Source organism: Klebsiella sp. K47 (assembly GCF_051858335.1).
GTDB classification, from domain to species: Bacteria; Pseudomonadota; Gammaproteobacteria; order Enterobacterales; family Enterobacteriaceae; genus Klebsiella; species Klebsiella pneumoniae.
This window is the reverse complement of the sequence record NZ_JBPYUI010000013.1, coordinates 79941-137611: the sequence shown is the minus strand read 5'-3', so window position 1 is coordinate 137611 and position 57671 is coordinate 79941. Positions and strand designations below refer to the sequence as shown.

General features: G+C 57.4%; 55 protein-coding genes, 1 pseudogene and 1 other annotated feature (1 of these 57 only partly in view). Of the genes and pseudogenes, 13 read left to right on the top strand and 43 right to left on the bottom strand.

What is annotated here, in order from left to right; translation table 11 throughout:
- From ispH to RRF55_RS14705, 6 genes and pseudogenes are all read right to left on the bottom strand, one after another.
- A protein-coding gene (gene ispH / locus RRF55_RS14730; protein WP_002887979.1) for a 4-hydroxy-3-methylbut-2-enyl diphosphate reductase crosses the window boundary here: on the bottom strand, window positions 1-931 show its 5' portion. The gene continues 20 nt to the left of window position 1, outside the view; only the first 931 of its 951 coding nucleotides appear in the window; its start codon is at window positions 929-931; its stop codon lies off the left edge, out of view.
- A 1-nt stretch (window position 932) separates the two neighbouring features.
- Entirely contained in the window at window positions 933-1382 is a 450-nt protein-coding gene (fkpB, locus tag RRF55_RS14725; RefSeq protein ID WP_002887976.1) for an FKBP-type peptidyl-prolyl cis-trans isomerase, read from the bottom strand.
- A 115-nt stretch (window positions 1383-1497) separates the two neighbouring features.
- The gene (lspA, locus tag RRF55_RS14720) at window positions 1498-1998 is read right to left on the bottom strand and encodes a signal peptidase II (protein WP_002887973.1); all 501 of its coding nucleotides are present in this window, start codon (window positions 1996-1998) and stop codon (window positions 1498-1500) included.
- Entirely contained in the window at window positions 1998-4814 is a 2817-nt protein-coding gene (gene ileS, locus RRF55_RS14715) for an isoleucine--tRNA ligase (RefSeq protein WP_004212580.1), read from the bottom strand. The genes lspA and ileS overlap by 1 nt, the downstream gene beginning before the upstream one ends.
- Before the next feature lie 43 nt (window positions 4815-4857).
- Complete coding sequence (ribF, locus tag RRF55_RS14710; RefSeq protein ID WP_002887969.1) at window positions 4858-5796, bottom strand: bifunctional riboflavin kinase/FAD synthetase; 939 nt, start codon at window positions 5794-5796, stop codon at window positions 4858-4860.
- Window positions 5797-5803: 7 nt separating this feature from the next.
- A pseudogene (locus RRF55_RS14705) lies at window positions 5804-6009 on the bottom strand (DUF2575 domain-containing protein); the annotation flags it as partial.
- A 116-nt stretch (window positions 6010-6125) separates the two neighbouring features.
- On the opposite strand from RRF55_RS14705, the gene rpsT reads away from it, so the two are divergent.
- Window positions 6126-6389, top strand: coding sequence for a 30S ribosomal protein S20 (rpsT, locus tag RRF55_RS14700; RefSeq protein WP_002887965.1), 264 nt, complete (start codon window positions 6126-6128; stop codon window positions 6387-6389).
- A gap of 119 nt (window positions 6390-6508) precedes the next feature.
- Here the strand turns inward: rpsT and nhaR are convergent, their stop codons facing one another.
- The 4 genes from nhaR to dnaK all read right to left on the bottom strand — a co-directional run bounded on the left by nhaR (window position 6509) and on the right by dnaK (window position 11950).
- On the bottom strand, window positions 6509-7405 hold the full coding sequence (gene nhaR / locus RRF55_RS14695) for a transcriptional activator NhaR (RefSeq protein WP_002887961.1): 897 nt from the start codon (window positions 7403-7405) through the stop codon (window positions 6509-6511).
- 54 nt (window positions 7406-7459) lie between these two features.
- The gene (gene nhaA / locus RRF55_RS14690) at window positions 7460-8635 is read right to left on the bottom strand and encodes a Na+/H+ antiporter NhaA (protein WP_032433058.1); all 1176 of its coding nucleotides are present in this window, start codon (window positions 8633-8635) and stop codon (window positions 7460-7462) included.
- A gap of 177 nt (window positions 8636-8812) precedes the next feature.
- Window positions 8813-9946 carry a molecular chaperone DnaJ gene (gene dnaJ / locus RRF55_RS14685; RefSeq protein WP_002887955.1) on the bottom strand — a complete coding sequence of 378 codons (1134 nt, stop codon included), beginning with the start codon at window positions 9944-9946 and terminating at the stop codon, window positions 8813-8815.
- 87 nt (window positions 9947-10033) lie between these two features.
- Window positions 10034-11950 (bottom strand): molecular chaperone DnaK, encoded by a 1917-nt coding sequence (gene dnaK / locus RRF55_RS14680; protein ID WP_004146997.1) that lies wholly within the window; start codon window positions 11948-11950, stop codon window positions 10034-10036.
- Window positions 11951-12335: 385 nt separating this feature from the next.
- Between dnaK and RRF55_RS14675 the strand changes: the two genes are divergently transcribed.
- From RRF55_RS14675 to satP, 3 genes are all read left to right on the top strand, one after another.
- Window positions 12336-12740: a DUF2541 family protein gene (locus tag RRF55_RS14675; RefSeq protein WP_004182892.1), complete on the top strand. Its 405-nt coding sequence runs from the start codon at window positions 12336-12338 to the stop codon at window positions 12738-12740.
- A 27-nt stretch (window positions 12741-12767) separates the two neighbouring features.
- Window positions 12768-13517 carry an acidic protein MsyB gene (gene msyB / locus RRF55_RS14670; RefSeq protein WP_064153134.1) on the top strand — a complete coding sequence of 250 codons (750 nt, stop codon included), beginning with the start codon at window positions 12768-12770 and terminating at the stop codon, window positions 13515-13517.
- Between the two features lie 88 nt (window positions 13518-13605).
- Window positions 13606-14172, top strand: coding sequence for an acetate uptake transporter (satP, locus tag RRF55_RS14665; RefSeq protein ID WP_002887905.1), 567 nt, complete (start codon window positions 13606-13608; stop codon window positions 14170-14172).
- A 62-nt stretch (window positions 14173-14234) separates the two neighbouring features.
- Here the strand turns inward: satP and RRF55_RS14660 are convergent, their stop codons facing one another.
- The 3 genes from RRF55_RS14660 to tal all read right to left on the bottom strand — a co-directional run bounded on the left by RRF55_RS14660 (window position 14235) and on the right by tal (window position 17299).
- Complete coding sequence (locus RRF55_RS14660) at window positions 14235-15539, bottom strand: MFS transporter (RefSeq protein ID WP_025368456.1); 1305 nt, start codon at window positions 15537-15539, stop codon at window positions 14235-14237.
- A gap of 119 nt (window positions 15540-15658) precedes the next feature.
- Complete coding sequence (gene mog, locus RRF55_RS14655; RefSeq protein WP_002887898.1) at window positions 15659-16246, bottom strand: molybdopterin adenylyltransferase; 588 nt, start codon at window positions 16244-16246, stop codon at window positions 15659-15661.
- A 99-nt stretch (window positions 16247-16345) separates the two neighbouring features.
- Entirely contained in the window at window positions 16346-17299 is a 954-nt protein-coding gene (gene tal / locus RRF55_RS14650) for a transaldolase (protein WP_002887897.1), read from the bottom strand.
- A 202-nt stretch (window positions 17300-17501) separates the two neighbouring features.
- Here tal and RRF55_RS14645 point away from each other — a divergent pair, with 202 nt between their 5' ends.
- A complete protein-coding gene (locus tag RRF55_RS14645) occupies window positions 17502-18932 on the top strand; it encodes an alanine/glycine:cation symporter family protein (protein WP_002887871.1) in 1431 nt (476 codons plus the stop codon).
- 77 nt (window positions 18933-19009) lie between these two features.
- Window positions 19010-19783, top strand: a complete 774-nt coding sequence (gene yaaA, locus RRF55_RS14640) for a peroxide stress protein YaaA (protein WP_002887869.1) — start codon at window positions 19010-19012, stop codon at window positions 19781-19783.
- A gap of 68 nt (window positions 19784-19851) precedes the next feature.
- Here the strand turns inward: yaaA and RRF55_RS14635 are convergent, their stop codons facing one another.
- The 7 genes from RRF55_RS14635 to yjjY form a co-directional block, all read right to left on the bottom strand.
- Window positions 19852-20229 carry a hypothetical protein gene (locus RRF55_RS14635; protein WP_002887866.1) on the bottom strand — a complete coding sequence of 126 codons (378 nt, stop codon included), beginning with the start codon at window positions 20227-20229 and terminating at the stop codon, window positions 19852-19854.
- 315 nt (window positions 20230-20544) lie between these two features.
- Entirely contained in the window at window positions 20545-21825 is a 1281-nt protein-coding gene (thrC, locus tag RRF55_RS14630; protein WP_002887863.1) for a threonine synthase, read from the bottom strand.
- A gap of 3 nt (window positions 21826-21828) precedes the next feature.
- Complete coding sequence (gene thrB / locus RRF55_RS14625; RefSeq protein ID WP_002887853.1) at window positions 21829-22758, bottom strand: homoserine kinase; 930 nt, start codon at window positions 22756-22758, stop codon at window positions 21829-21831.
- Window position 22759: 1 nt separating this feature from the next.
- Window positions 22760-25222, bottom strand: a complete 2463-nt coding sequence (gene thrA, locus RRF55_RS14620) for a bifunctional aspartate kinase/homoserine dehydrogenase I (RefSeq protein ID WP_002887848.1) — start codon at window positions 25220-25222, stop codon at window positions 22760-22762.
- A gap of 25 nt (window positions 25223-25247) precedes the next feature.
- Window positions 25248-25365, bottom strand: a sequence feature (Thr leader region).
- On the bottom strand, window positions 25304-25372 hold the full coding sequence (thrL, locus tag RRF55_RS14615) for a thr operon leader peptide (protein ID WP_004222578.1): 69 nt from the start codon (window positions 25370-25372) through the stop codon (window positions 25304-25306). (Overlaps the previous feature by 62 nt.)
- Window positions 25373-25583: 211 nt before the next feature.
- Window positions 25584-26270: a tRNA/rRNA methyltransferase gene (locus RRF55_RS14610; protein WP_002887846.1), complete on the bottom strand. Its 687-nt coding sequence runs from the start codon at window positions 26268-26270 to the stop codon at window positions 25584-25586.
- Between the two features lie 396 nt (window positions 26271-26666).
- Window positions 26667-26807 carry a protein YjjY gene (gene yjjY, locus RRF55_RS14605; RefSeq protein ID WP_004146984.1) on the bottom strand — a complete coding sequence of 47 codons (141 nt, stop codon included), beginning with the start codon at window positions 26805-26807 and terminating at the stop codon, window positions 26667-26669.
- Between the two features lie 95 nt (window positions 26808-26902).
- On the opposite strand from yjjY, the gene arcA reads away from it, so the two are divergent.
- Window positions 26903-27619: a two-component system response regulator ArcA gene (arcA, locus tag RRF55_RS14600; protein ID WP_002887843.1), complete on the top strand. Its 717-nt coding sequence runs from the start codon at window positions 26903-26905 to the stop codon at window positions 27617-27619.
- Between the two features lie 62 nt (window positions 27620-27681).
- Here the strand turns inward: arcA and creD are convergent, their stop codons facing one another.
- From creD to creA, 4 genes are read right to left on the bottom strand one after another with little or no spacing between them, the layout of a single operon-like run.
- Window positions 27682-29040, bottom strand: a complete 1359-nt coding sequence (gene creD, locus RRF55_RS14595; RefSeq protein ID WP_025368458.1) for a cell envelope integrity protein CreD — start codon at window positions 29038-29040, stop codon at window positions 27682-27684.
- Between the two features lie 60 nt (window positions 29041-29100).
- On the bottom strand, window positions 29101-30525 hold the full coding sequence (creC, locus tag RRF55_RS14590; protein ID WP_002887823.1) for a two-component system sensor histidine kinase CreC: 1425 nt from the start codon (window positions 30523-30525) through the stop codon (window positions 29101-29103).
- Window positions 30525-31214: a two-component system response regulator CreB gene (gene creB / locus RRF55_RS14585; RefSeq protein WP_004182877.1), complete on the bottom strand. Its 690-nt coding sequence runs from the start codon at window positions 31212-31214 to the stop codon at window positions 30525-30527. The genes creC and creB overlap by 1 nt, the downstream gene beginning before the upstream one ends.
- 12 nt (window positions 31215-31226) lie before the next feature.
- Window positions 31227-31700 (bottom strand): protein CreA, encoded by a 474-nt coding sequence (gene creA, locus RRF55_RS14580; RefSeq protein ID WP_002887814.1) that lies wholly within the window; start codon window positions 31698-31700, stop codon window positions 31227-31229.
- 209 nt (window positions 31701-31909) lie between these two features.
- On the opposite strand from creA, the gene robA reads away from it, so the two are divergent.
- Entirely contained in the window at window positions 31910-32779 is an 870-nt protein-coding gene (robA, locus tag RRF55_RS14575; protein WP_002887812.1) for an MDR efflux pump AcrAB transcriptional activator RobA, read from the top strand.
- On the opposite strand, the gene gpmB is transcribed toward robA, so the two are convergent.
- Complete coding sequence (gene gpmB, locus RRF55_RS14570; RefSeq protein ID WP_002887811.1) at window positions 32776-33423, bottom strand: 2,3-diphosphoglycerate-dependent phosphoglycerate mutase GpmB; 648 nt, start codon at window positions 33421-33423, stop codon at window positions 32776-32778. The genes robA and gpmB overlap by 4 nt on opposite strands.
- 113 nt (window positions 33424-33536) lie before the next feature.
- On the opposite strand from gpmB, the gene yjjX reads away from it, so the two are divergent.
- On the top strand, window positions 33537-34052 hold the full coding sequence (gene yjjX / locus RRF55_RS14565) for an inosine/xanthosine triphosphatase (RefSeq protein WP_004178555.1): 516 nt from the start codon (window positions 33537-33539) through the stop codon (window positions 34050-34052).
- On the opposite strand, the gene trpR is transcribed toward yjjX, so the two are convergent.
- Entirely contained in the window at window positions 34039-34368 is a 330-nt protein-coding gene (gene trpR, locus RRF55_RS14560) for a trp operon repressor (protein WP_002887809.1), read from the bottom strand. The genes yjjX and trpR overlap by 14 nt on opposite strands.
- Window positions 34369-34456: 88 nt before the next feature.
- Window positions 34457-36394 (bottom strand): murein transglycosylase, encoded by a 1938-nt coding sequence (sltY, locus tag RRF55_RS14555; RefSeq protein ID WP_002887806.1) that lies wholly within the window; start codon window positions 36392-36394, stop codon window positions 34457-34459.
- A 228-nt stretch (window positions 36395-36622) separates the two neighbouring features.
- Here sltY and ettA point away from each other — a divergent pair, with 228 nt between their 5' ends.
- Window positions 36623-38290 carry an energy-dependent translational throttle protein EttA gene (gene ettA, locus RRF55_RS14550; protein WP_002887805.1) on the top strand — a complete coding sequence of 556 codons (1668 nt, stop codon included), beginning with the start codon at window positions 36623-36625 and terminating at the stop codon, window positions 38288-38290.
- A gap of 93 nt (window positions 38291-38383) precedes the next feature.
- On the opposite strand, the gene nadR is transcribed toward ettA, so the two are convergent.
- The 3 genes from nadR to serB are packed head-to-tail and all read right to left on the bottom strand — an operon-like array spanning window position 38384 to window position 42001.
- Complete coding sequence (gene nadR / locus RRF55_RS14545; RefSeq protein WP_002887802.1) at window positions 38384-39616, bottom strand: multifunctional transcriptional regulator/nicotinamide-nucleotide adenylyltransferase/ribosylnicotinamide kinase NadR; 1233 nt, start codon at window positions 39614-39616, stop codon at window positions 38384-38386.
- Window positions 39617-39637: 21 nt separating this feature from the next.
- Window positions 39638-41020 (bottom strand): DNA repair protein RadA, encoded by a 1383-nt coding sequence (gene radA / locus RRF55_RS14540; protein WP_002887800.1) that lies wholly within the window; start codon window positions 41018-41020, stop codon window positions 39638-39640.
- A 9-nt stretch (window positions 41021-41029) separates the two neighbouring features.
- Window positions 41030-42001, bottom strand: a complete 972-nt coding sequence (gene serB, locus RRF55_RS14535) for a phosphoserine phosphatase (RefSeq protein WP_004177487.1) — start codon at window positions 41999-42001, stop codon at window positions 41030-41032.
- Window positions 42002-42105: 104 nt separating this feature from the next.
- On the opposite strand from serB, the gene RRF55_RS14530 reads away from it, so the two are divergent.
- The gene (locus RRF55_RS14530) at window positions 42106-42753 is read left to right on the top strand and encodes a YtjB family periplasmic protein (RefSeq protein WP_002887794.1); all 648 of its coding nucleotides are present in this window, start codon (window positions 42106-42108) and stop codon (window positions 42751-42753) included.
- Window positions 42753-43769 (top strand): lipoate--protein ligase LplA, encoded by a 1017-nt coding sequence (lplA, locus tag RRF55_RS14525; RefSeq protein WP_004146971.1) that lies wholly within the window; start codon window positions 42753-42755, stop codon window positions 43767-43769. The genes RRF55_RS14530 and lplA overlap by 1 nt, the downstream gene beginning before the upstream one ends.
- 79 nt (window positions 43770-43848) lie before the next feature.
- Here lplA and deoD read toward each other — a convergent pair whose 3' ends face one another.
- From deoD to RRF55_RS14460, 13 genes are all read right to left on the bottom strand, one after another.
- Complete coding sequence (deoD, locus tag RRF55_RS14520; protein WP_002887789.1) at window positions 43849-44568, bottom strand: purine-nucleoside phosphorylase; 720 nt, start codon at window positions 44566-44568, stop codon at window positions 43849-43851.
- Window positions 44569-44670: 102 nt separating this feature from the next.
- Complete coding sequence (gene deoB, locus RRF55_RS14515; protein ID WP_004151380.1) at window positions 44671-45894, bottom strand: phosphopentomutase; 1224 nt, start codon at window positions 45892-45894, stop codon at window positions 44671-44673.
- 52 nt (window positions 45895-45946) lie between these two features.
- The gene (deoA, locus tag RRF55_RS14510) at window positions 45947-47269 is read right to left on the bottom strand and encodes a thymidine phosphorylase (RefSeq protein WP_002887787.1); all 1323 of its coding nucleotides are present in this window, start codon (window positions 47267-47269) and stop codon (window positions 45947-45949) included.
- 113 nt (window positions 47270-47382) lie between these two features.
- Window positions 47383-48162, bottom strand: a complete 780-nt coding sequence (gene deoC / locus RRF55_RS14505) for a deoxyribose-phosphate aldolase (protein WP_002887784.1) — start codon at window positions 48160-48162, stop codon at window positions 47383-47385.
- A 416-nt stretch (window positions 48163-48578) separates the two neighbouring features.
- Window positions 48579-49856, bottom strand: a complete 1278-nt coding sequence (locus RRF55_RS14500; RefSeq protein ID WP_004146034.1) for a NupC/NupG family nucleoside CNT transporter — start codon at window positions 49854-49856, stop codon at window positions 48579-48581.
- A gap of 130 nt (window positions 49857-49986) precedes the next feature.
- A complete protein-coding gene (locus tag RRF55_RS14495) occupies window positions 49987-50781 on the bottom strand; it encodes a TatD family hydrolase (protein ID WP_021462664.1) in 795 nt (264 codons plus the stop codon).
- The gene (locus RRF55_RS14490) at window positions 50778-51851 is read right to left on the bottom strand and encodes a patatin-like phospholipase family protein (protein WP_021462665.1); all 1074 of its coding nucleotides are present in this window, start codon (window positions 51849-51851) and stop codon (window positions 50778-50780) included. The genes RRF55_RS14495 and RRF55_RS14490 overlap by 4 nt, the downstream gene beginning before the upstream one ends.
- A 153-nt stretch (window positions 51852-52004) precedes the next feature.
- Window positions 52005-52166 carry a DUF1328 domain-containing protein gene (locus tag RRF55_RS14485; RefSeq protein WP_002887716.1) on the bottom strand — a complete coding sequence of 54 codons (162 nt, stop codon included), beginning with the start codon at window positions 52164-52166 and terminating at the stop codon, window positions 52005-52007.
- A 129-nt stretch (window positions 52167-52295) separates the two neighbouring features.
- Window positions 52296-52916 (bottom strand): molecular chaperone OsmY, encoded by a 621-nt coding sequence (gene osmY, locus RRF55_RS14480; RefSeq protein ID WP_004146042.1) that lies wholly within the window; start codon window positions 52914-52916, stop codon window positions 52296-52298.
- 219 nt (window positions 52917-53135) lie between these two features.
- Window positions 53136-54725 (bottom strand): peptide chain release factor 3, encoded by a 1590-nt coding sequence (prfC, locus tag RRF55_RS14475; protein ID WP_002887711.1) that lies wholly within the window; start codon window positions 54723-54725, stop codon window positions 53136-53138.
- A 90-nt stretch (window positions 54726-54815) separates the two neighbouring features.
- On the bottom strand, window positions 54816-55493 hold the full coding sequence (yjjG, locus tag RRF55_RS14470; protein WP_021313589.1) for a pyrimidine 5'-nucleotidase: 678 nt from the start codon (window positions 55491-55493) through the stop codon (window positions 54816-54818).
- Window positions 55494-55507: 14 nt separating this feature from the next.
- Complete coding sequence (rimI, locus tag RRF55_RS14465) at window positions 55508-55954, bottom strand: ribosomal protein S18-alanine N-acetyltransferase (protein WP_002887706.1); 447 nt, start codon at window positions 55952-55954, stop codon at window positions 55508-55510.
- On the bottom strand, window positions 55923-56336 hold the full coding sequence (locus RRF55_RS14460; protein ID WP_064153135.1) for a DNA polymerase III subunit psi: 414 nt from the start codon (window positions 56334-56336) through the stop codon (window positions 55923-55925). Before RRF55_RS14460 ends, rimI begins: the two co-directional genes overlap by 32 nt.
- Before the next feature lie 102 nt (window positions 56337-56438).
- On the opposite strand from RRF55_RS14460, the gene rsmC reads away from it, so the two are divergent.
- Window positions 56439-57467 (top strand): 16S rRNA (guanine(1207)-N(2))-methyltransferase RsmC, encoded by a 1029-nt coding sequence (rsmC, locus tag RRF55_RS14455; protein WP_004177499.1) that lies wholly within the window; start codon window positions 56439-56441, stop codon window positions 57465-57467.
- The last annotated feature ends 204 nt before the right edge of the window (window positions 57468-57671 follow it).

Genomic DNA, 57671 nt, shown 5'->3' with positions numbered 1-57671 from the left:
CCACACGCAGCTCTTTCGGCACTTCAAAGACGATATTCTCTTCCCGGCCTTCCAGCGGCACGGCTTCGCCGCCGCCCAGCTCCTGCAGGCGGGTAATGACGTTCTGCACCAGAATATCCGGCGCCGACGCGCCCGCCGTCACGCCGACGCAGGCCGCATCCTTGACCCACGCTTCCTGGATATCGGAGGCGTCGTCAATCAGGTAAGCCGCCTTACCCATCCGCTGCGCCAGCTCGGCGAGGCGGTTAGAGTTGGAGGAGTTTTTCGACCCGACCACCAGCACTACGTCAGCCTGCTCCGCCAGCGCGCGCACGGCTTCCTGACGGTTAGTGGTGGCATAGCAAATGTCGTCTTTGCGCGGGCCGACGATTTTCGGAAAACGCGCGCGCAGGGCGTCAATCACATCCGAGGTATCGTCGACGGAGAGCGTGGTCTGGGTCATAAACGACAGCCGGGCGTCATTTTTCACTTCCAGCTTCAGCACGTCTTCCGGCGACTCGACCAGGTACATCCCCCCTTGCGGGTTGTTGTACTGTCCCATGGTGCCTTCGACTTCCGGATGGCCGGCATGGCCAATCAGAATCGACTCTTCGCCGCGGCGGCTGGCGCGGGCGACTTCCATATGGACTTTGGTCACCAGCGGACAGGTGGCATCGAACACCGTCAGGTCGCGGCTCTTCGCTTCGTTGCGTACCGCCTGCGACACGCCGTGGGCGGAGAAAATCAGGATCGCGCCGTCCGGCACTTCGCTGATCTGTTCGATAAAAATGGCGCCACGCTTGCGCAGGCTATCCACCACATAGCGGTTGTGCACCACTTCATGACGAACATAGATCGGTGCGCCATACAGCGTCAGCGCGTTTTCTACAATGCTGATAGCGCGGTCAACGCCAGCGCAAAAACCGCGCGGGTTAGCCAACAGGATCTGCATGTTACTCCTCCAGCGCCGGATCGATCTCCAGCACTTCAATATCAAAATGAACAGTGCGCCCGGCCAGCGGATGGTTGAAGTCAACGGTGATGGAATCGCCGTTCACTTCGCGGATCACGCCAGGCATTTCGCTGCCATCCATTGCGGTAAAGAGCATAATCGCGCCGATCTCCGGCTCGCCAGCGTCGATAAACTCGCGGCGAGAGAAATACTGAATCAGGTCCGGGCTGGGTACGCCAAAGGCGGCGTCAGGCTCCAGCGAAAAGGCCTTTTTCTCCCCCTCTTTCAAACCGAGAAGCTGTTGCTCCAGCCCTTCAGACAAAGAGGTGTCGCCGAGGCGAAACAGCGCCGGTTTGCCGTTGCTGCGGGTGGACTCGGCAGTGGAGCCGTCGTCCAGTTTCAGAGTGAAGTGCACCAGTACCGCGCTGTTGCTCTGTACGGATTTAGACATGCAAATTGCTCGCTTGTTTAGGTCACCTGGTGCCCGGCGGCATTACGCTTACCGGGCCTACGGGAGCCAAAAATTCTGTAGGCCGGGTAAGCGTCACGTCACCCGGCATTGAGATTTACGCCTGCTCTTTCACAGTCGGTTTCGGCAGGAAGCCTTCCAGCACAATCAGCGCTGCGCCGATGCAGATCGCGCTATCGGCGAGGTTGAAGGTGGCAAAATGCCAGTCGCCGACGTAGAAGTCGATCATATCGACCACAAAGCCATGCCACAGGCGATCGAACAAGTTGCCCAGCGCGCCGCCGATAATCAGCGCGTAGGCAATATTGTTCAGCTTTTGCGTCGCCTTCGAACGGTACATCAGCACCGTCAGCACCACGCAAATGCCGATCGCGATCCCGGAAAAGAACCAGCGCTGCCAGCCGCCGCTGTCGGCGAGGAAGCTAAAGGCCGCGCCATAGTTGCGGGCATAATGCAGATTAAGCGACGGGAACAGCGGAACCGTCTCCCCCAGAGCGAAGTTCTGGAGGATCAGGAATTTGCTGCCCAGATCGATAATCAGCACGGCTACGACCACCCACAGCCAGCGTAGCCCCGTTGAACAGATCGATTTACTCATCAGGCGAATTTACGTTGCTCGCCGTCACCGGCGACGTTGCTCACACAGCGTCCGCAGATTTCCGCGTGTTCCGCCACCTTGCCGATATCGGTGGTGTAATGCCAGCAGCGCGGGCATTTCTCACCTTCAGCTTTACTCAATGCGACTTTCAACCCTTTGAGCAGTTCGCTTTGCTGCGCATCAGCGGACGCGCTCGCATAGTCTGCGACGTTCGCCCCGGAGGTCAACAGGACAAATCGCAATTCATCGCCCAGCGCATTGAGCTTAGCCGCCAGATCGGCATCAGCATACAGCGTGACTGCCGCTTCCAGCGAGCCGCCGACTTTCTTATCCGCACGCGCCTGCTCGATCACCTTGTTGACTTCGCCACGCACCTTCAGCAGCTCGTCCCAGAAATCGTCGTTCATCGCTTCGTCGTCGGCCAGGCCGAACAGACCTTCATACCACTCGCCGGTGAAGACATATTTCTCACGCTCGCCCGGCAGATAGCCCCAGATTTCATCTGCGGTGAAGGACATGATCGGCGCCATCCAGCGCACCAGCGCTTCCACGATATGGAACAGCGCGGTCTGGCAGCTGCGACGCGCCACGCTGTCCGCCTTGGCGGTGTACTGGCGGTCTTTGATGATGTCGAGGTAGAACGAGCCCATCTCGATGGAGCAGAAGCGCATCAGGCGCTGCACCACTTCATGGAAGTCGTAGGATTCGTAGGCTTTCAGGATATCTTCCTGTGCCGCCTGCGCGCAGCCGACCGCCCAGCGGTCCAGCACCACCATCTCTTCCGGTTTAACCATGTCTTTCGCCGGATCGAAACCGTTAAGGTTCGCCAGCAGGAAGCGCGCGGTATTACGGATACGACGATAGCTGTCGGCGGCGCGTTTGAGGATCTCGTCAGAGACCGCCATTTCGCCGGTGTAGTCGGTGGAAGCCACCCACAGGCGCAGGATATCGGCGCCGAGCTTGTTCATCACGTCCTGCGGGCTAACGGTGTTGCCGATAGACTTGGACATTTTGCGGCCCTGACCGTCGACGGTGAAGCCGTGGGTCAGTACCTGACGATATGGCGCTTTGCCTTTCATCGCCGTGGAAATCATCAGCGAGGACATGAACCAGCCGCGATGCTGGTCAGAACCTTCCAGATACATATCGGCGGCGTGACCGGCGAATTCCGGACGCACGTCAACCACGGAAGAGTGGGTCGACCCGGAGTCAAACCAGACGTCGAGGGTATCCGGCACTTTCTCATAGCTGTCGGCGTCATCGCCAAGAATGTCGCGGGAATCGAGATCCCACCACGCCTGGATGCCGTCAACTTCAACGCGTTTTGCCACTTCTTCCATCAGCTCAAGGGTACGCGGGTGCAGTTCATGGGTTTCTTTATGCACGAACAGCGACATCGGCACGCCCCAGGTGCGCTGACGGGAGATACACCAGTCAGGGCGGTTAGCGACCATCGATTCGATACGCGCCTGGCCCCAGTCCGGGATCCACTGCACGCCTTTGATCTCTTTCAGCGACTGCGCGCGCAGGCCTTTCTGATCCATGCTCACGAACCACTGCGGAGTGGCGCGGAAGATGATCGGCGACTTGTGGCGCCAGCAGCATGGATAGCTGTGCTGCAGTTTCTCAACGTGTAACAGCGCGCCACGCTCACGCAGCATCTCAACGATGATGTCATTGGCTTTGAAAACATTAATGCCGTCCAGGGACGGCCAGGTACCTGGCAGGTAAGCGCCGTCCGGGCCAACCGGGTTGGCGATTTCCAGACCGTATTTCTGGCTGATGGTGTAGTCGTCCGGACCGTGGCCGCCAGCGGTATGCACCGCACCGGTACCGGCATCCAGCGTCACGTGGTCGCCAAGGATCGCCGGCACGTCGAAATCGAGGAACGGATGCTTAAAGCGCATCAGCTCAAGCTCAGAACCTTGTACCGCCGCCAGAATAGTGTAGTCCGTCGCGCCAACGCGCTTCATTACGCTCTCAACCAGGTCTTTCGCCAGGATCAGCGCCTGGCCGTCAACCTGCACCAACGCATAGTCGAACTCAGGAGACAGAGAGATAGCGCGGTTGGCCGGCAGGGTCCACGGCGTGGTGGTCCAGATAACCAGCGACACCGGACCGTTGACGTCGGCTACGCCGAATTTCGCCAGTACCGCGGCTTTGTCTACCGCGTGGAACGCGACATCGATAGACGGAGAGGTTTTGTCGTAATACTCCACTTCCGCTTCCGCCAGCGCGGAACGGCAGTCTACGCACCAGTGCACCGGTTTGGCGCCTTTATGCAGGTGGCCATTACCGATGATTTTGCCCAGCGCGCGGATGATGTTGGCTTCGGTTTTGAAGTCCATGGTCAGGTACGGATGCGACCAGTCGCCCAGCACGCCGAGACGGATAAAGTCTTTACGCTGGCCATCGATCTGCTCGGCGGCATATTCGCGGCACTTAGCGCGGAATTCGGCAGCGGTAAATTTCTCACCCGGCTTGCCGTATTCCTGCTCCACTTTCAGCTCGATCGGCAGACCGTGGCAGTCCCAGCCCGGAACGTAAGGCGAGTCATAGCCCGTCAGTCCTTTGGACTTAACGATAATGTCTTTCAGAATCTTGTTTACCGAGTGACCAATATGAATGCTGCCATTCGCATAAGGAGGGCCATCATGCAGAATGAAGGTTTTTTTGCCTTTTTTGGCTGCACGAATGATGCCGTACAGGTCATCATCGGTCCAACGCGCCAGCATTCCCGGTTCGCGTTTGGCGAGGTCGCCACGCATAGGGAACCCTGTTTCCGGCAAATTCAGGGTCGATTTATAGTCACTCATCAGATTCTCGGTTCCGTATTTCGGTTTGATAAACACCAGTGGCTCAGGCCTGGCTGGTCAGCCCAAATAATTCGCGGGCCGTTAACTCATCACGTGCGATTTGCGCCTTCAGCTCGTCCAGCGACGCAAACCGCTGCTCGTTACGTATCTTTTTACGCAGTATTACATTGATATGGCGACCGTAGAGGTCCATTACAACGTCCAACAGATGTACTTCGAGCTGCTGACGCACGCCCGCAACCGTTGGACGGGTGCCAATATTGGCGACGCCCGCTATCGGTTTGTCGCCCAGCCCTGTCACTTCTACCGCATAGACCCCTTTAACCGGGGAAACCTGACGACGCAGCGGTAAGTTCGCCGTCGGAAAACCTATGGTTCGGCCTAGTTCATCACCATGCACGACGCGTCCGGAGATGCTAAACGGATGGCCGAGCAGCGTCTCCGCCAGCAGGAGATCGTCATCGGCCAGCGCCTGGCGTACCGCCGTGCTGCTGATTCGCACCCCGCCTTCGCAGAAGGTTTGGGTGCTGGTGACGTCGAAGCCATATTCCGCCCCCGCCTTTTGTAATAACAAGAAATCCCCCTGGCGACCAGCGCCAAAGCGGAAATCGTCACCAACGGCGAGGAACTGCACGCCCAGGCGACGCACCAGCAGTTCACTGATAAAATCCTGCGCGGTTAGCGCGGCGAACCGGCGGTCAAAGCGAACGCACAATACATAGTCAACCCCGCTTTCAGCCAGATAGCCCAGCTTTTCACGCAGGCGGGTCAATCGCGCCGGGGCTTTATCAGCGGCAAAGAGCTCCAGCGGCTGGGGTTCAAAAATCATCACCACGACCGGTAAACCGCGCTGGCGGCCCTCTTCGCGCAACCGCTGCAGCAGCGCCTGATGCCCACGATGCACGCCGTCGAAATTACCAATGGTCAGCACGCACCCGTGCGGGGCCTGACTGAGATTATGTATGCCGCGTATCAGCTTCATGTCTGGCTCAAAACAGTGAAAATCGTCCGAGTATACCTTGTACAACTGTCAACGTTAACCAGCGATTGCACCTCGGCAACGAAAGTTCTCAGGAATTCATTCACTCAGCGCGAGAAAGCGGGAAAACTGGCCGCGCCCGGCGATTTTTATGGTGGAAAAGCTGTATTCGCCTGCAACAAGCTGGTAGAATCTTGCGCCATCACTACGTAATGAAGCGCTGTGGTGTTAAACGGCGCTTATTTGCACAAATCCATTGACAAAAGAAGGCTAAACGGGCATATTCCTCGGCCTTTGAATTGTCCATATAGAACACATTTGGGAGTTGGACCTTGGCTAATATCAAATCAGCTAAGAAGCGCGCCGTTCAGTCTGAAAAGGCTCGCAAGCACAACGCAAGCCGTCGCTCTATGATGCGTACTTTCATCAAGAAAGTATACGCAGCTATCGAAGCTGGCGACAAAGCTGCTGCACAGAAAGCATTTAACGAAATGCAACCGATCGTGGACCGTCAGGCTGCTAAAGGTCTGATCCACAAAAACAAAGCTGCGCGTCATAAAGCAAACCTGACTGCACAGATCAACAAACTGGCTTAATCGCCTGCTTGCTGAACTTTGTTAAAGAAACCCGCGAAAGCGGGTTTTTTTATGCCCACCATCTTCCCCCGGTAGCGCACGCTGGCGCGATCTGAGCCACGCCAGCCCACGCCTTCCGGCTATCGGGGTTCGGTGAACAGCGACGAATAATCGCGATTACAGATACGCTGTACCGCCGGGTGCTGAATCATTCGTTCAGCGAAAATAGCGTGATACTCCTCCATCACGCTATCCATACGGCCAATTTCGACAATCGATTCATCATGGTAGAAATCATGCGCGTAGAGCGTCGGCGCGACAAATATCGCATTATGTGCGGCGCCGAAGGCTTTCATGAGCGCCGCGTCGTCAAACTCGCCGAGGATCTCCACCTTCAGGCCCTGCACGTTAATCCAGTTCAGCAGCTTACGTCCCAGCATCGATCGCCGGCCGGGGATCAGCAGCCGCCGCTCTTCGAGGCAGGCCGGGAACGGCTTCGTCGGCGCCGGATTCATGCACCAGAAGCTGACGCTGCACTCGCCGATCTTCACCGAAAATAGCCCTTCCTGCTGCGTCGAGTCGATCGGGCAGTCAGAGATAATCATGTCGAGCTTATGCTGGCTCAGCTGCTCCAGCAGCAGCTCATGAGTGGATTCAAAACAGCGCAGATGAATCTGCTCGCTCTCAACGACAGCGGCATCCAGCACGCCGCTGACCAGCCGTTTCGAGAGCGCATCGGCCACGCCGACGTCAAACAGCAGGTTCGACTCTTTGCGATAGTTGACGATGTCGAGCATCTCCTGGCTGAGGGTAAACATCCTGTCGGCATAGCGAAAAACCAGCTCCCCCAGCTCGCTCGGCTCAAGCCCCCTTCCCTTTCGCTTAAATAATTTCCCCTGCAGGCGCTCCTCCAGGGCTTTGATCTGCCCGGTAATGGTCTGCGGCGTCAGAAACAGCGCCTCCGCCGCGCCCACGACGGACCCTTCTTTATACACGTGCCAGAAGTAGTACAGATGATTGTAGTTAATATGTGACATGCTTCTCTCCCTGATAATGTCCAGGAGAGCCTGTCGGGCTCTCCTGCAGAAAGGTTATACCGCGAGGCGAGTATCCGTCACGCGCTGACGCAGTATGAGGTAGCCGACGACCGCTGATAGCACTGAGCCGATCAGAATGCCAAGCTTGGCCCAGTTGATCAACGCGGGATCCACGCTGCCAAAGGCCAGGGTGGCGATGAAAATCGACATCGTAAAGCCAATCCCGCACAGGATCCCCACCGCCATAATTTGCTTGCAGGTGGTTCCCTCCGGCAGCGAAGCCCACTTCAGCTTCAGGGCCAGCCAGCAGAACAGGCTAATCCCCAGCGGCTTACCGATAAACAGGCCAGCCATAATGCCCAGCGGCAGGAGCGACGTCAGCCCGGCAAGGGTGACCCCCTGCAGTGAGACCCCCGCGTTCGCGAAGGCAAACAGCGGCAGGATCATAAACGCCACCCACGGGTGCAGGACATGCTCAAGCGCTTTGGCCGGCGACATGCCATGCTTTTCCTCGAGCGGGATCATAAAGCCGACAATCACCCCGGCAAGGGTCGCGTGAACGCCAGACTTCAGCACCGCCGTCCACAGCACCGCGCCAACCAGAATATAGATCCCGGTACGCCGCACGCCGCTCAGATTCAGGGCCACCAGCACCGCAATCGCCGCCGCCGCCACGCCCAGCGAGAGCATGGACAGGTCGTGGGTATAAAACAGCGCGATAATCACGATAGCCCCGAGGTCATCAATAATCGCCAGCGCCATCAGGAAAATCTTCAGCGCCGTCGGGACCCGGCTACCTAACAGCGCCAGCACGCCGAGGGCAAAGGCAATATCCGTCGCCGCCGGGATCGCCCACCCTTCTCTGGCGACAGGATCCTGGGCGTTAAAGGCCAGGTAGACCAGGGCCGGGACGATCATCCCGCCCAGCGCGGCTATCACCGGGAAGACCGCCTGACGGCGGCTCGCCAGCGACCCTTGAATCAGCTCACGCTTGACCTCCAGGCCAATCAGCAAAAAGAACACCGCCATCAGGGCATCATTGATCCATAACAGCATGTTCTTGTTGATCTCCAGCGCGCCCACACGCAGCTGTACTGGCGTCTCAAGGAAGGAGTGATACAGACCACTGGTCACGCTGGTATTGGCCATCACCATCGCCAGCGCGGCGGCGATAATTAAGACAATGCCGCCGGAAGCATCGCTACTAAAGAATCGTTGCAGATGTTTCACTTTTACTTTCATCCTGTTGGTGAATAACTCGATAAAAGCATAATACACATACTGATAACTCGAAAAAATCAGATTTAAGTTGCGCTAATATTCGCTTTTTACGAGCTAAAGGGGAGTTCTCAGGCGAAAAAAAGCCCGGGCAGCAAAGGCCCGGGCCGGATATCAACAAAGGCGGAATTAGCGGGTCAGGTCGTCGAAGAACTTCTTCACGCCGTCAAAGAAGCTTTTCGAACGCGGGCTGTTGTTTTCCCCGGTCGGACCGCCGAAGCTCTCCTGCAGCTCTTTCAGCAGCTGCTTCTGCTTCTCATTCAGCCCCACCGGCGTTTCCACCACCACGCGGCACAGCAGATCGCCCTGCGCGCCGCCGCGAACGGATTTCACGCCTTTTCCACGCATGCGGAACAGCTTGCCGGTCTGGGTTTCACCTGGAATTTTCAGGTTCACGCGGCCGTCGAGCGTTGGGACCTCGATCTCACCGCCCAGCGCCGCCATGGTGAAGTTGATCGGAACTTCGCAGTACAGGTTATTGCCTTCACGCTCAAAGATAGCGTGCTGCTTCACCTGAACCTGAACGTACAGATCGCCTGCCGGCGCGCCATGTTCGCCGGCCTCGCCTTCGCCCGCCAGACGGATCCGGTCACCGGTATCCACGCCCGCCGGAATTTTAACCGACAGGGTTTTGGTCTTTTCTACGCGGCCATGGCCATGACATTTATTGCACGGATCTTTAATCAGCGTACCGCGTCCCTGGCAGTGCGGACAGGTCTGCTGTACCGCAAAAAAGCCCTGGCGCATCTGCACCTGGCCTGCGCCATGACAGGTCGGACAGGTCTGCGGTTTGCTGCCGGCCTTGGCGCCGCTGCCGTGGCAGACGTCGCACTCTTCCAGCGTCGGAATACGGATCTCTTTAGTGACGCCGCGCACCGCTTCTTCCAGCGTCAGCTCCATGTTGTAACGGAGATCGGCGCCGCGTGCCGCGCGCTGACGACCACGCCCGCCGCCAAAGATATCGCCGAAAACATCGCCAAAGATATCGCTGAAGTCCGCACCGCCGCCAAAACCGCCGCCGCCGCCCATGCCGCCCTGTTCGAAGGCCGCGTGGCCGTACTGATCGTAGGCCGCACGCTTCTGGGCATCAGTCAGGATTTCATACGCTTCTTTGATTTCTTTAAATTTGGCTTCAGCCTCTTTATCACCCTGGTTGCGGTCCGGGTGATATTTCATGGCCAGGCGCTTATAAGCCTTTTTGATTTCACGCTCTTCCGCTGTTTTGGAAACGCCTAAAATCTCGTAGTAATCTTGCTTTGCCATCGGTGTTTTTCAGCCCCTTAACATGCGTGCACGGGCGGAGAGGAAACCTCTTCGCCCGTGCCAGTGTTTTACCCGTTCAAAGGGCGATTATTTTTTATCTTTCACTTCTTCGAACTCAGCGTCGACAACATCGTCGTCTTTCGCGTTGCTCGCCTGAGCGTCAGCGGAACCCGCCTGCTGCTGAGCGTGCTGCTGCTGAGCGATTTCCATCAGCTTCTGAGAAGCCTGCGCCAGCGCCTGCATTTTCGCTTCGATATCCGCTTTGTCTTCGCCTTTCAGAGAAGATTCCAGCGCGGTCAGCGCAGACTCAATGGCAGTTTTGTCGTCAGCCGGCAGTTTATCGCCTGCTTCTTCAACCTGCTTACGAGTGCTGTGCAGCAGATGGTCGCCCTGGTTGCGGGTCTGTACCAGCTCTTCGAACTTACGGTCAGATTCGGCGTTAGCTTCTGCTTCGCGAACCATTTTCTGAATTTCTTCTTCATTCAGACCGGAAGACGCTTTGATGGTGATCTTCTGCTCTTTACCGCTGTTTTTGTCTTTCGCGGAGACGTGCAGGATACCGTCAGCATCGATGTCGAAGGTCACTTCGATCTGCGGCATGCCGCGCGGCGCCGGGTTAATACCATCCAGGTTGAACTGACCCAGAGATTTGTTATCAGACGCGCGTTTACGCTCACCCTGCAGCACATGGATGGTTACCGCAGACTGGTTGTCTTCAGCGGTAGAGAACACCTGGCTGTGCTTGGTCGGGATGGTGGTGTTTTTGCTGATAAGCGCAGTCATCACGCCGCCCATGGTTTCGATACCCAGCGACAGCGGGGTTACGTCGAGCAGCAGAACGTCTTTCACATCGCCAGTCAGTACACCGCCCTGAACGGCAGCACCGATCGCCACGGCTTCATCCGGGTTAACGTCTTTACGCGGTTCTTTACCAAAGAACTCGGCCACTTTCTTCTGCACCATCGGCATACGAGTCTGACCACCAACGAGGATCACGTCGTTGATATCGGAAACGGACAGACCGGCATCCTGCAGAGCGACTTTCAGCGGCTCGATGGAACGGTTAACCAGGTCTTCTACCAGGCTTTCCAGTTTCGCGCGAGTCACTTTGATGTTCATGTGTTTCGGACCGGTCGCGTCTGCAGTGATGTACGGCAGGTTAACGTCGGTCTGCTGAGCAGAAGACAGTTCAATCTTCGCTTTCTCAGCGGCTTCTTTCAGGCGCTGCATGGCCAGCGGGTCGTTGCGCAGGTCAATGCCCTGATCTTTCTTGAACTCATCAACGAGGTAGTTGATCAGACGAGTATCGAAGTCTTCGCCGCCCAGGTGGGTATCACCGTTGGTCGCCAGAACTTCAAAGGTTTTTTCGCCATCAACTTCGTCGATTTCGATAATCGAGATATCGAAAGTACCACCACCGAGGTCGTAAACCGCGATAGTACGGTTGCCCACTTCTTTATCCAGACCGTAAGCCAGCGCGGCCGCGGTTGGTTCGTTGATGATACGTTTAACTTCCAGACCGGCGATACGGCCGGCATCTTTGGTTGCCTGACGCTGCGCATCGTTAAAGTAAGCCGGTACGGTGATAACCGCTTCAGTTACCGGTTCACCCAGGTAATCTTCAGCCGTTTTCTTCATTTTCTTCAGCACTTCAGCAGAGATCTGCGGCGGTGCAGTTTTGGTGCCTTTCACATCCAGCCATGCGTCGCCATTGTCTGCGGCAACAATTTTGTATGGCATGATAGAAACGTCACGCTGAACTTCTTCGTCCTGGAAGCGGCGGCCAATCAGGCGTTTAATCGCAAACAGGGTGTTTTGCGGGTTTGTCACTGCCTGACGTTTAGCCGGCTGACCAACCAGAGTTTCACCATCCTGGGTATAGGCAATGATAGAAGGCGTGGTGCGATCGCCTTCGGCGTTCTCCAGCACGCGTGCAGTAGTGCCATCCATAATCGCTACACAAGAGTTGGTAGTACCCAGGTCGATACCAATAATTTTACCCATCTAAACGTCTCCACTAAAAATTCGATCAACATGTGGTTGTGAACCTGTAATAAGGGCGAAACGTGCGGTTTCAACTGCCCAGACATCATTTTTTTTCAGGTTCTTCACTGCGGTTGACTACAAGATGGGGTCGCCCACACCGGCATCAAGGGGCAAGCATAAAAATTTTTTGCCTCGGATTCGCACAGGGTTACGGATGACTTGCCGAACAAGGTTGTTGGATGGCAAAAACGACGGCGAAATATACATACAAAAAACGGATTAAAATAGGAAATATATTCATAATATCATTGACATAACCCGCAATACTTGCGCGCTAAAAGCCCCGTTTTCGCAGTGATAAACTCCCCCGCCATCGCACTTCGCTTATTCAGGGGACAAATTAATGAAATCGCTATACCGGCTTTCCGTAGGGCTTATCCTCGGCGTGTCATTTATCACCTCGGCGGCCGCTAACGACCATAAAATTCTCGGCGTGATAGCTATGCCGCGCAATGAAACCAACGACCTGACGCTGACGCTCCCCGTCTGCCGGGTAGTCAAACGCATTCAGCTCAGCGCCGACCGCGGCGATGTACAGCTCTCCGGGGCGACGGTCTACTTTAAGGCCAGCCGCGGCGCCAGCCACACGCTGAACGTCCCCGCCGGGATCAAAGAGGGCAGCACCACCGGCTGGATCAACATCAATAGCGATAACGACAGCAAACGTTGCGTGAAGAAAATCGCCTTCTCCGGCCACACGGTGCACTCCTCAGATATGGCATCACTGAAAATTATCGGCGATGACTAACGTCGCCCCTGCCCGAGAGAAAACGTTATGCATATTAATTACCTGGAGGATGACGATCTCGCCTTTCTGCCTGAGTGCAGCGAGGCGCATCTGGAAGCCTTTACCCGCATTCTGACCCACGGGGAAAATGGCAAACCCCGTCTCTCCAGCACGCTCCTGCGCAACGAGACATTTTTAGCGATGGAGAGGCACCCGGAGCGTTATCGCCGCAACTGGCAGCTAATCGCCGGTGAGCTACAGCATTTTGGCGGCGATAGCATCGCCAACACGCTGCGCCGCCATGGCAAATTTTATCGCGCGATCCTGCTGGATGTATGTAAACGACTGAAAGCGAAGGTCGACAAACAGCTGTCGACGCCGCAGATCGAGCAGCAGTTGCTGGCGCATTTTCTGCAGCACAGCTGGAATAAACTGAACGCGGAGCAAAAAGCGCAGTTTCTCGCCGCGGTGGAGTGCCGGAGCCATGAGCTGGACAGCCTGATGGCTCATCTGCTGAGGCATCGCAAGCTAAGCGAAGGCGTCACTTTGTTGCTGGACGAACGCTTAACCGCCATCCTGCGCACGCATGCCGCGGTGAGCGTCATCGGTCATGGCCTGGTGCGCGGCGCCGGGCTGGGCGGACCGCTCGGCGCCGCGCTGAACAGCGTAAAAGCGGTGAGCGGCAGCGCATACCGGGTCACCATCCCCGCGGTCCTGCATATTGCCTGTTTACGGCAAATGCTCCAGCCGCCGTCAGACACCGCGGAAATTGGTGAAAAATACCCCGCCAGATCATAGACAGCCCTTCAGCGCCTCATTATTATGCCGCGCCCCGCCGCCAAGTCGCGGGGTAATGCTTCCCTTTTAATGATAATTTTGAGGAATTATGGGCAACACTAAGTTGGCTAATCCGGCACCGCTGGGCCTTATGGGCTTCGGCATGACCACTATTCTGCTTAACCTGGCGAATAGCGGCCTGTTCGCATTCGATGTAGCTATCCTGGCGATGGGCATTTTTTACGGCGGCATTGCGCAAATTTTTGCCGGCCTGCTGGAATACAAAAAAGGCAACACTTTTGGCTTAACCGCTTTTACCTCCTACGGCAGCTTCTGGCTGACGCTGGTGGCGATTCTTCTGATGCCGAAGATGGGCCTGGCAGACGCGCCAAACGCGCACTTCCTCGGTATGTACCTCGGCCTGTGGGGCGTCTTTACCCTGTTTATGTTCTTTGGCACCCTGAAGGCAGCCCGCATGCTGCAGTTTGTCTTCCTGAGCCTGACCGTACTGTTCGCGCTGCTGGCGATTGGCCATTTGGCCGATAACGAAGGCATTGTGAAGGTAGCCGGCTGGGTCGGCCTGATTTGTGGCGCCAGCGCTATTTACCTGGCGATGGGTGAAGTGCTGAACGAACAGTTCGGCCGTACCGTGCTGCCGATCGGCGAACCGCGCTAATCTTCCGCCGCCGTCCGGTCACAGGGCGGCGGCAGGTCATTATCAGCATCAGCTAGCCATCGTTAACGCTGCAGCTCCCCTTCCGGCATCCCCGTCGGCGCCGTCAGCTCCTGACGCAGCCAGATACCTAATCCCAGCCCCATCAGCGACAGGGCCAGCACATACCAGGCCGGCGCCATCGGCGACACCCCCATCAGCATGGTGACCGCAATCGGCGTCAGGCCGCCAAAGATCGCGTACGACAGGTTGTAGGAGAAAGAGATGCCGGTGAAGCGTACTTCCGCCGGGAAGGCCCGCACCATCACATAGGGCACCGCCCCCACCACGCCGACGCAAAGCCCCACCGTACCGTAGAGCAGAAACAGCCGCTGCGGGCTGGCGCCGGCAAGATGGTAAAATGCCCAGCTGGCAACCGCCAGCAGCAGGCTGCCGACGATAAAAGTGCGGCTGGCGCCGAAGCGGTCCGCCGCCAGCCCGGCGAGCAGACAGCCGATGCACAACATAATGGTGGCGATGCTGTTGGCCTGCAGGGTAATGGCCGGCGCAAAACCATAGTGCTTCTGCAGCCAGACCGGCGACATCAGGATCACCACCACCACGCCAGCCGACAGCAGCCAGGTCAGCAGCATAGAGATCACCACCGCCTTCTGGTGCTTGAGCGCCACCGCTTTTACCGGCAGTTCCTGCGCCAGCGCTTTGCGCTGCTGCATCTCAAGAAAAATCGGCGTCTCCTGCAGCCAGCGGCGCAGATACATCGCTATCAGACCAAATACGCCGCCCAGCAGGAAGGGGATCCGCCAGCCGCCGTCGTGGATCCCCTGCGGCGACAGACTGGTATTGATAAGTGTGGCCACCACCGACCCCAGCAGAATGCCAACCGTCAGGCCGGCCGTCAGCGTGCCGCAGGCGATACCAATGCGCTTTTCCGGGACATGCTCAGCGACAAACACCCAGGCGCCTGGAACTTCACCGCCGATCGCCGCTCCCTGCAGAATACGCATCAGCAGCAATAGCAGCGGGGCGATGATACCTACCGAGCTATAGGTCGGTAGCAGACCGATCGCCAGGGTTGGCAGCGCCATCAGCAGGATGCTGAGGGTGAACATTTTCTTGCGCCCCACCAGATCGCCAAAGTGGGCCATGATGATGCCCCCCAGCGGACGCGCCAGGTAACCGGCGGCGAAAATGCCAAAGGTTTGCACCTGGCGCAGCCATTCGGGAATATCCGCAGGGAAGAAGAGCTCGCCGACGACGGCGGCGAAGAAAACGAAAATGATAAAGTCATAAAACTCCAGCGCGCCGCCCAGGGCGGCCAGCGTCAGCGTTTTATAATCCTGGCGGTTGAGCGGTCGGTTTGCATATGACATAACGCAATTTTATCCTGAGGTGTGCAGCGTGATTTATAGCGTGTAAAGTAAACAGCACTATATCGTAAATAAAACGGCACACCATCAGCGATGCAGGTTATATTAAAAATGCATCAAATTCAGGATAAAGTTTCGCGTCTGGCGCTCTTAGGACGAAAAGCTTCTACTACACGGCCATCGGTTTCCACATAAGGCCCTTCAAGCAACTGTACACAATAAGGTACACTTGCGAAAATACCGTGCACCAGCACGTTGCCGTCAGCATCTTTCACCCCTTCCAGAGTCTCCTGAATTGCTTTCGGTTGCCCGGGAAGGTTGAGGATCAGCGCCTGCTTGCGGATCACACCGACCTGCCGGGAAAGGATAGCCGTCGGCACAAAGTGTAGGCTAACCTGGCGCATTTGCTCGCCGAAGCCCGGCATCTCGCGATCGGCGATCGCCAGCGTTGCGTCGGGCGTCACATCGCGACGCGCAGGGCCGGTTCCGCCGGTGGTCAGCACCAGATGGCACCCCATTTCGTCAACCAGTTCGCACAGCGTTTGCTCAATGATGGCCTGCTCATCCGGAATCAGACGCGTTTGCAGCTCGAAAGGGGTGGTCAGGGCACGTGCCAGCCACTCTTCCAGTGCCGGGATGCCTTTGTCCTGATAGACGCCGCTGGAGGCGCGATCGGAAATGGAAACTAAGCCGATTCGTAAGGTATTCATGGTTATTCCGTTCAAACTGTGGCGTTAAACGAAATGATACACTGCCGGAGGCGGGACAGACAGTGTAATGTGGCCGACGGGCGTCGGCCACCTGCGCGATTACAGCAGTTCGTCGATCATTTTTTCCAGTTTTTCCTGGTCGATCGCAAACTTACGGATACCTTCCGCCAGTTTGTCTACCGCCATCGGATCCTGGTTATGCTGCCACAGGAACTCAGATTCGGTAATACGCTCCGGACGCGCTTTCACTTCACCGGTATATACCAGCTTACGCTCAACGGCGCCTTCGCTTTCGGACAGCTCTTTCAGCAGCGCCGGGGCGATGGTCAGGCGGTCACAGCCAGCCAGTTCCAGAATTTCGCCAACGTTACGGAAGCTTGCGCCCATCACGACGGTTTCATAGCCGTGCTGCTTGTAATACTCGTAGATTTCGCTGACGGAAACCACGCCCGGATCTTCTGCCGGTGCGTACTCTTTCTTGTCGGTGTTGGCTTTGTACCAGTCGAGGATACGGCCAACGAACGGCGAAATCAGGAAGACGCCCGCTTCGGCGCAAGCGCGAGCCTGAGCGAAGGAGAACAGCAGCGTCAGGTTACAGTTAATGCCTTCTTTTTCCAGCTGTTCAGCGGCGCGAATGCCCTGCCAGGTGGAGGCCAGTTTGATCAGAATGCGATCGTTGCTGATGCCCGCGTCGTTGTACAGCTTGATGATGCGCTTGGCTTTCGCGATAGACGCTTCGGTGTCATAGGAGAGACGTGCGTCCACTTCGGTGGAGATACGGCCCGGGATCAGTTTCAGAATTTCGAGACCGATGTTCACCGCCAGCTTATCGGAAGCATCGAGGATCTGCTGCGCGCGATCGCTGCTCTGGCTACGAGCCCAGGCGACAGCGTCGTCAATCAGCTTACGGTACTCAGGGATCTGAGCCGCGCCGAGAATCAGGGAAGGGTTAGTGGTGGCATCCTGAGGCTGATACAGCTTCATTGCCGCAATATCTCCGGTGTCAGCGACGACAGTGGTGTACTGACGCAGAGAAGTTAATTTATCCGTCATGATATATTTCTCTTAAACAGCAGTTAAGGGGATGTAACCGGTCTGCCCAGATGATAACACGCTGCCGGGTCAGCGCAACCGCCGACGAGAGAAGAGCGCAGAGTGTGATAAACTATGCAGATTAATTTGCTGAAAGCGAAAGGATTGTCACTTAATTGGTAACGCTTACACTGGCGTACCGGCATGGACAAGAGGATGTTTAATGCCTGATTTTCTCTCATTTATCAATGAAATACTCTGGGGCTCAGTGATGATTTATCTGCTACTGGGCGCCGGTATCTGGTTTAGCTGGCAAACCCGGGGTATTCAGTTTCGTTACGTGCGCAAATTCGGCCGCAGTCTAAAAAAAAGCCTGCACCCGCAGCCGGGTGGTTTAACGTCCTTTCAGGCGCTCTGTACCAGCCTTGCCGCCCGGGTCGGCAGCGGCAATCTTGCCGGGGTGACGCTGGCGATCGCCGCCGGTGGGCCCGGCGCCGTATTCTGGATGTGGGTTTCCGCCCTGCTCGGCATGGCCAGCAGCTTTGCTGAATGTTCCCTTGCTCAGCTGTATAAAGAACGCGATAGCCGCGGACAGTTTCGCGGCGGCCCGGCCTGGTACATGGCGCGCGGGCTCGGCATGCGTTGGATGGGCGTCCTGTTTTCGATCCTCCTCCTGCTGGCCTATGGTTTTATCTTCAATACCGTGCAGGCTAACTCCGTGGCCCATGCCTTGCGCTATGCGTTCGATCTGCCGGCGGCGGTCAGCGGCGGCGTGCTGGCCGTTGTCGTTTTGCTGGCGATCCTCCGTGGTTTACGCGGCGTGGCGCGTCTGATGCAATGGATCGTTCCCTTTATGGCGCTGTTGTGGATCGCCACCAGCCTGCTCATCGGCCTGTGGCACATCACCGCCCTGCCGACGATTTTCGCTACCATCTTTCGCTGCGCCTTCGGCTGGCAGGAGGCCGCCGCCGGCGCGGTGGGCTACACCATCAGCCAGGCGCTGACCAGCGGCTTCCAGCGCGGCATGTTCTCCAATGAAGCAGGGATGGGCTCTTCGCCTAACGCCGCCGCGGCCGCCGCCTCCTGGCCGCCGCACCCGGCGGCGCAGGGGATCGTGCAGATGATTGGCGTGTTTATCGATACTATCGTGATCTGTACCGCCAGCGCGATTATCGTCATGCTGGCGCCGCGGCCCGACAATGAATATACGCTCAACGGTATTCAGGACTTGCAACACGCGATGAGCGTGCTGGTCGGCGGCTGGGGAGCGGGTTTCATCGCCCTCATCGTGCTGCTGTTCGCCTTTAGCTCTATCGTAGCCAACTACGTGTACGCGGAAAATAATCTGGTCTTCCTGCGCCTGGATAAGCCGCGCTATATCTGGGGGCTGCGAATACTCACCGTCCTGATGGTGCTGTTGGGGACCATGGTTAGCCTGCCTGTCGTCTGGCAGAGCGCGGATATCATCATGGCGCTGATGGCGATGACCAACCTGACGGCCATTCTGTTGCTCTCCCCGACGGTGCGGATTATCGCCAGCGATTATCTGCGTCAGCGGCGGCTGGGTATCCAGCCGACTTTCGATGCCACTCGTTACCCGGATATTGACCAACAGCTGGCCCCGGGCGCCTGGAATGAATTGCCGCGCGAATAGCGCGGCAATTGCAGCTATCGATCCCACCATGCACTTTTTTTGTTAAAATTCGTCGAAATTACCTGCAAGGACTGGATATGCTGATTCTGATTTCACCTGCTAAAACGCTCGATTATCAAAGCCCGCTGGCAACGACTCGCTATACCCAGCCCGAACTCCTCGAGTATTCTCAGCAGCTTATCGGCATCGCCCGTAAGCTGAGCGCGCCGCAAATCGGCAAGCTGATGAGCATTAGTGACAAGCTGGCGGATCTAAACGCCACCCGCTTCCACGACTGGCACCCTGACTTTACGCCGCAAAATGCCCGCCAGGCGATCCTCGCCTTTAAAGGCGATGTCTACACTGGCCTGCAGGCAGAGACACTCACCGAGGACGACTTTGACTTCGCCCAGCAGCATCTGCGCATGCTCTCCGGGCTGTATGGCGTGCTGCGCCCGTTAGACCTGATGCAGCCCTACCGCCTGGAGATGGGGATCCGTCTGGAAAATCCGCGCGGCAAAGATCTGTACCAGTTCTGGGGGGATACCATTACCGAGAAGCTGAATCAGGCGCTGCGCGACCAGGGCGACGATATCGTCATCAACCTGGCTTCCGATGAATATTTTAAATCGGTGAAAACGCCAAAATTGCAGGGTCAGCTGATCAAGCCGGTATTCCTCGATGAGAAGAACGGCAAATTCAAAGTGATCAGTTTTTATGCGAAGAAAGCCCGCGGCCTGATGAGTCGCTACATTATTGAAAACCGCTTAACCCAGCCGGAGCAGCTCAAAGCTTTTAATAGCGAAGGCTATTTCTTTGATGCGGATGCCTCAGAGAAAGGCGAACTGGTGTTTAAACGCCACGAGCAGTAACACGTTACGGTAATAAAAAAGGGGAGTCATTCCCCTTTTCAATATAATTAAGCAGATTATTACTTATTTTAACGCACCCAGTTTTCCACCACGCCTTTTTCATCGAAGAAAATCATCAGCGAGTTCGAATCTTTTTGGCTGGACTTATCGACCGCATCGGCAGCTTGCGATGCCCCGGTTACCGGGATCATGGAACCCGCGAGGCTGACCAGGTTGATCCCTTTATCTACTGAATAATACCAGCTCTCTTTACCCGACGCCGTCACCGTCGTATGACCAGAATCCGGGGCACCAAAATACTGACGAACCTCGGCCTTGGTGGTTTTTCCGACAATGAGATGTTGTTTCAGATAGGCTGGCGTTAATTTATCTTCATTACCGCCAATCGTTGTCCCGGAGCAGCCTGTTAAAGCGAACACCACCAAAAAAAGAGATAAAATACGCATGTTTCCTCCTTGAAAACCTTGTGCATTAACAATGCATCTATAACAAATGATATCTATAGCTGCTTCATAATAAAATCAGCAGCATAAATATAAGCAGCATGAAATAATAAATAAAAAAGATAATCCAGTGGAATTATCCGGCAAAGAGGACAATCCGTAAAAGAGTTTGCAATAAAAGCAGTGCGCTGACAATAAAATAGTGTGGGGAATTTTATGGAGAGAAATTTTGCTGATATGGAAAAAGTGCGTTAAATATAAAAACCGGGCAATAGCTGCCCGGTTTGGTCGATCATGTTGCCGATATTATTGCCTGGCTTAGCCCATCATCAGCTTACGCAGCGCGGCGAAATCCGCCGGCAGGTTGTGAGACAGCAGCGGCAGGTCGGCGCGGTCGGCCAGCTCCTTCGGCAGCGGCAGAGTCTCCTGCAGGATCTCCTCCACGCTCTCTTTGAACTTCGCCGGATGGGCGGTGCCGAGGAACAGGCCGTACTCTCCCGGCTGCAGCTGATCGCGCAGCGCGCGCCAGGCAATCGCCGCATGCGGTTCAGAGATGTAGCCGATGGCCTTCAGCTCGCGCATCGCTGCTTTGGTGGTCTCATCATCGACCGCGGCATAGCCCAGCTCGCTGAGACGCCAGATTTTACGGCGGAACAGCTCTTCAACGCGCGGCCAGTTGTTCGGCTGGCTGACGTCCATGGCGTTGGACAGCGTCGCCTGGGTGGCTTTTGGCGCCCACTCGCCGCCCTGCAGATAGCGCGGAACGGTGTCGTTGGCGTTGGTGGCGGCGATAAAGCGCTTGATCGGCAGCCCCAGCGACTTGGCCAGCAGACCGGCGGTCAGATCGCCGAAGTTGCCGCTCGGCACGGAAATCACCAGCTGATTGCGGGCTTCCTGCGGCAGCTGCGCCGCCGCTTCGAAGTAGTAACAGATCTGCGCCAGCAGGCGGCTGATGTTGATGGAGTTAGCCGAGTTGAGACCCAGCGTCGCCTTCAGCTCTTCATCGTCAAACGCCTGCTTCACCAGCGCCTGGCAGGCATCAAAGTCGCCATCAATCGCCACGGTTTCAATATTGCCGCCGAGGGTACAGAACAGCTTCTCCTGCAGCGGACTGATCTTGCCGCGCGGATAGAGGATCACTACCTTGACGTTCGGCAGGCCGTAGAAAGCATGCGCCACCGCCGCCCCGGTGTCGCCAGAGGTCGCGGTGAGGATGGTGACCGGCTTATCGCCTGCGATGTGGGTCAGCATCTGCGCCATAAAGCGGCCGCCGAAATCCTTGAACGCCAGCGTAGGGCCATGGAACAGCTCCAGACAGCCGACATCTTCCTGAACCTTGCTTACCGGCGCCGGAAACGCAAACGCCGCGCGCACCCGCTGCTGCAGGACATCCTGCGGGATCTCATCGCCGATAAAGGCGGATAAAATTTTGGCGCTACGGGTGACAAAGTCCTGCGCCAGCATGTCGTCAATTTCAGTCAGGCTGAATTCCGGCAGATCGTGCGGAAAGAACAGGCCCTGATGCTTGCCAAGTCCCTGGGTGACGGCCTGCGCAAAGCTGACCTGCTCGTTATGATCTTTTAAGTTATACAGTTTCATTGGTTATCCCACTACGCGTGCGCCCGCCGTGTCCAGCCGGCAAATATGAACAAAGCCTTCCTGATTCTGCAGATAGTGCGCGCCAAGCCAGTCGGCGACGCGCTGTGCGGTATCCGGTTTATCACACAACGCGAACAGCGTTGGGCCAGAGCCGGAGATGCCGCAAGCCTGGGCGCCCATCTCCATGGCCGCCTGACGCGCTTCGCTAAAGCCCGGCAGCAGTTTGGTTCGGTACGGTTCGGCAATCACATCTTTCATCAATTTTGCCGCCAGCTGCGGCTGGCGGGTGTAGCAGGCGTGAATAAAGCCCGCGAGGTGGCGACCATGGGCGATACAATCCTGGCGGCGATACTGCGCCGGCAGAATCGCCCGCGCTTCAGCAGTAGAGACTTTAATCCCCGGATAGGCCAGCACCCACAGCCACTCATCAAACCCGGGCACCTGCTGACTGATAATCCCATTCTCTTCGATCATCAACTGCATGCCGCCAAGATAGCACGGCGCCACGTTGTCGTAGTGAATGCTGCCGGAGATACGCCCTTCCATCTCTCCCATCAGCGCCAGCATGCGCGTCTCGTTCAGCGGCTTGCCGCAGAACTCGTTCATGGCCACCAGCGCAGCGACCACCGAGCAGGCGCTGGAACCCAGCCCGGAGCCAATCGGCATGTTTTTTTCCAGCGTCATCGCCACCGGCACCGTCTTGCCGATCTCCCGGCAAAAGCTTTCCCAGCACTGGTAAACAATGTTCTCCTGCGGCGCCGTCGGCAGTTTGCTGGCGAAGCGTCCAAGATTCTGCAGGCTAAATTGCTCCGCCGCTTCGACAGTGACGTTGTCGCCAAGCAGCGTGCCATCGACCGGCGTGACCGCCGCGCCCAACACATCAAACCCGACGCTCATATTGGCACTGGAAGCCGGGGCATATACTTTGACCATCTTAAACTCCTAACTTCCAGGACAGGGTGCGCAGCAGGTCGGCGAATACGCCGGCCGCCGTGACGTCGTTCCCGGCGCCATAGCCGCGCAGCACCAGCGGCAATGGCTGATAATAATGGCTATAAAAAGCCAGCGCGTTCTCACCATTCTTAACTTTGAACAGCGGATCGTTGCCGTCAACCGCGGCTATTTTTACCCGGCAGGTACCATCCTCTTCGATGTTACCGACGTAGCGCAAGACTTTACCTTCATCGCGCGCCTTAGCAACCCGCGAGGCAAAACCATCGTCCAGCGACGGCAGGCGGGCCATAAAGGTCTCGACATCGCCGCTGGCGTCGAAGTCCGGCGGCAGCGCCGACTCGACGATAATGTCCGCCAGCTCCAGTTCACGCCCGGTCTCACGGGCCAGAATCAGCAGTTTACGCGCCACATCCACCCCGGATAAATCGTCGCGCGGATCCGGCTCGGTATACCCCATCTCACGGGCCATCGCCGTCGCCGCGGAGAAACTCACCCCCTCATCCAGCTTGCCGAAGATAAACGACAGGGAGCCGGACAGGATCCCGGAGAAATGGCGCAGCTCATCGCCGGCGTTGAGCAGGTTCTGCAGGTTCTCAATCACCGGCAGGCCCGCGCCAACGTTAGTGTCATAGAGGAACTTACGCCGCGAGCTGCTGGCCGCATGGCGCAGCTGGTGATAGTAATCCAGCGAAGAGGTATTGGCCTTTTTGTTCGGCGTCACCACATGGAAACCTTCGCGCAGGAAGTCGGCATACTGATCGGCGACCGCCTGGCTGGAGGTACAGTCGACGATCACCGGATTGAGCAGGTGGTACTCTTTCACCAGGCGGATCAGGCGGCCAAGATTAAACGGCTCTTTCGCCTCCGCCAGTTCCGCACTCCAGTTTTCCAGATTCAGGCCATGCACGCTGGTCAGCAGCGCCTGAGAATTGGCTACACCGCAGACGCGCAGATCGATATGTTTGTTCTTCAGCCACCCCTGCTGGCGCTTGATCTGCTCTAGCAGCGCGCCGCCGACGCCGCCGACGCCGATGACAAACACTTCAATCACCTGGTCGGTGTTGAACAGCATCTGATGGGTCACGCGCACGCCGGTGGTGGCGTCGTCATTGCTGACCACTACCGAAATTGAGCGCTCGGAAGAGCCCTGGGCAATCGCCACGATATTGATATTGGCGCGGGCCAGTGCCGCAAAGAATTTCGCCGAGATACCGCGCAGGGTACGCATTCCGTCGCCCACCACGGAGATGATCGCCAGACGCTCCATAATCGCCAGCGGCTCCAGCAGCCCCTCTTTCAGCTCCAGATAAAACTCATCTTCCATCGCCCGTTTGGCACGTGCGCAGTCGCTCTGCGGCACGCAGAAACTGATGCTGTACTCCGAAGAAGATTGAGTGATCAACACCACCGAGATGCCGGCGCGGGACATGGTGGCGAAGACGCGGGCCGCCATGCCGACCATCCCTTTCATCCCCGGCCCGGAGACGTTGAACATCGCCATGTTGTTGAGGTTAGAGATGCCTTTCACCGGCAAATCGTCCTCGTCGCGGCTGGCGCCGATAAGCGTTCCCGGCGCCTGTGGGTTGCCGGTATTTTTAATCAGGCATGGGATTTGGAACTGGGCGATAGGGGCGATGGTGCGCGGGTGCAGCACTTTCGCGCCAAAGTAGGAGAGCTCCATCGCCTCCTGATAAGACATCGATTTCAGCAGGCGCGCATCCGGCACCTGACGCGGATCGCAGGTGTACACTCCGTCGACATCGGTCCAGATTTCGCAGCAGTCAGCGCGCAGGCAGGCGGCCAGTACCGCAGCCGAGTAGTCGGAGCCGTTACGTCCCAGCACCACCAGCTCGCCTTTCTCATTGCCGGCGGTAAACCCGGCCATCAGGATCATATGGTCTGCCGGGATCTGGCTGGCGGCAATGCGGCGGGTGGATTCGGCGATATCGACGGTGGATTCCAGATAGTGGCCCACGGCGAGCAGTTTTTCGACCGGGTTAATGACACTGACTTTATGTCCACGGGCTTCCAGCAGACCCGCCATGATGGCGATGGAGAGCTTTTCGCCGCGGCAGATCAGCGCGGCATTGACGCTGTCCGGGCACTGACCCAGCAGGCTGATGCCGTGCAGAACATGCTTAATCTGAGCAAATTCCTGCTCCACGAAGGCTTTTAACTGGGCAAGCGGGAAAGCGGGCTGGGCGTCGGCAAGGCCCTGAAGAAGTTCGGCAAAAATGCGTTCGGCGTCGGCAATATTGGGGAGGGCATCCTGGCCGCCAATGGTCTTTTCAATCATCGCTACCAGGTGGTTAGTGATCTTCGCCGGGGCAGACAGGACCGTCGCTACCTGCCCCTGCCTGGCATTACTCTCCAGAATATCGGCAACCCGCAGAAACCGTTCCGCATTTGCCACTGATGTACCGCCGAACTTCAACACTCGCATGGTTCTTACCCCTTGATCTCTTGTCAAAAAAAAAGCCCGCACTGTTCAGGTGCGGGCTTTTTTCTGTGTTTCCTGTACGCGTCAGCCCGCACCGTTACCTGTGGTAATGGTGGTGGTGATAATGGTGGTAATCATGCCGATGCGATTCATGGATGTTGTGTACTCTGTATTTTTATCTGTCTGTATGTCCTGCCTATATTGGTTAAAGTATCTGCCGTCTTAAGTCAATGAATTTCTCAATTTGCCCCATTTCAGCAGGCTTACGTATTTTCCCGCTGCCGTGAGAAAAAACATCCAGATCGGCGGAAAACCAGCTCATAGAACAGCATACACATCCATAAATAAAAAATATGACAGAGTTTTATTCTGGCAGGTTTTTTTCAATATCATGCAGCAAACGATGCAACATTGCCGTGTCGCGCTGCTGCAGCAGGCCCAGCCGTTGCGACAACCAGTCGGCCAGTTTGGCATCATCCTCCACGCCCAAACGCGAAAGTAACGCCAGGGTACGAGTACGTAAGGCCTGCAGCTGATGATGGTCTGCCGCAGCGGCGGCGGGCGCCGTTTGTTGCATTAGCGATGCTAATTGATAACAGTAGACCATCACCGACTGGCCGAGATTCAGCGACGGATAATCCGCAGCCATCGGCACACCGGTCAACACATCAGCCAGCGCCAGCTCCTCATTGGTCAATCCGGCATCCTCACGACCAAATACCAGGGCAGTATGGTTCATCCACTGCGCCTTCTCCTCCAGCAGCGGCAACAGCTGCTGCGGCGTGGCGTAATAGTGAAAACGCGCGCGGCTGCGGGCGGTTGTGGCGACGGTGAAATCAACGTCATGCAGCGCCTCGGCAAGGGTGGGATAGGTGGTGATACCATCGAGGATGTCGCCTGAGCCATGCGCCACCCAGCGTGCCGGCGGCGCCAGGTGGGCTTCGCTATCGACGATCCGTAGTTCGCGAAATCCCATGGTTTTCATCGCCCTGGCGGCAGCGCCGACGTTCTCGGCCCGGGCAGGACCGACTAAAATAATCGTTAAACGCATTGCGGTTTCTTTCTCTCTCTCAGGCGTTATCGAGGCGCAGCGCCCCCCATTTTACGCGGTGAAAATTTACAAATTTGCAACAAAAATCACTAAAATTGCGTTTTCTTACCCATAAAAAAATCTAAACTGTTCTCAGGAGGCCGTGACAAGGAGTATGTTAACAGAACCCATTTATCCATATGATGGGCAATGCAATTTCATCTGATGCATCGTTTCAGGCTTTGGATTCACTGTATTTATTAATTTATCCACGCAACTAGTTGAGCCGGGTAAAGATTGTGACTATAAAGAGCATGGCGATGCAATGATTTCACAAGACTGTTAACGTGCTACAATTGAACTTGATATATGTCAACGAAGCGTAGTTTTATTGGGTGTTCGGCCTCTCTTAGCCTGTTATGTTGCTGTTAAAATGGTTAGGATGTCAGCCGTTTTTGACACCGTCGGGTCCAGAGGGAAAGTACCCACGACCAAGCTAATGATGTTGTTGACGTTGATGGAAAGTGCATCAAGAACGCAATTACGTACTTTAGTCATGTTACGCCGCGCATGTTAATTTGCGACATGCAGCAGGCAGGTCAGGGACTTTGGTACTTCCTGTTTCGATTTAGTTGGCAATTTAGGTAGCAAACATGCAGACCCCGCACATTCTTATCGTTGAAGACGAGTTGGTAACACGCAACACGTTAAAAAGTATTTTCGAAGCAGAAGGTTACGATGTATTCGAAGCGACCGATGGCGCGGAAATGCATCAGATCCTGTCTGAAAATGATATCAACCTGGTGATCATGGATATCAACCTGCCGGGTAAAAATGGTCTTCTGCTGGCGCGCGAGCTGCGCGAGCAGGCAGACGTCGCGCTGATGTTCTTAACCGGCCGCGACAACGAAGTGGATAAGATCCTTGGCCTCGAAATCGGCGCTGACGACTATATCACTAAACCGTTTAACCCGCGTGAACTGACTATCCGCGCGCGCAACCTGCTCTCCCGTACCATGAACCTCGGTACCGTGAGCGAAGAGCGTCGCAGCGTGGAAAGCTACAAGTTCAACGGCTGGGAACTCGATATCAACAGCCGTTCCCTGGTTAGCCCGAACGGCGAACAGTACAAGCTGCCGCGCAGTGAATTCCGCGCGATGCTGCACTTCTGCGAAAACCCGGGCAAAATTCAGTCTCGTGCCGAGCTGCTGAAGAAAATGACCGGTCGCGAGCTGAAGCCGCATGACCGTACCGTTGACGTGACCATTCGTCGGATTCGTAAACACTTCGAATCCACTCCGGATACCCCGGAAATCATCGCTACCATTCACGGTGAAGGCTACCGTTTCTGTGGCGATCTGCAGGAATAATACGATTTATTCCGCAGCCATGATGCGAAAACGGCGCCCCAGGGGCGCCGTTTTTTATGCCGTCACTCTTTCCAGAGACGCAGCTTATCGTCATCGGCAGCCGGTGTCGGAGGCACTGTGCCTTTCGGCAGCGATAACGCATACCAGTCCACGCGACGGGTCAAAAACATCAGGACGCTCAGCGCCAGCGCCAGCACCCCGGTACCCAGCAGCAGCGCGCTATCCTCAGAATGCAACAGAAACCACATCACGCCATCCAGCAGCAGTAGCGCGGCGACAAACAGCAGGCTGTTACGCCATCCTCTGAGCACTGCCTGAAGGTAGATCCCATTCATCACCGCGCCAGACAGGCTGGCCGCCAGCCAGGCGGCGGTAAAACCAATGTGCTCTGAGAGCGCCAGCAGCACCAGGTAAAACAGCACCAGCGATAAGCCCACCAGCAGATATTGCATCGGATGCAGGGGACGACGGGTCAGGCTCTCGAACACGAAAAAAGCCATAAAGGTCAGCCCGATTAACAGGATGGCATATTTTGTCGCCCGATCGGTTAGCTGGTACTGGTCGGCAAGGGACATCACATCGGCACTGAACGCCGGCAGTCGCGACCACGGGATCTCCATATCATCCTTGAAATAGCTCCCCATATCGTTGGCGAACCAGCTGCTTTGCCAGTGGGCGCGATAGCCGGCAGCACTCACTTCCCGTTGAGTTGGCAGGAAGCTGCCGAGAAAACCGGGATGCGGCCAGTTACTGGTCAGCTGCAGCTCGCTGTTACGCCCGAGCGGCACCAGTGAAAACTCTCCCGTCCCGTTCAGATCGAGTGAAAAGGCAATCTCAAGCGGCTTGTTGTCCTCCGCCAGCGCAGGCATTGGCATATGAATACCTGCGCCATCGCCGCTTATCCCCAGCCCCGGCTCCACGCTTAATACGTTACCGTTGACCTCCGGGGCATGGATGGCACCAATGCCGCGGGCATCGCCGACGCTCACCACCAGCAGCGGCTGGCCTAAGACGATATTCGTTTTTCTCAGCGCCGCCAGACGCAGCGGATCAAACGAGGCCTTAATCTGCAAGGCGTTATGCCAGACCTGGCCGCTGTAGATGCCCACCCTCCTCGACTCCACGGTCTGTTTGCCGGTGACCGCCAGCGACTCCGGCAGCCAGTAATACACCCAGCTCCGCTGATAGTTGACCTCTTTTTGGTTCTCCATGCGGGTCAGGGTCTCGGTTATCGGAATAGCGATCAGCGGTCCGGCGAGTTTTTGCGAGCCGCTGGTGCTTTGCTCAATGGCGTCCACCACTTCGCTACGATAATCCGCTCGCTCATTAATAAGCTCCCTGACCATCATTAACGGCAAAGATAGCAGCACAATACAGCCTATTAACGTGGTGATTTTCCAGAATAACGGTGATTTCAACATAGCCTTTCTCCCTATCGTGATGGCCTCACAATAGGACGGCTGTGTGGGGAGAATTTGAAGCTATGTGAAGGGACGGTGAAGTCGCAGCGTGGCGACCACGCCGCCTTCGGGCCGATTGTGCAGATTGATATCGCCGTGATGCAGGCGCGCGACTTCACGAACGAACGCCAGCCCAAGGCCGCTGCTCTTATGGCCGTCTTCGCGCGGCAGCGAATAGAATCGCTCAAAGATTCGTTCCAGGGCATAGTCCGGAATACCGCACCCGTTGTCGATAACGCTCAATTGCACCTCTTCATTTCGCTTCTCCGCAGCCAGGGCGATCTCACCGCCCTGGGGGGTAAAGTCAATCGCGTTGTCGAGCAGATTACCCAGCGCCTGGGCCAGCAGCTCGCCATCGCCATTGACCAGCATCCCACTCTCCCGCCAGCGCAGGGTGATAGCTTTCGCCGCCAGAGCGATGTTGCGCTCCTCCGTCAGCCGTTGGTATAGCGCATCTATCGACACCGGATGCTGCTTTATCTCCAGCCGGCTTTCCAGTCTCGCCTGCTGGAGCAGCCGCTCCACCAGCAGTTGCATCCGGGTGTTTTGCGCGAGGATATTATCAGTAAACCGCGCCGCCACCTCAGGTGGCGGCCCTTCGCGCAGGATCTCCGCCGCGCCGCGGATGGCCGCCAGCGGGCTTTTCAGTTCATGGGTCAGGTCATAGACATAGTTTTCGATGGCATTCTTACCTTCGAGCTTTACCCGCATGCTCTCCAGAGCCTGGGCCAGCTTGCGCAATTCGCTGCTGCCAACCTCCGGCAGCGGCAGCGGGCGCTCAGCGGTCACCGAGTCCGCATAGCGCACCAGCTTGCCGATAGAGAAATTGATCCACCAGACGACGCCGCCGCCAATCAACAGCGCAATGCCCAGCAGGGCGCCGCCGGCCCAGAGGATCCGCCGCTCGCTGCGCTTAATGACCGGCGTCATCGCCAGGTTGGGTTTACCGACGCTCAGCACGCCGATAATCCGCCCCTTATCCATCACCGGCGCGGCGATATACATCACCGAGCTGGCTTCATCATGCGGATCGCTGCGCGTACTGCGCGCGCCGTACTGGCCGCGCAGGGTGAGCCAGACATCGTTCCAGCGCGAATAGTCCTGCCCTGTCGCCTGCCCGCTGGAGTCAAACACCACCTTGCCCCGGGCATCGGTCAGATAGACGCGGTACTCATTACGTACCTTTTTAATTCCGCCAATATTGGCGTTGAGCGGCTGCTGGTTGAGCTGGTGAAAGGCCTGCGCCAGCCTGCCCTGCTGCGGGTTTGCCGCCAGCAGATCCTCACGCGCCAGCGCCGCCAACAGGGTAGCGGTATCATTGAGGGTCCCCTCTGTCGCCCGGCGCACGCCCGGCTTCACTTCCTGGACAAAGATCGACAGCACAAACCACGCGGCGATCGCGACGATAAGAAAATAGCCCAGCAGCAGGCGCATGCCGATACGCATCAGCCGCGCCCCAGGCTGTAGCCCATACCGCGATGGGTATTGATTGGCGCCTTTTCAGGATTCACAGCCCGCAGCTTAGCGCGCAGGGTTTTGATATGGGTATCGACGGTACGGTCGAGGCTTTCCCAGGCATCGCTCCACACCAGCTCCATCAGCTGCTGACGGGAGAAGACGCGACCGGGCGCGTGAAGCAGGGTTTTCAGCAGCAGAAATTCGTAGCGCGTCAGATTCAGCGGCTGGCCGAACCAGCTGATCGCCGCCGCCTGCTCATCGAGCACAAACTCGCCGACGCGTACCACCGGCGATGGCGCGGCAAACTTCTGCAGCCGCCGCAGCACGGTTCGCACCCGCGCGCAGACTTCGCGTGGTGAAAACGGCTTGGCGATGTAATCGTCAGCGCCGATTTCCAGCCCCAGCAGCTTATCGACCTCGTCGCTACGCGCCGTCAAAAACAGCACCGGCAGCGCCGGATAACGCGTCAGCAGACGCCGACAGAGCTCGAAGCCGCTGATATCCGGCAAGCCGACGTCGAGGATGGCGACATCTGGCGCCTGATGCGCCGCCGCCTCCAGCGCGGGCAAACCGCGGCCAAAGACGCTGACCTGGAAGCCCTCCTGCTGCAGCATGTAAACCAGGGTATCAGCGATACTCTGTTCATCCTCAACTAACCAAATCCGTGGCTGCTGCATGCGCGCTCCCGTTTATTTATTCCATGGCATGATCGGCACGGCGCTGATGGCGTTCTTCGGCGAGCCATCAACCACTTTATCCGAGTAGGTCAGATAGACCAGCGCATTGCGCTTCGCATCATAGAATCGCACGACCTGCAGTTTTTTAAACACCAGCGAGGTACGCTTCTGGAACACCACGTCGCCCTGGCTTTTGCCGTTTTTGATTTTGTCCGTTAGCTCAATCGGCCCGACCTGCTGGCAGGAAATCGCCGCGTCAGAGGTATCTTCCGCCAGCCCCAGCCCGCCTTTGATGCCACCGGTTTTCGCCCGGCTGATATAGCAGGTCACGTTCTGTACATCCGGATCGTCAAAGGCTTCGACGACGATTTTGTGATCCGGCCCTAACCATTTGAAGACCGTATCCACGGAACCAATCTGCTCCGCCTGAGCCAGCTGGCTACCGGCCAGCAGGAGCAGCCCCATCGCAAACTTCTTGTATTTCATATTGTTACCATTATTAAAAAATATAGCTGAGTGATTATCACGCACTTAGCAGAAAAGGTTTATAGATCACAGCTTTACAAAATTATCGTTCAAATCCCCTGACCTACCGCATTTAAAAGCAAAAAAAACACTGAATGCTAAAACATCAAAAAATGCTATTATCCGCTACTTTAATATCAGGCACCTGTGTTTAAGGATGGGGACATTTTATGGATCAAGCAGGGATTATTCGCGATCTCCTTAGCTGGCTGGAAGGTCACCTGGATCAGCCGCTTTCTCTGGATAATGTGGCGGCGAAGGCAGGTTATTCCAAGTGGCATTTGCAGCGAATGTTTAAGGATGTCACCGGCCATGCCATCGGTGCCTATATTCGCGCGCGCCGCTTGTCGAAATCTGCTGTCGCATTACGCCTGACCGCCCGTCCAATCCTTGATATTGCGCTGCAGTACCGTTTCGACTCCCAGCAGACCTTCACCCGAGCGTTTAAGAAGCAATTCTCGCTGACGCCGGCGCTCTACCGCCGCTCGCCGGACTGGAGCTCGTTCGGTATGCGCCCGCCGCTGCGTCTTGGCGAATTTACCCTGCCGAAACATGAGTTTATCACTCTGCCCCCTACTCAGCTGCTTGGCGTGACCCAGAGCTATACCTGTAAGCTCGAGGAAATCTCCGATTTTCGTAACCAGATGCGGGTCCAGTTCTGGCGAGACTTCCTCGGCAACTCACCGTCAATCCCCCCGGTGCTCTACGGGCTGCATGAGCCGCGTCCGAGCCTGGAAAAAGACGATGAGCAGGAAGTATTCTATACCACCGCGCTGACGCCGGAGATGGCTAACGGCCACCTGCAGCATGCCCATCCAGTGACCCTGGAGGGCGGCGAGTATGTCATGTTTACGTATGAAGGGCTGGGTACCGGTCTGCAGGAATTCATCCTGACCGTCTACGGCACCTGCATGCCGATGCTGAACCTGACGCGTCGCAAGGGGCTGGATATTGAACGCTTCTACCCTGAAGATGAAAGCCGGGATCAGGCCACGCCGATTCAGTTGCGCTGCGAGTATCTGATCCCGATCCGCCGTTAACGCTGCAGCTCGTCCATTGCGGGGGCGTCAAGATGCGAGACGTCGCCCGCCGTTTCCACCACCCAGCCGGAAGCCAGCCACGGGCTTTGCTGATAGTCGACGCGCGAAATAGAGCAGTTGCGCAGCCGCAGACGACGCTCAGCGTACGCCGGCAGCCCTAATATCGTGCTCACCAGGCAGCCCAGCGCGATCCCATGACTCACCAGCAGCGGCCGGCTACCGGCGGGTAATTCCAGACAGGATGCCAGCGCCGCATGCATACGCTCGCTGAGCTCCTGCATCGATTCGCCCTGCGGAATACGACCGTCCGGTGTGCCGTTGACCAGCTGGCGACGCCAGCCTTCTTCTTCTTCGCTGAGCGAGTCGATATGGCGCTTCTCCAGCACCCCCATATCCAGTTCGCGCAGGCGCGCATCGGCGATCACGCTGCAGCCGCAGGCTTCGGCGATAATTTCTGCTGTGCGGCGGGTTCGCCCCAGATCGCTGGTAATGATATGGGTGATCCCCAGCGTTCTGGCGCGCTCGCCCACCTGCCAGGCCTGACGCTCACCATGGGCGGTCAGCGGGCTGTCGGACTGCCCCTGAATACGTCGCTCGGCGTTCCACTGCGTTTCACCGTGGCGAACAAGGTATACTTGTAACATGCTTTTTTTCCGTTCTGGACTCGTTATCAACCGCTTTCGGGCATTACCGCCTGCCCTCGGGGTGATTTAGAGTATACTGCGATGACGTTAGTTTATTCTGAGTTGTTTTGATTATGCACCATGTTGTCTCAGCGACCACTAATCCCGCCAAAATTCAGGCAATTCTGCAGGCTTTTGACGAGATTTTCGGCGAAGGATCCTGCCACATTGAGTCCGTCGCCGTCGAGAGCGGCGTGCCGGAACAGCCCTTCGGCAGCGAGGAAACGCGCGCTGGCGCACGAAATCGCGTCGCCAATGCGCGCCTTGCCCGGCCAAATGCCGATTTCTGGGTAGCTATCGAAGCCGGTATCGACGATGACAGCACCTTTAGCTGGGTGGTCATCGAAAGCGCCAGCCAGCGCGGAGAAGCGCGCTCAGCCACGCTGCCGTTGCCTGACGTTATTCTTGAGCAGGTTCGCGCTGGCGAAGCCCTCGGCCCGGTCATGTCGCAGTATACCGGCATCGATCAGATCGGTCGTAAAGAGGGGGCGATTGGGGTTTTCACCGGCGGCAGATTAACCCGCAGCAGCGTTTACCACCAGGCGGTCGTGCTGGCGCTAAGCCCGTTCCATAACGCTATTTATCGCTAGCCAGCAGCGTCTGCTCCAGCCACTGGCGCAGCTCTACCGGCGCCGATTTCAGGCTGTTCGACCCGCGGGTAATGGTCGCAATTCCGGCGCCGAGCTCATTTTTCAGCTCACGCTGGCTCATCTCGCCGCGCAGCAACTCTTCGATAATGCGCACCCGGGTACCCAGGGCTTCGCGCTCGTCGGGCGTCAGCATCAGCTGCAGCAACGGCAGATGCAGATCCTCAGCATAGGCCTGCTGAAGCAGGGCAACAAAGCGCAGCCACTCCTGATGACGTTGTTCGGCAACGGCCGCGGAATAGGGAGATTGTTGGGTCATATCGCGCCACCATATTGAGACGGGCAGCTTACGCTGCCCGTCGAATGTACTCTTCAACGAGTACAAAGCATAACATACTTCCCGGCGATCAGTAACGCTGGCGCCACTCCGCATCGCTGAGGATCTTATCCTGCTGCCCCATAAAGTAGCGGTAGTAGGCGTCATAGGAGAGGACATTCTTCACGTAGCCGCGGGTTTCCGAAAACGGAATACTCTCGACAAACGCCACGGCGTCGATCCGTCCGGCGCTGTTCCCCTGCCAGCTGCGTACCCGGCCCGGCCCGGCGTTATAGGCCGCTGAGGCGTAGATACGGTTATTGCCGAACTGCTGATAAACGTACTGCAGATAGCTGGTGCCGATGTTGATGTTGGTTTCCGGATCCAACAGCTGCGACGGGCCGCTGTAGCCGGGAATGCTGAACATACTGACGGTATGCGTCGCGGTGCCCGGCATAATCTGCATCAGTCCGCTGGCGCCGACCGGCGAGCGCACTTTCGGGTTCCAGGCGCTCTCCTGACGGGCAATCGCCATCGCGTAGCTCTGCGGAATATCTTTGCCGCTAACATAGCGGGCAAACAGGTCGTTATAGGCCAGCGGGAAACGTTCTTCCAGCTGATCCCACAGCTTACCGGCGATCGTCGCCTGCACGCTCAGATCCCACCAGTGCTGATCGAAGGCATAGCGCGCCAGCTGCGCCTGCTGGGATTTGGTGCGACTAGTGACCAGGTTGGCCCATTCGGTGCGCGCGGTGTTATCCATATTCCAGTACATCAGCTCACGTACCCGCGCCATCTCCGGCCCGGAGGCCAGCGCCGGATCGATGGTGCCCGAGGCTTTATCGATGCGGAAGGTATACTCCTCGCCAAGACGCTGCGCGGCGACCATCGGGTAGAAGCCTCGCTGTTGCATCAACGAGCGAAGGATCGCCTGCGCCTCCTCATCCCTGCCGCGCTCCAGCAGCAGATCCGCCTGCCAGTAGCGCCATTCGTCTTTCTCTTTCGCCTCCATCGGCAGGCGCGCCAGCCAGGTGTTGAGGCCATGGCGATCGCCCGTCCCCAACGCCATCCGTACCCGCCGCTCCACCAGCGGCGTGGACTGCGAACGCATGATTGCGTCATCGCGCCAGATGGCCTGCTCTTCGGTTACATCGCTACCCATCAGGCGCCAGGCGACAATATCGCGCAGTTCCTGGGTCTGATCCTCATTGAGCTGCTGAGCCTGTACCAGCGAAGGGATCATCAGGCGGGCATTTTCCACGTCCTGGCGGGCGACGCTGGCGAAGGCGACGGCGGCCATCTGACGGGTAAAGTCCGTCGCCCCGGTGGTGCGGGCGAAGGTGAGGACGCTGTTTGGATCGTTAGCCAGGGCGACCACGGCGCTGGCGATGCTCTGGTAGTTGGCGGGCATTTGCTGGGCCAGCGATTTCACCAGCCCGATATTGCCGGCCTTCATCGCCAGGCGGATCCGTTCGAGATAGGCCAGCGGATCCTGCTGACCGGAGTCGCGCCAGGCGCTGAACAGCGGTTCACAGGCGCCGGGCTGATTCTTGCCCGTCAGCCACAGCTCTTTCGCCCCGCTCCAGGCCTCCTGCGACTGTCCCACGCTCAGCTTGGCGTAGTAATAGTTGCACTGCGCCTCGGTGCTGGTCGGCTTATCCGGGCTAAACGCCAGCAAGCCGCGCCAGTCGCTGCGCCGGGCCAGTTCATTCACGAAGCGCGAACGTAATGAACGCGCAGGGGGCAGCGTCGGATTGGCGTCAATAAAGTTTTTCACCACCAGCGCCGGCTGGTTCATCAGATCGTCGGTGATCTGTCGGTACTGCAAATAGGGATACAGGGGATAGGTGCTTAACGTGGGCATCAGCTGGTCGACTACATCCATCTGCCGGTTATCCCACGCCTGCTTAATTTGTGCGTAGCGGCTGCGCTGTTCATCCAGTGAATCCGCATGCGCCAGCTGACTCAACGTCAACAAACCAACGCTGGCAGCCAAAAGATGCCACGTCATTTTTTTGGCTTTTTCCACAAGCTCTTCCTCTTTCCGGTGCATTTTCGCAGCATCGTGCCGCTTAAAAACCCCTGCCGGTTCGGCAGGCGGCTTTACTTATGCTAATCAGACAACGCTAAACGCGCCATGTCCTGGACATTTTTTTACGCTTCTGTGAATCCTGTCGCCTCGCTGGGATTAGCGCGCGAAAAAGGCTACACTTCGGCTTTGAACTATCTATCAAAATAGAAAGAGGCGAAGTCCAACGTGGCTCAATTCGTTTATACCATGCATCGTGTCGGCAAAGTGGTTCCGCCGAAACGTCATATTTTGAAAAATATCTCCCTCAGCTTTTTCCCTGGCGCGAAAATCGGTGTGCTCGGTCTGAACGGCGCCGGTAAATCTACCCTGCTGCGCATCATGGCCGGTATCGACACCGAGATCGAAGGTGAAGCGCGTCCGCAGCCCGGCATCAAAATCGGCTACCTGCCGCAGGAGCCGCAGCTCAACCCGGAGCACACCGTGCGCGAGTCCGTGGAAGAAGCGGTCGCCGAAGTGGTTAACGCGCTGAAGGGGCTGGACGAAGTCTATGCCAAATACGCCGAGCCGGATGCGGACTTCGATAAGCTTGCCGCACAGCAAGGCAAGTTCGAAGAGATTATCCAGGCGCACGACGGCCACAACCTGAACGTCCAGCTGGAGCGCGCGGCCGACGCCCTGCGCCTGCCGGACTGGGATGCGAAAATCGCTAATCTTTCCGGTGGTGAACGCCGCCGCGTCGCGCTGTGCCGTCTGCTGCTGGAAAAACCGGATATGCTGCTGCTCGACGAACCGACCAACCACCTCGACGCCGAGTCCGTCGCCTGGCTGGAACGCTTCCTGCACGACTTCGAAGGCACCGTGGTGGCGATTACCCACGACCGTTACTTCCTTGATAACGTCGCCGGCTGGATCCTCGAGCTTGACCGCGGCGAAGGTATTCCGTGGGAAGGCAACTACTCCTCCTGGCTGGAGCAGAAAGACCAGCGTCTGGCGCAGGAAGCTTCTCAGGAAGCCGCACGCCGCAAATCTATCGAGAAAGAACTCGAGTGGGTTCGCCAGGGCGCGAAAGGCCGTCAGTCTAAGGGCAAAGCCCGCCTGGCGCGCTTTGAAGAGCTTAACAACGTTGAATATCAGAAACGTAACGAGACTAACGAACTGTTCATTCCGCCAGGCCCGCGTCTGGGCGATAAAGTTCTGGAAGTCAGCCATCTGCGCAAATCTTACGGCGACCGCGTTCTGATTGACGATCTGAGCTTCTCGGTACCGAAAGGCGCTATCGTCGGCATCATCGGTCCGAACGGCGCGGGTAAATCCACCCTCTTCCGCATGATGTCCGGCCAGGAACAGCCTGATTCCGGCACCATCACCCTGGGTGAAACCGTTAAGCTGGCTTCCGTCGATCAGTTCCGCGACGCGATGGACAACAGTAAGACCGTGTGGGAAGAAGTGTCTGGCGGCCTGGATATCATGAAGATCGGCAACACCGAGATGCCGAGCCGCGCCTACGTGGGCCGCTTTAACTTCAAAGGCGTCGACCAGGGTAAACGCGTTGGCGAGCTGTCCGGCGGTGAACGTGGTCGTCTGCACCTGGCGAAACTGCTGCAGGTCGGCGGTAACGTCCTGCTGCTCGATGAACCAACCAACGACCTGGATATCGAAACCCTGCGCGCGCTGGAAAACGCCCTGCTGGAGTTCCCGGGCTGCGCGATGGTTATCTCGCACGACCGCTGGTTCCTTGACCGTATTGCCACCCACATTCTGGATTACCAGGATGAAGGTAAGGTTGAGTTCTTCGAAGGTAACTTTACCGAGTACGAAGAGTACAAGAAACGCACTCTCGGCGCCGACGCGCTGGAGCCGAAGCGAATCAAGTACAAACGTATCGCGAAATAAAACGCAAAAAGGCAACGCAAGTTGCCTTTTTTAATGTTTGCTCCCTCTCCCATTGGGAGAGGGTTGGGGTGAGGGCTACAGCCCGCAGAGCACCTACCCCTGCTCGCCCATCAGCTGTTTCACCAGCTCGACGCAGCGCAGGAACCGGGCATCGTAGTCCGACTCCTTCACATGGACGAATTCGATCTCGTTCTCTTTCAGCAGCGATACCAGCAACGACTGAAACTCTTTACGATCCACCGAGCTTCCAAGACTGCGCAGTCCATCGGCCACCCACGGGGTATTGTTCTCCAGCAGGATCACCAGGTCGAAGCGGTATTCATCAATCAGCGCCTGCACAAACGGGTGCTCACGTCCCTCGTACTTCAGACAGAAGGCCTGAGTGCTGACGAAGTCGGTATCGATGAACGCCACCTTGTTGGCATATTTCACCGCAAAATCAATATACTGCGCATGCCCAAGGGCAATTTTATCGTAATCCGAATACTGGAGCGCCATCTCATCGCCGCCGAGATGCGAAAAAACATAATCCCGGCCATATTCCCAGGCGCTGGTGGTATTGAAGATATTGGCGAGTTTATTGACCAGCGTCGATTTACCGCTCGACTCGCCGCCGAGGATCGCCACCGTCCGCACAAAGAACGGTTTCACTTCCGTCGGAATATATTCCCAGTAGCGGAACGGGTTCTCGCGGATCTGCCCGCCGCTAATATTCATAAAGGTCCGCTTAGGATCGATAAGCACCGTCTCGATCCCCAGATGCTCAAGGTACTGCGGCGCATCGGCCTCTTCCGAGGTATAGATCCGGTTCGGCTCGATCCCTTTTTCGCTCATAAAAGCGCGGATCCCATGGCTCCAGACGTCCCAGCCGTGCGGATAGGGCTCCATCCCCTCTTCATTGAAGGCGTGGATGCGAATATTCTTCTGATATTTAAAGGTTTGCAGCAGCCAGCGCAGGCGGTCAGGCACCGTCGGCTGTTGCGACATGGCGCTCTCTTCAAACAGCTCGCGGTCGCGGGTATCGTCATAGCCCATAATGATATGCAGCTCATCGACCTGGCTACAGGCGCGCTGTATCAGGTAGATATGCCCGGTATGCAGCGGGTAAAACTTACCAAACACCACGCCGACGCTTTTCTGTCGGCGGGGAAACTCCAGCCCGAGGAAACGATGCAGCGCTTCAAGCTTCTGCGCGCTCGGGCTTTTGATTTTGGCATTCAGCAGCTGGCTAAGATACCCCTTGGTCATTCCGCTGGCTTCCGCCACCTGCTGCAGGGTACAGCCTTTCTGCTTAATGGCGCTTTTTAAATAGTCAAATGACGACATCGCTAATCTCCTTTTAACTTATTATAAGTCGTCAAAAACGCTTAGCGCGTCTGAAAGCTTTTTCACGCCAAAGATTTGCATGCCTTCCGGCACTTTTTTCGGCACATTGGCCGCCGGGACGATGGCGCGGCGAAAGCCGTGCTTCGCCGCTTCGGAGATACGCTCCTGACCGCTCGGTACCGGGCGAATTTCCCCGGCCAGCCCCACTTCGCCAAAGACCACCAGATCCTGCGGCAGAGGACGGTCGCGCAGGCTGGAGACCATCGCCAGCAGCAGCGCCAGGTCGGCGCTGGTTTCCGTGACCTTCACCCCGCCGACCACATTGACGAAGACGTCCTGATCGGCCATCTGTAGGCCGCCGTGACGGTGCAGCACCGCCAGCAGGATCGCCAGACGGTTCTGTTCCAGCCCCACCGCAACGCGGCGCGGGTTGGACATCATCGAGTGATCGACCAGCGCCTGGATCTCCACCAGCAGCGGGCGGGTCCCTTCCCAGACCACCATCACCGAGCTACCGGAGGTGATTTCATCTCCCCGGCTGAGGAAGATAGCGGACGGGTTGCTCACTTCGCGCAGGCCCTGCTCGGTCATGGCGAAGACGCCCAGCTCGTTCACCGCGCCAAAGCGGTTTTTATGGCTGCGCAACGTGCGGAAGCGGGAGTCGGCATCCCCGTCCAGCAGCACCGAGCAGTCGATACAGTGCTCCAGCACCTTCGGACCGGCCAGCGAGCCGTCTTTGGTGACGTGGCCGACCATCACAATCGCCACGCCGCGAGTTTTAGCAAAGCGCGTCAAATAGGCCGCGGTTTCCCGTACCTGGGCGACGCTGCCCGGCGACGACTGCACGTCGGCCATATGCATCACCTGGATGGAGTCGATCACCATCAGCTGCGGCTTTTCTTCATCGGCGATCTGACAGATCTGCTCAATGCTGGTTTCCGAGAGCATGTTCAGGTTGGCCGTTGGCAACCCGAGACGATGGGCGCGCATCGCCACCTGCTGCAGGGACTCCTCCCCGGTGACGTACAGGGTTTTCATCCCTTCCGCCAGTTTGCAGAGGGTTTGCAGCAGCAGCGTCGATTTGCCCGCGCCGGGGTTGCCGCCAATCAGGATCGCGCTGCCCGGCACTACGCCGCCGCCCAGCACGCGGTCGAATTCTTTAAAGCCGGTGGAGAAACGCGGCAGCGCCTCCAGGCTGATATCTGACAGCTTCTGCACCTTCGACACGCCGGCGTTACCGGCATAGCCTGAAAGACGCTCGTTTCTCGCCACCTGCGGCGACGCGGCGATGCGCATCTCGGTGATGGTGTTCCAGGCATGGCAGGCGCTGCACTGCCCCTGCCAGCGCGGATAATCCGCACCACATTCATTACAGACAAATGCGCGTTTTGGAGCTTTCGCCACGTTTACCTCTTACTTTTGGTTCATGCTGCCCGAGAGAATACAGAATACCCCCATCAGGTCAGCGTGGCGGATAGTCACTTCCGCCTGTTCATTCACTTTGGGCTTCGCGTGATAGGCGATGCCAAGCCCTGCTGCCTTAATCATCGGCAGGTCGTTGGCGCCATCGCCGATAGCCACGGTTTGCGCCGTTGGGATCTCATACTTTTCCGCCAGCTTGCGCAACGTATTGGCTTTATATTTCGCATCGACGATATCGCCGAGCACGTTGCCGGTGAGCTTGCCGTCGCGGATCTCCAGCTCATTGGCGAATACCGCGTCGAGATGCAGTTTGTCGCGCAGATACTCGGCAAAGAAGGTGAAACCGCCGGAGGCGATCGCCACTTTCCAACCCAGCGTTTCCAGCTTGAGCACCAGCTGCGCCAGGCCCGGCATCAGCGGCAGCGCGTCGCGAACCTGCAGCAAAATACTGGCATCGGCGTCTTTCAGCGTCGCCACGCGCTGGCGCAGGCTGGCGGTGAAGTCCAGCTCGCCACGCATCGCCCGCTCGGTCACTTCCGAGACCAGCTCGCCGGTGCCGGCCAGTTTCGCAATCTCATCGATGCATTCGATCTGAATCGCCGTGGAGTCCATGTCCATCACCAGCAGGCCCGGGGTGCGCAAATGGGGAATTTTACCCAATGGCGCGACGTCCAGCCCCGCCTCATGCGCCAGTCGCGTCGCACGGGGAGTCAGCGAACCGGCCAGACGGATCACCTGGTAATCCTCGACCACCCAGGAGGCAACGATCACTAACGCGGCGCCCAGCTCACGCTGCCACGCCGTCAGCCGACGTTTATCCAGACCGCGACCATACAGCAGCCAGCCGCTGCGCCCGGCGTGATAATCCAGCGGCATGACCTCGTCGCCGCTCAGGGAAAGCGGCAACCCAGGCCACAGGGAAACGTCTTCAGGCAGGTCGCACCAGGTCAAACTGTTAGGCATTACGGCTCCACATCTCTTCATTCAGGCGAGGAAAATAACGCATGAGGCTACCTTGTAACCAGCGCTTCTGGCAACATTAAGCTGCAAATTTTCAAAGGTGGAATATGGTTCGCGCAAAACTGAAATTCCGGCTGCATCGTGCGGTCATTGTTCTTATCTGTCTCGCCCTGCTCGTCGCGCTGATGCAGGGCGCTTCGTGGTTCAGTCAGAACAGTCAGAAACAACGCAATCCGCAGCTGGAAGAGCTGGCCCGCACGCTGGCGCAGCAGGTGGTGCTGAATCTCGCGCCGCTGATGCGCAGCGAGACGCCTGACGAGAAGCGCATCAATCAGCTGTTGACCCAGCTAACCCATAACAGCCGCGTCCTGGACGCCGGCGTATATGACGAACAGGGCGACCTGGTGGCGCGCTCTGGCGAAAGCGTCGAGGTTCGCGACCGGCTGGCGCTGGATGGTAAAAAAGCCGGCGGCTACTTCAACCAGCAGATTGTCGAACCGGTGCCAGGAAAAAACGGCCCGCTGGGCTACCTGCGTCTGACCCTCGATACTCATACCCTGGCGACCGAGGCGAAGCAGGTGGATAATACCACCAATATCTTACGCCTGATGCTGTTACTGTCCCTGGCTATCGGCGTGGTGCTGACCCGCACGCTGCTGCAGGGCAAACGCACCCGCTGGCAGCAATCGCCCTTCCTGCTCACCGCCAACAAGCCGGTTGAGGATGAAGACGATGAAAAGAAAGGAAATCTATAATGTCCACATTGCGCCTCCTGCTCTCTGACTCTTACGACCCGTGGTTCAACCTGGCGGTCGAGGAGTGCATTTTCCGCCAGATGCCCGCCACCCAGCGGGTGCTGTTCCTGTGGCGCAATGCCGATACCGTGGTCATCGGCCGCGCGCAGAACCCGTGGAAGGAGTGTAATACCCGCCGCATGGAGGAAGACCATGTGCGGCTGGCCCGTCGCAGCAGCGGCGGCGGCGCGGTGTTCCACGACCTCGGCAATACCTGCTTTACCTTTATGGCAGGCAAACCGGAGTACGACAAAACCGTCTCCACCGCTATTGTGCTGACGGCGCTTAATTCACTCGGCGTAACCGCCGAAGCCTCCGGGCGCAACGATCTGGTGGTCAAAACCGACAGCGGCGACCGCAAAGTCTCCGGCTCCGCCTATCGTGAAACCATGGACCGCGGTTTTCATCACGGTACCCTGCTGCTCAACGCCGATTTAAGCCGTCTCGCCAACTACCTCAACCCGGACCAGAAAAAGCTGCAGGCTAAAGGCATTACCTCGGTGCGCGGACGGGTGGCGAACCTGGTTGAGCTGCTGCCGGGCATTACCCATCAGCAAGTTTGCGAGGCGATCCAGGAAGCATTCTTCAGCCATTACGGCGAACGGGTGGACGCCGAGGTGATCTCCCCGGACAACACGCCGGATCTACCAAATTTTGCTGAGACATTCGCCCGTCAGAGCAGCTGGGAGTGGAACTTCGGCCAGGCGCCGGCCTTCTCTCATCTTCTGGACGAGCGCTTTCGCTGGGGCGGCGTTGAGCTGCATTTTGACGTCGAAAAAGGGCATATCACCCGCGCGCAGGCCTTTACCGATAGCCTGAACCCGGCGCCGCTGGAGGCCCTGGCGGCACGCTTAGTCGGCTGTCAGTATCGGGCAGAAGTATTACAGCAGCAGTGCGAGGCGCTGGTCGGCGATTTCCCGGAGCAGGAAGCGGAACTGAAAGAACTGTCGGCGTGGATTGCCGGCGCAGTGCGCTGATAAAAAAGCCCGCTGCGCTTAGCGGGCCTGGAAAACCGTAGGCCGGGTCAGACGAAGCCGCCACCCGGCACAACAGCTCTTACTCTTTATCGCCCAGCAGCACGGATTCCAGTGCGATTTTGATCATGTCGTTGAACGTGGTCTGACGTTCAGCGGCAGTGGTCTGCTCGTGGGTACGGATGTGGTCGGAGACGGTGCAGATGGTCAGCGCTTTCGCGCCGAACTCCGCCGCCACGCCGTAGATACCCGCCGCTTCCATTTCCACGCCCAGAATGCCGTATTTTTCCATCACGTCGAACATGGACGGGTCCGGCGTATAGAACAGGTCTGCGGAGAAGATGTTGCCGACGCGCGCGTCAACGCCCAGCGCTTTCGCCGCGTCTACCGCATTACGCACCATGCCGAAATCGGCAATCGCCGCAAAATCATGGTCTTTGAAACGCAGACGGTTCACTTTAGAGTCGGTGCACGCGCCCATGCCGATCACCACGTCACGCAGTTTGACATCTTCACGCACCGCGCCGCAGGATCCCACGCGGATGATTTTCTTCACGCCGAAATCGGTGATCAGCTCTTTGGTGTAGATAGAGCAGGACGGGATACCCATCCCGTGGCCCATCACGGAGATTTTGCGGCCTTTATAGGTACCGGTGAAGCCCAGCATGCCGCGCACGTTGTTCACTTCACGCACGTCTTCGAGGAAGGTTTCTGCAATGTGCTTCGCGCGCAGCGGGTCGCCCGGCATCAAAACGACGTCAGCGAAATCGCCCATTTCTGCGTTAATGTGAGGAGTTGCCATCTTCAGTTCCTTTTACATTGTTGTTTTTGCCGGGTGGCGGCTACGCCTTACCCGGCCTACAAATCGTAGGCCCGGATCGCTGTGCGCCACCGGGCAATGACCTCAGAACATGGCTTTGCCATATTCCATGTCAGACGTACCAAAGTATTTCGCAATAGTCTGGCCGATGTCCGCGAAGGTTTCACGGTGACCGAGCGAACCTGGTTTCACTTTCGGGCCGTACACCAGCACCGGGATATGCTCGCGGGTGTGGTCAGTACCAGTCCAGGTCGGGTCGCAGCCGTGGTCGGCGGTGAGGATCAGGATGTCGTCCTCACCAACCAGCTCCATCAGCTCCGGCAGACGGCGGTCGAACAGCTCCAGACCCGCCGCGTAGCCAGCGACGTCACGACGGTGGCCCCAGGAGGAGTCAAAATCGACGAAGTTAGTGAAGACGATAGTCTCGTCGCCCGCTTCCTTCATCTCTTTGATGGTCGCGTCGAACAGCGCGTCCAGCCCGGTGGCTTTCACTTTCTTAGTGATACCGCAGTTGGCGTAGATATCGGCGATTTTACCCACGGACACCACGTGGCCGTTTTTCTCGTCGACCAGCTTCTGCAGCACGGTCGGCGCCGGCGGCTCTACCGCCAGGTCGTGACGGTTACCGGTACGCTGGAAGTTACCGGCTTTGTCGCCCACGAAAGGACGAGCAATCACGCGACCAATGTTATAGCCGCCTTCGGTCAGCTCTTCACGCGCGATTTCGCACAGCTCATACAGCTTGTCGAGGCCAAAGGTCTCTTCGTGGCAGGCGATCTGGAACACCGAGTCAGCGGAGGTATAGAAGATCGGTTTCCCGGTTTTCATATGCTCTTCGCCGAGCTGATCGAGGATCACCGTCCCGGAGGAGTGGCAGTTGCCGAGATAGCCCGGCAGGTTGGCGCGTTTCACCAGCTTATCCAGCAGCTCCTGCGGGAAACTGTTTTCCTGGTCGCTGAAGTAGCCCCAGTCAAACAGCACCGGCACGCCGGCGATTTCCCAGTGGCCGGACGGGGTATCTTTACCGGAAGAAAGTTCATGCGCCCAGGCATAGGCGCCAATCACTTCGGCATTGCCATCCATACCCGCGGCAATTTTACCGGTGGAGCCTTCATGCGCTTTCACCAGACCCAGACGGGTCAGGTTCGGTAAATTCAGCGGGCCTTTGCGGCCGTGGTCAGCCTCGCCTTTGGCGCAGGCTTCTGCAATGTGGCCCAGCGTATCGGCGCCGACGTCGCCAAAGCGGTCTGCGTCTTCCGTTGCGCCAATCCCAAAGGAGTCCAGCACCATGATAAATGCACGTTTCATCTTGTTCTCCATACATCTTGCGCTGCAAAAAAGCGATCAGATCAGTATATCGCTATTCAGTGATACGGCGATAGACTGTCGGTGTAATTTCCGGGGCTTTATCGTCCAGTTTAATGGCCGCTTTGACCGCTTTCGCGGCCTCCTGCCAGCTGTTCTCGTCTTTGGCATGGATCACCGCCAGCGGACGCTGTCCGTCGACGCGGTCACCCAGACGCGCCATCTCGGTAAAGCCAACGCTATAGTCAATGGTGTCCGATGCCTGACGGCGGCCGCCGCCCATAGAAACCACTGCCATGCCCAGCGCGCGAGTATCCATCGCGCTGATAAAACCTTCGGTATCAGCATAGACTGCTTTGCTCAGCATCGCCGTCGGCAGATAATTAGCATAATTCTCGACAAAGTCGCTCGGCCCTTTCTGCGCCGCGACCATGCGGCCAAACACTTCCGCCGCTTTACCGTTATCCAGCACCGCCTGCAGCTTCGCGCGCGCCTCGGCATCGTCCGCCGCCAGCTTGCCGGAGATCAGCATTTCCACACACAGCGCCATTGTCACGTCGAACAGGCGCGGGTTGCGATATTCGCCGGTCAGGAACTGCACCGCTTCGCGAACTTCAACGGCGTTGCCGGCGCTGGAGGCCAGTACCTGATTCATATCGGTCAGCAGCGCGGTGGTGCGCACGCCGGCGCCGTTGGCGACACCCACGATCGCTTCGGCCAGCGCGGCAGAGAGTTCATAAGTCGGCATAAAGGCGCCGCTGCCGACTTTGACGTCCATCACCAGCGCATCCAGCCCTTCCGCCAGCTTCTTCGCCAGAATCGAGGCGGTAATCAGCGGGATGGAGTCCACCGTCGCGGTAATATCGCGGGTGGCATAGAAACGTTTGTCGGCCGGGGCAAGGGAGCTGGTCTGCCCGATAATTGCCACGCCAACATCTTTTATAATCTCGCGGAAGCGGTTGTCGTCCGGGAAGATATCGAAGCCCGGGATCGCTTCCAGTTTGTCCAGCGTACCGCCGGTATGGCCGAGGCCGCGGCCGGAGATCATCGGTACGTAACCACCGCAGGCGGCCACCATCGGCCCCAGCATCAGCGAAGTGACATCCCCGACGCCGCCGGTAGAGTGTTTATCGACGATCGGACCGTTAAGGTTGAGGCTTTTCCAGTCCAGAACGGTACCGGAATCCCGCATCGCCATGGTCAGCGAAACGCGCTCCGGCATAGACATATCGTGGAAGAAGATGGTCATCGCCAGCGCGGCGATCTGCCCTTCAGAGATAGTATTGTCGCGGATGCCGTTGATGAAAAAGCGGATCTCTTCATCGCTTAATGCCTGACCATCACGTTTTTTACGAATAATTTCTTGTGCGAGAAACACGGTAACCTCCCAAAGAGAATAAATTGCCGGATGACGGCGCGAGCGCCTTATCCGGCCTACAGGCATCAATTCGTAGGCCGGATAAGCGCAGCGCCATCCGGCAAATCAAGGGATTAGTAGCTGCTGGCGCTCTTGCCGTCGCCGTGACCCAGGGCTTTCAACAGGCTAGCCAGCAGGCTGGATGCGCCAAAACGATAGTGACGAGAATCGGCCCAGTCGGCGCCGAACAGTTCATCAGCGATCGCCAGGAACTGCTGCGCGTCTTCCGCGCTGCGCACGCCGCCCGCCGGTTTGAAGCCAACGGTTTTCTCAACGCCCATATCGCGGATCACTTCCATCATGATGCGCGCGCTTTCCGGCGTGGCATTTACCGGCACTTTACCGGTCGAGGTTTTGATGAAATCGGCCCCGGCTTTGATAGAGATTTCAGACGCTTTACGGATCAGCGCTTCTTCTTTCAGCTCACCGGTTTCGATGATCACTTTCAGCAGCACGTTAGCCGCCGCACAGGCTTCCTTACAGGCTTTCACCAGCTCGAAACCGACCTGCTCGTTGCCGGCGATCAGCGCGCGGTACGGGAAGACCACGTCCACTTCGTCAGCGCCGTAAGCGATCGCCGCGCGGGTTTCCGCCAGCGCAATGTCGATATCGTCATTCCCGTGCGGGAAGTTGGTGACCGTGGCGATGCGAATATCCGGCGTCCCCTGCTCATTCAGCGTTTTACGGGCGATCGGGATGAAGCGCGGGTAGATGCAGACCGCCGCGGTGTTACCCACCGGCGTTTTCGCCTGATGACACAGGGCAATGACTTTCTCATTGGTGTCGTCGTCATTCAGAGTGGTCAGGTCCATCAGTTTTAACGCGCGCAGGCTGCTTGCTTTTAAATCAGTCATTTCATACTCCGCCGGCGTCGTGCCGGATCAATAGTTTGTTCACCTTGCGAGTCTGTTACTATTGTAACATTCGCTCGTCGTTACACTTCGACATTCATCACAGTTAATGAAAACTACTTACGAATTTGCATTACTGTAACGTGATTAAAATCACAAATTACCACTCAATACCGTAGCAATTATCGTTAGTCCCCTCTTAAGCATAATAGATACCACGCCGCCGATGAGGATGTGATAATTCTAACACACAATAACAATTACACTCGATAGCGTGGCGCACATTTTGCCCAATTTACGGGCAATTAAAACGCTACAAATTGAAATATAAACTATTTTTCAAAAAAGAGAGTGGTGATGGAATTATCACATTTACAGCAACACCAGCGGCACGGTGGCCGCTGGTTCAGGAGACAGGCTTACAGGGCGAGAAAAACCCCGGCGATGGTGGCGCTCATCAGGTTGGATAGCGTCCCCGCCGCTACCGCACGTAGCCCAAGCTGAGCGATATCCTGCCGCCGGTTGGGCGCCATTCCCCCGAGTCCGCCAATCAGAATGGCGATCGATGACAGGTTGGCAAAGCCGCACAGCGCGAAAGAGATAATGGCTTTGGTGTGATCTGAAATGACCTGCAGCCCGGCCGCCGCCACTTCGGCATCCGCCTTTAAATATTCGCCAAAGTTCATGTAGGCCACGAACTCGTTAATGATCAGCTTCTGGCCGATAAACGACCCCGCCACCGTCGCTTCGTGCCACGGCACGCCAATCACCCACGCCAGGGGTGAGAAGATCCAGCCGAGGATCATCTGCAGCGACAGCTCAGGATGGTTAAACCAGCCGCCGACGCCGGAGAGTATGCCGTTCAGCAGGGCGATCAGCGCAATAAACGCCAGCAGCATCGCGCCGACGTTGAGCGCCAGTTGCATACCAGACGCGGCGCCGGAGGCGGCGGCATCCAGCACGTTGGCCGGTTTATCCGCGTCAGCGCTTTGGCTGTCATGAGCCGGGTTATCGTCCGGTTTTTCCGTTTCCGGTACGATAATTTTGGCAAACAGCAGGCCTCCCGGCGCCGCCATAAACGACGCGGCAATAAGGTACTCCAGCGGAACGCCCATCTGCGCATAGCCCGCCAGTACCGAGCCCGCCACCGAGGCCAGGCCGCCGCACATGACCGCAAACAGCTCCGAGCGAGTCATGGTGGCGATATAAGGACGCACCACCAGCGGCGCTTCGGTCTGGCCAACAAAGATGTTCGCCGTGGCCGACAGCGATTCGGTACGTGAGGTCTTCAGCACTGCCCGCAGCGCGCCGCCGAGAATGCGAATGACCAGCTGCATAATGCCCAGGTAGTAAAGCACGGCAATCAGCGACGAGAAGAAGACGATCACCGGCAGCACGCGCAGGGCAAAGACGAAGCCGCCGCCGCCAAACACCTCGAACATTTTATCGGAGACCAGCCCGCCGAAGATGAAACTAATCCCTTCATTGCCGTAGGCAATAACGCTGGCGACGCCATTCGACATCGCTAATAGCGCCGCGCGCCCGGCCGGTACATACAATATTAACGCGCCGATACCTACCTGGATTATCCAGGCGCCGAGCACGGTGCGCAGGTTAATGGCTTTTCGGTTATTGGAGAGCAGCACAGCAATGGCCAATAGCGCCACCATGCCGATAAGTCCCATGAGGATTTGCATACAGATTCCCTGTGTTTTTGATAGTCCAGTACTAACCGCGTGATTATATCGGCCTGAAACTATCCTGCCCGTCTGGCTTCACACATTTTAAGCAAATCAATGATATGGATGGACAATTATGAGAAATCGATCACCATACAGAGACCGGGGGAAGGGAAAACAAGGCGAGCGTATTGTGCATGATCCCTTCTTCTATGGCTGCCGGCGACTCCGGACGCAGTTCACACAGCGCCTCAAATACCCGTGCAGCTTGTTCCGGTCGATTGGGCTGTCCCTGAAAGCCATTTAGCGGCATATCCGGCGCATCGGTCTCCAGCAGCAGAGCGGAAAGCGGCAGACGCGCCATCACTTCACGGGTTTTACTGGCGCGGGGATAGGTAATGGTGCCGCCAACGCCGATCTTATAGCCAAGCTGAACGAAGCGCTCGGCCTGCTGCAGGCTGCCGGCAAAGCCATGGATGACTCCGGTACGCGGCAGGGCATGTTTTTTCAGCAGCATCGCCAGCTTATCGTGGGTGCGTCTGGAGTGGAGGATCACCGGCAGATCGTAACGCTTCGCCAGCCTCAGCTGCGCTTCCAGTAGCGCCTGCTGACGATCAAACTGCGGATCGTCGCGATAAAGATCGAGGCCAATCTCTCCCACCGCCACCAGTTTAGGCGGCCGCTGCGCCATCAAGGCTTCCAGCTGCGCCAGTCCCTCATCAGTATGCTCTTCGATGACGATCGGATGCATACCCAGCGCGGCGTACAGCGCTTCGTGCTGAGCTGCCAGCGTCAGCACGCGGCTAAAACGCTCAGCAGAGATGGCTGGAACGATAATTCGCCCGACGCCGGCCTGCGCCGCACGCGCCAGGCTGGCGACCTCATCTGCCGCGAAGGGGGGAAAATCAAAGTGACAGTGGGTATCGATAAAACGGTGCGTCACGCCAGATCCTCATGATCAAAACTGGGGTCATTCGCCTGGGGCGCAGGCATGATGGTCGCCTGGGGCGCTTCATTGGCCACCGGCACCGGCGGCACCACCACCGGCGCGGGCCGGGCAATACGCGGCGCGTGGCGCAGCAGCGGCGGCTGGTCGGCCAGTAGTTTACCCACCGTTGCCAGGAAATAACGGCCGCACTGGCGCCCGGTTTTGTAGTCCTCCAGCAGCGCCGGTAGTCGGCTGCCTAGCGCCATGCTGCGCAGCGGCCGCTGCGGATAGATTTCGAAGATCCGCAACTTACCCGGCGGTTTCTCGATGAACTGCTGGATGGCGCGGTAGGTGGTTTCGTGATGATGCACCAAATTGACCAGCGGTTGCAGACTACTCTCTCCCAGCCAGCGCTCCATCCGCTTGAACCACTGCGGGGTATAAAACATCTGCGAAGGGACGGTACGGATCACCACGATGGTCTTGGCGCCGCGGCGGGCCGCCTCCTGCACCGGGATCGCATCGCTGACGCCGCCGTCCAGGTAGCTAACGCCGTCGAGCAACACGCCGCTGCGATAAAAGCCGGGGATGGCGCTGGAGGCGCGGATCAGATCCAGCCACGTTTGCGGCGTCGGCGAAAAATAGCTGGCGGAGTAATCGTCACCGCGGCAAGCGCATAGCCACAGCTCTTTCCCCAACGCGAACTGCGCTTCGGCATAGTTCATGGCAAGCGGCATTTGCTGCGAAGTGGCCTCAACCAGCCAGTCGAGATCGATAAGGTTGCCGCCGCGCACAAAGCGCATCGGATCGAAAAACTGGCGTGAAGTGGTGTAGCGGGTGATAACTTTGCGTGCATAGCCTTGCTGATTACACATGTAGGCGGAGAGGTTTTGCGCGCCGGCGGAAGTACCCAGCATCAGGTCAAAGGGGTTAAATCCGGCGCGCATAAATTCGTCCAGCACCCCGGCAGTAAAAATCCCTCGCTGTCCTCCACCTTCGCATACCAGCGCCAGCTTGCCTGGTCGGAAGGGTTTAACCGCCAGCGGGGCGATATTGCCCAGCGTGACGGGAATGCGCTGCCCCACCCTGCTTTCCTGTTCGATTGATCTTCTCCTGACAAGGTAACGCAATTTGCCCGCCGCTTAAACCGCGAAAGCCAGTCCTCAGGACTGGCTTTGTGTAAGATGACGTGTCAGTAAAAATGCTTAGGCTTCAGTATCGCCCGCATCGCGGGCCGCCTAAGGACGTCTGCGTCCTGTAAACAGGCTCACCAGGAACAGGATAATCCCGACGACAAAGACGATTTTCGCAGCGCCAGCGGCCGTACCCGCCAGACCACCAAAGCCCAGAGCCGCAGCAATTAATGCAATGACCAGAAAAATAATTCCCCATCGAAACATACTTTTCTCCTTACCATAATGGACGGTGAACAGCGGTTTGCGCACCCTTTCTGTATAGCTCATCGCTCAGTGGATGCTGCTATTCGTTCGGCAACCTTGGCCAGACAACACTTTTGTTAATAACTCGGTTTACTTAACGCTAAGATCGTTGCGCACGCTTTTCACACCGGAGACCGCTTTCGCAATCTCTGCGGCACGCTCCGCCTGCGCCGCGGAAGCCACCGTACCGGTCAGATGTACCGCGCCGGCGTTGGTTTCGACTTTCACATTGCGCGAAGGGACAATGTCATCCGCCAGCAGCTTGGCTTTCACTTCGCTGGTAATGGCGGTATCCCCGGCATAGCCTTTCAGCGTCGCCGTCTCGCTCGATGATTTATGATGGACCGTCAGCTTGTCGTTAACGTGTGAGACGCCTTTGACCTCTTTCGCTACGCTCAGTGCCTGACTTTTCTGTTCAGCACTGGTGACGTCGCCGCTGAGGGTGACCACTTTATTCTCCGTTTTCACCGAAATATCGCCGGAGTTAATATCTTTATGGTCGATCAGCGCCGCTTTTACCCGTGCGGTAATGGTACTGTCGTCCATAAAATCGCCGACTTTGTTAATCGAATTATCTACCGCCTCTCCCGCATTGCTGGCAGCCGACTTCGCACTGTCTACCGTTGTTTTTTCCGTCTCTGCCGAGGCGTTCAACGCGGCTAAGCCTAAGAAGAGCGCCAGCAACATATTGGCATTCTTTAGTCTGGTCATCGTTATGTCCTCGTTTTTTCACCAGCGCTGGCGTCTTATCGCAGTGAATTACGCCAGCATTTTTAAAAACACGAATTAAATATAGTAGACAGACGAAGGGGTTGCGGAGGATATGGATAAAAAACAGACGAATTAGCGGTGTTTTAAGAACTTTCCAGAAGGAAGGGAACGGGGGCGTAATCAGAAAAAAGCGCGGCCTGCGCCGCGCTTCGTCAGGGATTAGTGCTCGCGCGTTTTGCGGAACACCACGTCAGGGTAACGCTCCTGCGTCAGGTTCAGGTTGACCATTGTCGGGGCGATGTAGGTCAGGTTATCGCCGCCATCCAGCGCCAGCTGAACTTCATTTTTCCGCTTGAACTCTTCGAACTTCTTCACGTCAGTAGATTCAACCCAGCGCGCGGTGGCCACGTTGACCGATTCGTAAATCGCTTCCACGTTGTATTCGCTTTTCAGACGCGCTACCACCACGTCAAACTGCAGCACGCCGACGGCGCCAACGATTAGATCGTTATTAGCGATCGGGCGGAAGACCTGGACCGCGCCCTCTTCAGAGAGCTGAACCAGCCCTTTCAGCAGCTGTTTCTGCTTCAGCGGATCCTTCAGGCGAATACGACGGAACAGTTCCGGCGCGAAGTTCGGAATACCGGTGAACTTCATCATCTCGCCCTGGGTAAAGGTATCGCCAATCTGAATGGTGCCGTGGTTATGCAGGCCGATGATATCGCCTGGGTACGCTTCTTCAACGTGCGAGCGATCGCCCGCCATAAAGGTCAGCGCGTCGGAAATCACTACGTCCTTGCCGATACGCACCTGACGCAGCTTCATGCCTTTTTCATATTTGCCGGACACCACCCGCATGAAAGCCACGCGGTCGCGGTGTTTCGGATCCATGTTGGCCTGAATTTTAAACACGAAGCCGGTGAATTTCTCTTCCGTGGCGGTGACTTCACGCGTGTCGGTGTTGCGCGGCATCGGCGCCGGGGCCCACTCCACCAGGCCATCCAGCATATGGTCAACGCCGAAGTTACCTAACGCGGTTCCGAAGAAGACCGGGGTGATTTCCCCGGCCAGGAACAGATCTTTGTCGAACTCATTCGACGCCCCCTGCACCAGCTCCAGCTCGTCACGCAGCTGCTGCGCCAGGTCTTCCCCCACCGCCGCGTCGAGATCCGGGTTGTTGAGCCCCTTCACGATACGCACTTCCTGGATGGTGTGGCCTTTACCGGTCTGATACAGGTAGGTTTCGTCTTTGTAGAGATGATAAACGCCTTTGAACAGCTTGCCGCAGCCGATAGGCCAGGTAATCGGCGCGCAGCCGATTTTCAGCTCGTTCTCGACTTCATCCAGCAGCTCCATCGGATCGCGGATATCACGGTCGAGTTTGTTCATAAAGGTGAGGATCGGCGTATCGCGCAGACGGGTGACTTCCATCAGCTTACGGGTCCGATCTTCGACGCCTTTTGCCGCGTCAATCACCATCAGGCAGCAGTCCACCGCCGTCAGGGTACGGTAGGTATCTTCGGAGAAGTCTTCGTGCCCCGGTGTATCCAGCAGGTTCACCAGGCAGTCATGATACGGGAACTGCATTACCGAGGTGGTGATCGAGATACCACGCTGCTTTTCCATCTCCATCCAGTCGGATTTCGCGTGCTGGCTGGAACCACGACCTTTTACTGTACCGGCGGTCTGAATCGCCTGTCCGAACAGCAGCACCTTTTCGGTGATGGTGGTCTTACCGGCATCCGGGTGAGAAATAATGGCAAAAGTGCGGCGTTTGGCCACCTCTTGCAGATAAGGAGACAACGTCATAATTAATCTTCTAAGTAAACGCGGCCATGGGCCACGCATGTGGAATACGAAAAATTGCGGCTATTTTACCCATCAACGGGGGGGAGGCAATCAGTGTTTACACAGGAGCTGCTCCAGTTCGCTTAACGAGGTCACCGTCCAGTCCGGCTCGAGGTCCGCCGGCAGCTCGTGCTGATGCGCATTGAGCCAGCAGGTCGCCAGTCCGGCGTTCACGCCGCCGCGAATATCCGACTCGGCGGTATCGCCGACCATCAGCACCCGCGAGCGCGGTGGGTTACCCGCCTGCGCCAGCGCATAATCGAAAATACGCGCGTCCGGCTTGGCGACACCCACCTGTTCAGAAATAATCAGCAAATCAAAGTGATCGCGTAAACCTGTCCGCTCCAGACGAGTCTGCTGCAGCGAGGTAAAGCCGTTGGTGATGATGCCCATTCTGACCTTGCCCTGCAGCGCGTTGAGCAGCGAGACCGCGCCCGGCAACGGGGCACAGATTTCCGCCATCGCATTCATAAACGCGTCGTTGAGTTCCCCGGGCGGCACATTCAAACGTTCCGCCCAGCTGTCAAAACGCTGGTGCTGCAGCTGCAGCGAGGTGATGGCGCCGTTTTGGTAATCCACCCATAGCGGCTTGTTCACGGCCTGATAGTCCTGAAAATCTTCGGCGGTAAAGGTCACGCTGTAGTCGAGAAACATCCGCTGCAAGCCGCTGAAAGAATCAAACGTAAACAGCGTTTCATCGGCATCAAAGAAAATCCAGTCCCATTTCATCGTATCACCTTGTGTTACATACTGATTGGCAGAGCCATAATAATGGCGTCTTCGCGTCCGTCGGCCGTAGGATAGTAGTTGCGGCGGATGGTTGCCTCATTGAAACCTACGCTCTCATACAGCGCGATGGCGGCAACGTTGGATGCTCGCACCTCCAGCCACAGCGTGACGACGCCGAGTTTTTCGACTTCATCAATGACATGCTCCAGCAGCGCTCGCCCCAGGCCGCGGCGCTGGTAGGCGGGATCGACGGCGATATTGAACAGCGTCGCCTCATCCAGTACCACTTGCGTAATGGCGAAAGCCGCCATTTCGCCATCTACCGACAGCTGATAGTTGCGATAGCGCTCCCCCTGGTTACTGGCCAGAGTCTGTTCGCTCCACGGGAAAGCGTGGGCGCGTTTTTCGATGTGCCAGGCTTTGGTTAAATCAGCCGTGCTGAGGGTAGAAATCGTGTTCATGTGCGCAGATTTGTTGCCAGAGCGCCCTGCGAACCGGCGCGCTGGTCTGGAGTTCATCAAAAGCGGGGGTGGACACCTGGGCGCCCGCCAGCGGCAGCGACGCCTCTGTGCCCAACCGCCAGCTGTTGCAGCGGCTGTCCTGCGGCAGCATCGCCACCCGCTCCGGAGTCAGCTGCAGGACCTGATCTGGCGTCACGGCCAGCGCGCGTAATATGTCGCTAATCAGCGGCTCTGTCAGCGACGGCGGGGTTTCCGCCACCATCACCAGACGAATATGTTCAGGAAGCGAGATAGCGATTTCGCCCTGCAACGCCCCCGGTCGGCGCAGCGACCACTGGGTAATGCCCAGCTGCTGTAATTGCCAGTCTCGTCGGGATGTCATAGCGAAACACTCCTGTTAAACAAGCGCGCAATATAGCAAATCCGTCGTATCTGCGCCAACAAACTACTATAATCGGCGCCAGTCTTAATGAAGGAGTGTTTCATGTCCGCTTTTACCCCGGCAAGTGAAGTCTTGCTGCGCCACAGTGATGATTTCGAGTCCGCCCGCGTTCTGTTTGCCGGTGACCTGCAGGATGACCTGCCTGCGCGTCTGGATACCGCGGCCAGCCGCGCCCACACCCAACAGTTCCACCACTGGCAGGTCCTCAACCGCCAGATGGGTGACACCGTCCGTTTTAGCTTAGTGGCTGAGGCCGCTGACGTCGCCGAATGCGACACCCTGATCTACTACTGGCCAAAGAACAAACCAGAGGCGCAGTTCCAGCTGATGAACCTGCTCTCTCTGCTGCCGGTGGGAAGCGACATTTTCGTCGTCGGTGAAAACCGCAGCGGCGTCCGCAGCGCGGAGCAGATGCTGGCTGAATACGCGCCATTAAACAAAGTGGATAGCGCCCGCCGCTGTGGCCTCTATCATGGACGTCTGGAAAAGCAGCCGACCTTCGACGCCGACGCATTCTGGGGCGAATACACACTGGATAATCTGACGATAAAAACCCTGCCGGGCGTCTTCAGCCGCGACGGTCTGGACGTCGGCAGCCAGCTGCTGCTCTCCACCCTCGAGCCGCATACCAAAGGGAAAGTGCTCGACGTCGGCTGCGGCGCGGGCGTGCTGGCCGCCGCGCTGGCCAGCCATTCACCGAAAGTGCGCCTCACCCTGTGCGACGTCAGCGCCCCGGCGGTCGAAGCCAGCCGCGCGACGCTTGCCGCCAACGGCCTGGCTGGCGATGTGTTTGCCAGCAACGTCTTCTCCGAGGTCAATGGTCGCTTCGACATGATCATCTCCAACCCGCCATTCCATGACGGCCTGCAGACCAGTCTCGAAGCCGCCCAGGCGCTGATCCGCGGCGCGGTTCGCCATCTGAACAGCGGCGGCGAGCTGCGCATTGTCGCCAACGCCTTCCTGCCGTATCCGCAGGTGCTGGATGAGACGTTCGGCTTCCATGAGGTGATCGCCCAGACCGGGCGCTTTAAGGTCTATCGCACCATCATGACCCGTCAGGCGAAAAAATAATCGTCTTTTCACGCCGGCGGCCCGCTCCTGGTACCGCTGGCGCTTCCCGCGGGCAAATCCGCCCATTTTTGCAGCAATCGATACAACCTGCATAATTAACTATTGACGTGTCGCCGAAAACCACTAGAATGCGCCTCCGTGGTAACGATACTTTCAGAGTATCGATGGTATGCGAAGGTGGCGGAATTGGTAGACGCGCTAGCT

Coding starts and splice junctions, on each gene's coding strand:
- fkpB (WP_002887976.1), bottom strand. CDS start 1,382: ATGTCTAAATCCGTACAGAGCAACAGCGCGGTACTGGTGCACTTCACT.
- lspA (WP_002887973.1), bottom strand. CDS start 1,998: ATGAGTAAATCGATCTGTTCAACGGGGCTACGCTGGCTGTGGGTGGTC.
- ileS (WP_004212580.1), bottom strand. CDS start 4,814: ATGAGTGACTATAAATCGACCCTGAATTTGCCGGAAACAGGGTTCCCT.
- ribF (WP_002887969.1), bottom strand. CDS start 5,796: ATGAAGCTGATACGCGGCATACATAATCTCAGTCAGGCCCCGCACGGG.
- nhaR (WP_002887961.1), bottom strand. CDS start 7,405: ATGTCACATATTAACTACAATCATCTGTACTACTTCTGGCACGTGTAT.
- dnaJ (WP_002887955.1), bottom strand. CDS start 9,946: ATGGCAAAGCAAGATTACTACGAGATTTTAGGCGTTTCCAAAACAGCG.
- dnaK (WP_004146997.1), bottom strand. CDS start 11,950: ATGGGTAAAATTATTGGTATCGACCTGGGTACTACCAACTCTTGTGTA.
- RRF55_RS14675 (WP_004182892.1), top strand. CDS start 12,336: ATGAAATCGCTATACCGGCTTTCCGTAGGGCTTATCCTCGGCGTGTCA.
- msyB (WP_064153134.1), top strand. CDS start 12,768: ATGCATATTAATTACCTGGAGGATGACGATCTCGCCTTTCTGCCTGAG.
- satP (WP_002887905.1), top strand. CDS start 13,606: ATGGGCAACACTAAGTTGGCTAATCCGGCACCGCTGGGCCTTATGGGC.
- RRF55_RS14660 (WP_025368456.1), bottom strand. CDS start 15,539: ATGTCATATGCAAACCGACCGCTCAACCGCCAGGATTATAAAACGCTG.
- mog (WP_002887898.1), bottom strand. CDS start 16,246: ATGAATACCTTACGAATCGGCTTAGTTTCCATTTCCGATCGCGCCTCC.
- tal (WP_002887897.1), bottom strand. CDS start 17,299: ATGACGGATAAATTAACTTCTCTGCGTCAGTACACCACTGTCGTCGCT.
- RRF55_RS14645 (WP_002887871.1), top strand. CDS start 17,502: ATGCCTGATTTTCTCTCATTTATCAATGAAATACTCTGGGGCTCAGTG.
- yaaA (WP_002887869.1), top strand. CDS start 19,010: ATGCTGATTCTGATTTCACCTGCTAAAACGCTCGATTATCAAAGCCCG.
- RRF55_RS14635 (WP_002887866.1), bottom strand. CDS start 20,229: ATGCGTATTTTATCTCTTTTTTTGGTGGTGTTCGCTTTAACAGGCTGC.
- thrC (WP_002887863.1), bottom strand. CDS start 21,825: ATGAAACTGTATAACTTAAAAGATCATAACGAGCAGGTCAGCTTTGCG.
- thrB (WP_002887853.1), bottom strand. CDS start 22,758: ATGGTCAAAGTATATGCCCCGGCTTCCAGTGCCAATATGAGCGTCGGG.
- thrA (WP_002887848.1), bottom strand. CDS start 25,222: ATGCGAGTGTTGAAGTTCGGCGGTACATCAGTGGCAAATGCGGAACGG.
- RRF55_RS14610 (WP_002887846.1), bottom strand. CDS start 26,270: ATGCGTTTAACGATTATTTTAGTCGGTCCTGCCCGGGCCGAGAACGTC.
- yjjY (WP_004146984.1), bottom strand. CDS start 26,807: ATGACTAAAGTACGTAATTGCGTTCTTGATGCACTTTCCATCAACGTC.
- arcA (WP_002887843.1), top strand. CDS start 26,903: ATGCAGACCCCGCACATTCTTATCGTTGAAGACGAGTTGGTAACACGC.
- creD (WP_025368458.1), bottom strand. CDS start 29,040: ATGTTGAAATCACCGTTATTCTGGAAAATCACCACGTTAATAGGCTGT.
- creC (WP_002887823.1), bottom strand. CDS start 30,525: ATGCGTATCGGCATGCGCCTGCTGCTGGGCTATTTTCTTATCGTCGCG.
- creB (WP_004182877.1), bottom strand. CDS start 31,214: ATGCAGCAGCCACGGATTTGGTTAGTTGAGGATGAACAGAGTATCGCT.
- creA (WP_002887814.1), bottom strand. CDS start 31,700: ATGAAATACAAGAAGTTTGCGATGGGGCTGCTCCTGCTGGCCGGTAGC.
- robA (WP_002887812.1), top strand. CDS start 31,910: ATGGATCAAGCAGGGATTATTCGCGATCTCCTTAGCTGGCTGGAAGGT.
- gpmB (WP_002887811.1), bottom strand. CDS start 33,423: ATGTTACAAGTATACCTTGTTCGCCACGGTGAAACGCAGTGGAACGCC.
- yjjX (WP_004178555.1), top strand. CDS start 33,537: ATGCACCATGTTGTCTCAGCGACCACTAATCCCGCCAAAATTCAGGCA.
- trpR (WP_002887809.1), bottom strand. CDS start 34,368: ATGACCCAACAATCTCCCTATTCCGCGGCCGTTGCCGAACAACGTCAT.
- nadR (WP_002887802.1), bottom strand. CDS start 39,616: ATGTCGTCATTTGACTATTTAAAAAGCGCCATTAAGCAGAAAGGCTGT.
- serB (WP_004177487.1), bottom strand. CDS start 42,001: ATGCCTAACAGTTTGACCTGGTGCGACCTGCCTGAAGACGTTTCCCTG.
- RRF55_RS14530 (WP_002887794.1), top strand. CDS start 42,106: ATGGTTCGCGCAAAACTGAAATTCCGGCTGCATCGTGCGGTCATTGTT.
- lplA (WP_004146971.1), top strand. CDS start 42,753: ATGTCCACATTGCGCCTCCTGCTCTCTGACTCTTACGACCCGTGGTTC.
- deoD (WP_002887789.1), bottom strand. CDS start 44,568: ATGGCAACTCCTCACATTAACGCAGAAATGGGCGATTTCGCTGACGTC.
- deoB (WP_004151380.1), bottom strand. CDS start 45,894: ATGAAACGTGCATTTATCATGGTGCTGGACTCCTTTGGGATTGGCGCA.
- deoC (WP_002887784.1), bottom strand. CDS start 48,162: ATGACTGATTTAAAAGCAAGCAGCCTGCGCGCGTTAAAACTGATGGAC.
- RRF55_RS14500 (WP_004146034.1), bottom strand. CDS start 49,856: ATGCAAATCCTCATGGGACTTATCGGCATGGTGGCGCTATTGGCCATT.
- RRF55_RS14485 (WP_002887716.1), bottom strand. CDS start 52,166: ATGTTTCGATGGGGAATTATTTTTCTGGTCATTGCATTAATTGCTGCG.
- osmY (WP_004146042.1), bottom strand. CDS start 52,916: ATGACCAGACTAAAGAATGCCAATATGTTGCTGGCGCTCTTCTTAGGC.
- prfC (WP_002887711.1), bottom strand. CDS start 54,725: ATGACGTTGTCTCCTTATCTGCAAGAGGTGGCCAAACGCCGCACTTTT.
- yjjG (WP_021313589.1), bottom strand. CDS start 55,493: ATGAAATGGGACTGGATTTTCTTTGATGCCGATGAAACGCTGTTTACG.
- rimI (WP_002887706.1), bottom strand. CDS start 55,954: ATGAACACGATTTCTACCCTCAGCACGGCTGATTTAACCAAAGCCTGG.
- RRF55_RS14460 (WP_064153135.1), bottom strand. CDS start 56,336: ATGACATCCCGACGAGACTGGCAATTACAGCAGCTGGGCATTACCCAG.
- rsmC (WP_004177499.1), top strand. CDS start 56,439: ATGTCCGCTTTTACCCCGGCAAGTGAAGTCTTGCTGCGCCACAGTGAT.